The 57,671-nt window shown below is 41.0% G+C and carries 51 protein-coding genes, 1 tRNA gene and 2 pseudogenes (1 of these 54 running past the window's edge); 45 read left to right on the top strand and 9 right to left on the bottom strand.

Translation table 11 applies throughout. The annotated features are described in order from the left end of the window. From AC058W_RS12450 to AC058W_RS12435, 4 genes are all read left to right on the top strand, one after another. Nucleotides 1-630: the 3' portion of a PTS sucrose transporter subunit IIABC gene (locus tag AC058W_RS12450; RefSeq protein ID WP_119242177.1), read on the top strand. Its footprint begins 1,371 nt before the window's first position; 630 of the gene's 2,001 nt are visible here — the last part of the coding sequence; its start codon lies beyond the left edge, outside the window; it ends in the stop codon at nucleotides 628-630. Continuing rightward, nucleotides 627-2,066: a glycoside hydrolase family 32 protein gene (locus tag AC058W_RS12445; protein WP_118411026.1), complete on the top strand. Its 1,440-nt coding sequence runs from the start codon at nucleotides 627-629 to the stop codon at nucleotides 2,064-2,066. Before AC058W_RS12450 ends, AC058W_RS12445 begins: the two co-directional genes overlap by 4 nt. 357 nt (nucleotides 2,067-2,423) lie before the next feature. Next, the gene (locus AC058W_RS12440) at nucleotides 2,424-2,666 is read left to right on the top strand and encodes a GIY-YIG nuclease family protein (RefSeq protein ID WP_117676839.1); all 243 of its coding nucleotides are present in this window, start codon (nucleotides 2,424-2,426) and stop codon (nucleotides 2,664-2,666) included. Between the two features lie 27 nt (nucleotides 2,667-2,693). After that, nucleotides 2,694-3,659 carry an N-acetylmuramoyl-L-alanine amidase family protein gene (locus AC058W_RS12435; protein WP_243098577.1) on the top strand — a complete coding sequence of 322 codons (966 nt, stop codon included), beginning with the start codon at nucleotides 2,694-2,696 and terminating at the stop codon, nucleotides 3,657-3,659. Between the two features lie 226 nt (nucleotides 3,660-3,885). On the opposite strand, the gene trhA is transcribed toward AC058W_RS12435, so the two are convergent. Beyond that, nucleotides 3,886-4,548 carry a PAQR family membrane homeostasis protein TrhA gene (gene trhA / locus AC058W_RS12430; RefSeq protein ID WP_118419954.1) on the bottom strand — a complete coding sequence of 221 codons (663 nt, stop codon included), beginning with the start codon at nucleotides 4,546-4,548 and terminating at the stop codon, nucleotides 3,886-3,888. Between the two features lie 241 nt (nucleotides 4,549-4,789). On the opposite strand from trhA, the gene AC058W_RS12425 reads away from it, so the two are divergent. From AC058W_RS12425 to AC058W_RS12375, 11 genes and pseudogenes are all read left to right on the top strand, one after another. After that, nucleotides 4,790-5,578, top strand: a complete 789-nt coding sequence (locus AC058W_RS12425) for a ParA family protein (protein ID WP_117676841.1) — start codon at nucleotides 4,790-4,792, stop codon at nucleotides 5,576-5,578. Next, nucleotides 5,569-5,865 carry a hypothetical protein gene (locus AC058W_RS12420; protein ID WP_117676842.1) on the top strand — a complete coding sequence of 99 codons (297 nt, stop codon included), beginning with the start codon at nucleotides 5,569-5,571 and terminating at the stop codon, nucleotides 5,863-5,865. The genes AC058W_RS12425 and AC058W_RS12420 overlap by 10 nt, the downstream gene beginning before the upstream one ends. 79 nt (nucleotides 5,866-5,944) lie before the next feature. Continuing rightward, a complete protein-coding gene (locus tag AC058W_RS12415; RefSeq protein WP_242986846.1) occupies nucleotides 5,945-6,955 on the top strand; it encodes a LacI family DNA-binding transcriptional regulator in 1,011 nt (336 codons plus the stop codon). A 497-nt stretch (nucleotides 6,956-7,452) separates the two neighbouring features. Continuing rightward, entirely contained in the window at nucleotides 7,453-8,718 is a 1,266-nt protein-coding gene (locus AC058W_RS12410; protein ID WP_479390128.1) for an extracellular solute-binding protein, read from the top strand. A 107-nt stretch (nucleotides 8,719-8,825) separates the two neighbouring features. Then, nucleotides 8,826-10,286: a carbohydrate ABC transporter permease gene (locus tag AC058W_RS12405; RefSeq protein ID WP_117676845.1), complete on the top strand. Its 1,461-nt coding sequence runs from the start codon at nucleotides 8,826-8,828 to the stop codon at nucleotides 10,284-10,286. Then, nucleotides 10,286-11,140: a sugar ABC transporter permease gene (locus AC058W_RS12400; RefSeq protein ID WP_117676846.1), complete on the top strand. Its 855-nt coding sequence runs from the start codon at nucleotides 10,286-10,288 to the stop codon at nucleotides 11,138-11,140. The genes AC058W_RS12405 and AC058W_RS12400 overlap by 1 nt, the downstream gene beginning before the upstream one ends. Nucleotides 11,141-11,144: 4 nt before the next feature. Further along, nucleotides 11,145-11,921, top strand: coding sequence for a TraX family protein (locus AC058W_RS12395; protein ID WP_243104134.1), 777 nt, complete (start codon nucleotides 11,145-11,147; stop codon nucleotides 11,919-11,921). A 143-nt stretch (nucleotides 11,922-12,064) separates the two neighbouring features. Continuing rightward, nucleotides 12,065-14,089 (top strand): beta-galactosidase, encoded by a 2,025-nt coding sequence (locus AC058W_RS12390; RefSeq protein WP_119244068.1) that lies wholly within the window; start codon nucleotides 12,065-12,067, stop codon nucleotides 14,087-14,089. Between the two features lie 181 nt (nucleotides 14,090-14,270). Then, nucleotides 14,271-15,086 (top strand): annotated as a pseudogene (locus tag AC058W_RS12385) (DEAD/DEAH box helicase); the annotation flags it as partial. A 264-nt stretch (nucleotides 15,087-15,350) separates the two neighbouring features. Continuing rightward, nucleotides 15,351-15,899, top strand: a complete 549-nt coding sequence (gene spoVT, locus AC058W_RS12380; protein WP_118516658.1) for a stage V sporulation protein T — start codon at nucleotides 15,351-15,353, stop codon at nucleotides 15,897-15,899. Nucleotides 15,900-15,996: 97 nt separating this feature from the next. Further along, on the top strand, nucleotides 15,997-17,202 hold the full coding sequence (locus AC058W_RS12375) for a metallophosphoesterase (protein ID WP_118137743.1): 1,206 nt from the start codon (nucleotides 15,997-15,999) through the stop codon (nucleotides 17,200-17,202). Nucleotides 17,203-17,307: 105 nt separating this feature from the next. On the opposite strand, the gene AC058W_RS12370 is transcribed toward AC058W_RS12375, so the two are convergent. Together AC058W_RS12370 and AC058W_RS12365 are read right to left on the bottom strand one after the other, a co-directional pair. Next, nucleotides 17,308-17,934: a M15 family metallopeptidase gene (locus AC058W_RS12370; protein WP_117676850.1), complete on the bottom strand. Its 627-nt coding sequence runs from the start codon at nucleotides 17,932-17,934 to the stop codon at nucleotides 17,308-17,310. Between the two features lie 174 nt (nucleotides 17,935-18,108). Beyond that, nucleotides 18,109-19,572 carry a nicotinate phosphoribosyltransferase gene (locus AC058W_RS12365; RefSeq protein WP_118516657.1) on the bottom strand — a complete coding sequence of 488 codons (1,464 nt, stop codon included), beginning with the start codon at nucleotides 19,570-19,572 and terminating at the stop codon, nucleotides 18,109-18,111. Nucleotides 19,573-19,930: 358 nt separating this feature from the next. On the opposite strand from AC058W_RS12365, the gene AC058W_RS12360 reads away from it, so the two are divergent. The 3 genes from AC058W_RS12360 (at nucleotide 19,931) to AC058W_RS12350 (ending at nucleotide 21,969) form a co-directional block, all read left to right on the top strand. Continuing rightward, a tRNA-Gln gene (locus tag AC058W_RS12360) sits at nucleotides 19,931-20,002 on the top strand. Nucleotides 20,003-20,194: 192 nt separating this feature from the next. Beyond that, nucleotides 20,195-20,749 carry an RNA polymerase sigma factor gene (locus tag AC058W_RS12355; RefSeq protein ID WP_118516656.1) on the top strand — a complete coding sequence of 185 codons (555 nt, stop codon included), beginning with the start codon at nucleotides 20,195-20,197 and terminating at the stop codon, nucleotides 20,747-20,749. Further along, nucleotides 20,746-21,969, top strand: coding sequence for a DUF4179 domain-containing protein (locus AC058W_RS12350; RefSeq protein WP_118516655.1), 1,224 nt, complete (start codon nucleotides 20,746-20,748; stop codon nucleotides 21,967-21,969). The genes AC058W_RS12355 and AC058W_RS12350 overlap by 4 nt, the downstream gene beginning before the upstream one ends. A 207-nt stretch (nucleotides 21,970-22,176) precedes the next feature. On the opposite strand, the gene AC058W_RS12345 is transcribed toward AC058W_RS12350, so the two are convergent. The 3 genes from AC058W_RS12345 to AC058W_RS12335 form a co-directional block, all read right to left on the bottom strand. Continuing rightward, on the bottom strand, nucleotides 22,177-23,082 hold the full coding sequence (locus tag AC058W_RS12345) for a hypothetical protein (RefSeq protein WP_118516654.1): 906 nt from the start codon (nucleotides 23,080-23,082) through the stop codon (nucleotides 22,177-22,179). Nucleotides 23,083-23,306: 224 nt separating this feature from the next. After that, complete coding sequence (locus AC058W_RS12340; protein ID WP_479390127.1) at nucleotides 23,307-24,158, bottom strand: protein kinase domain-containing protein; 852 nt, start codon at nucleotides 24,156-24,158, stop codon at nucleotides 23,307-23,309. Nucleotides 24,159-24,295: 137 nt separating this feature from the next. Continuing rightward, nucleotides 24,296-24,730: a hypothetical protein gene (locus tag AC058W_RS12335; protein WP_117676855.1), complete on the bottom strand. Its 435-nt coding sequence runs from the start codon at nucleotides 24,728-24,730 to the stop codon at nucleotides 24,296-24,298. Nucleotides 24,731-24,975: 245 nt separating this feature from the next. On the opposite strand from AC058W_RS12335, the gene AC058W_RS12330 reads away from it, so the two are divergent. After that, nucleotides 24,976-25,155 carry a hypothetical protein gene (locus AC058W_RS12330; protein WP_117676856.1) on the top strand — a complete coding sequence of 60 codons (180 nt, stop codon included), beginning with the start codon at nucleotides 24,976-24,978 and terminating at the stop codon, nucleotides 25,153-25,155. A 91-nt stretch (nucleotides 25,156-25,246) separates the two neighbouring features. Beyond that, nucleotides 25,247-25,957: a zinc ribbon domain-containing protein gene (locus AC058W_RS12325; RefSeq protein ID WP_117676857.1), complete on the top strand. Its 711-nt coding sequence runs from the start codon at nucleotides 25,247-25,249 to the stop codon at nucleotides 25,955-25,957. A 196-nt stretch (nucleotides 25,958-26,153) separates the two neighbouring features. Here AC058W_RS12325 and AC058W_RS12320 read toward each other — a convergent pair whose 3' ends face one another. After that, nucleotides 26,154-26,798: a type I phosphoribosyltransferase gene (locus tag AC058W_RS12320; protein WP_117676858.1), complete on the bottom strand. Its 645-nt coding sequence runs from the start codon at nucleotides 26,796-26,798 to the stop codon at nucleotides 26,154-26,156. A gap of 220 nt (nucleotides 26,799-27,018) precedes the next feature. Here AC058W_RS12320 and AC058W_RS12315 point away from each other — a divergent pair, with 220 nt between their 5' ends. The 24 genes and pseudogenes from AC058W_RS12315 (at nucleotide 27,019) to AC058W_RS12200 (ending at nucleotide 53,588) form a co-directional block, all read left to right on the top strand. Further along, a complete protein-coding gene (locus tag AC058W_RS12315; RefSeq protein ID WP_118609968.1) occupies nucleotides 27,019-28,233 on the top strand; it encodes a MalY/PatB family protein in 1,215 nt (404 codons plus the stop codon). A gap of 165 nt (nucleotides 28,234-28,398) precedes the next feature. Beyond that, nucleotides 28,399-29,091 (top strand): HAD family hydrolase, encoded by a 693-nt coding sequence (locus AC058W_RS12310; protein WP_479390126.1) that lies wholly within the window; start codon nucleotides 28,399-28,401, stop codon nucleotides 29,089-29,091. Between the two features lie 163 nt (nucleotides 29,092-29,254). Beyond that, nucleotides 29,255-29,953 (top strand): response regulator transcription factor, encoded by a 699-nt coding sequence (locus AC058W_RS12305; RefSeq protein ID WP_479390125.1) that lies wholly within the window; start codon nucleotides 29,255-29,257, stop codon nucleotides 29,951-29,953. Between the two features lie 77 nt (nucleotides 29,954-30,030). Continuing rightward, complete coding sequence (locus tag AC058W_RS12300) at nucleotides 30,031-32,715, top strand: sensor histidine kinase (protein WP_479390124.1); 2,685 nt, start codon at nucleotides 30,031-30,033, stop codon at nucleotides 32,713-32,715. A 44-nt stretch (nucleotides 32,716-32,759) separates the two neighbouring features. After that, nucleotides 32,760-33,254 (top strand): PD-(D/E)XK nuclease domain-containing protein, encoded by a 495-nt coding sequence (locus tag AC058W_RS12295; protein ID WP_117676861.1) that lies wholly within the window; start codon nucleotides 32,760-32,762, stop codon nucleotides 33,252-33,254. Between the two features lie 337 nt (nucleotides 33,255-33,591). Beyond that, the gene (locus tag AC058W_RS12290) at nucleotides 33,592-34,314 is read left to right on the top strand and encodes an acyl-[acyl-carrier-protein] thioesterase (RefSeq protein WP_117676862.1); all 723 of its coding nucleotides are present in this window, start codon (nucleotides 33,592-33,594) and stop codon (nucleotides 34,312-34,314) included. A gap of 343 nt (nucleotides 34,315-34,657) precedes the next feature. Then, on the top strand, nucleotides 34,658-35,485 hold the full coding sequence (gene rhaD, locus AC058W_RS12285; protein WP_479390123.1) for a rhamnulose-1-phosphate aldolase: 828 nt from the start codon (nucleotides 34,658-34,660) through the stop codon (nucleotides 35,483-35,485). Between the two features lie 143 nt (nucleotides 35,486-35,628). Further along, nucleotides 35,629-36,321: an L-ribulose-5-phosphate 4-epimerase gene (locus AC058W_RS12280; RefSeq protein ID WP_117676864.1), complete on the top strand. Its 693-nt coding sequence runs from the start codon at nucleotides 35,629-35,631 to the stop codon at nucleotides 36,319-36,321. Between the two features lie 107 nt (nucleotides 36,322-36,428). Next, nucleotides 36,429-36,650, top strand: a complete 222-nt coding sequence (locus AC058W_RS12275) for a hypothetical protein (RefSeq protein ID WP_117676865.1) — start codon at nucleotides 36,429-36,431, stop codon at nucleotides 36,648-36,650. Continuing rightward, entirely contained in the window at nucleotides 36,647-37,486 is an 840-nt protein-coding gene (locus AC058W_RS12270; protein WP_117676866.1) for a CvfB family protein, read from the top strand. The genes AC058W_RS12275 and AC058W_RS12270 overlap by 4 nt, the downstream gene beginning before the upstream one ends. 236 nt (nucleotides 37,487-37,722) lie before the next feature. Then, nucleotides 37,723-41,190 carry a DNA polymerase III subunit alpha gene (locus AC058W_RS12265; RefSeq protein ID WP_117676867.1) on the top strand — a complete coding sequence of 1,156 codons (3,468 nt, stop codon included), beginning with the start codon at nucleotides 37,723-37,725 and terminating at the stop codon, nucleotides 41,188-41,190. A gap of 72 nt (nucleotides 41,191-41,262) precedes the next feature. Further along, the gene (gene pfkA / locus AC058W_RS12260) at nucleotides 41,263-42,261 is read left to right on the top strand and encodes a 6-phosphofructokinase (RefSeq protein ID WP_117676868.1); all 999 of its coding nucleotides are present in this window, start codon (nucleotides 41,263-41,265) and stop codon (nucleotides 42,259-42,261) included. 99 nt (nucleotides 42,262-42,360) lie between these two features. Next, complete coding sequence (locus AC058W_RS12255) at nucleotides 42,361-43,659, top strand: TrkH family potassium uptake protein (protein ID WP_243009532.1); 1,299 nt, start codon at nucleotides 42,361-42,363, stop codon at nucleotides 43,657-43,659. Between the two features lie 28 nt (nucleotides 43,660-43,687). After that, on the top strand, nucleotides 43,688-44,341 hold the full coding sequence (locus tag AC058W_RS12250; protein ID WP_117676870.1) for a potassium channel family protein: 654 nt from the start codon (nucleotides 43,688-43,690) through the stop codon (nucleotides 44,339-44,341). Between the two features lie 9 nt (nucleotides 44,342-44,350). Beyond that, a complete protein-coding gene (locus tag AC058W_RS12245; protein ID WP_117676871.1) occupies nucleotides 44,351-45,124 on the top strand; it encodes a TrmH family RNA methyltransferase in 774 nt (257 codons plus the stop codon). Nucleotides 45,125-45,222: 98 nt separating this feature from the next. Beyond that, complete coding sequence (locus AC058W_RS12240; RefSeq protein ID WP_117676872.1) at nucleotides 45,223-45,657, top strand: NfeD family protein; 435 nt, start codon at nucleotides 45,223-45,225, stop codon at nucleotides 45,655-45,657. A 2-nt stretch (nucleotides 45,658-45,659) separates the two neighbouring features. Then, nucleotides 45,660-46,601 (top strand): SPFH domain-containing protein, encoded by a 942-nt coding sequence (locus AC058W_RS12235; protein ID WP_117676873.1) that lies wholly within the window; start codon nucleotides 45,660-45,662, stop codon nucleotides 46,599-46,601. A gap of 167 nt (nucleotides 46,602-46,768) precedes the next feature. Next, complete coding sequence (argF, locus tag AC058W_RS12230; RefSeq protein WP_118629970.1) at nucleotides 46,769-47,770, top strand: ornithine carbamoyltransferase; 1,002 nt, start codon at nucleotides 46,769-46,771, stop codon at nucleotides 47,768-47,770. Next, the gene (locus AC058W_RS12225) at nucleotides 47,770-48,579 is read left to right on the top strand and encodes a biotin--[acetyl-CoA-carboxylase] ligase (RefSeq protein WP_479390122.1); all 810 of its coding nucleotides are present in this window, start codon (nucleotides 47,770-47,772) and stop codon (nucleotides 48,577-48,579) included. Before argF ends, AC058W_RS12225 begins: the two co-directional genes overlap by 1 nt. A gap of 38 nt (nucleotides 48,580-48,617) precedes the next feature. Next, nucleotides 48,618-48,983 (top strand): DUF6145 family protein, encoded by a 366-nt coding sequence (locus tag AC058W_RS12220; protein ID WP_117846165.1) that lies wholly within the window; start codon nucleotides 48,618-48,620, stop codon nucleotides 48,981-48,983. Nucleotides 48,984-49,077: 94 nt separating this feature from the next. Continuing rightward, nucleotides 49,078-50,037 (top strand): tRNA dihydrouridine synthase DusB, encoded by a 960-nt coding sequence (dusB, locus tag AC058W_RS12215; protein WP_117676899.1) that lies wholly within the window; start codon nucleotides 49,078-49,080, stop codon nucleotides 50,035-50,037. A gap of 269 nt (nucleotides 50,038-50,306) precedes the next feature. Beyond that, nucleotides 50,307-50,789, top strand: coding sequence for a transcription elongation factor GreA (greA, locus tag AC058W_RS12210; RefSeq protein ID WP_117676877.1), 483 nt, complete (start codon nucleotides 50,307-50,309; stop codon nucleotides 50,787-50,789). Nucleotides 50,790-51,053: 264 nt separating this feature from the next. Beyond that, a pseudogene (gene lysS / locus AC058W_RS12205) lies at nucleotides 51,054-53,094 on the top strand (lysine--tRNA ligase). Between the two features lie 254 nt (nucleotides 53,095-53,348). After that, nucleotides 53,349-53,588: a hypothetical protein gene (locus AC058W_RS12200; RefSeq protein ID WP_117676879.1), complete on the top strand. Its 240-nt coding sequence runs from the start codon at nucleotides 53,349-53,351 to the stop codon at nucleotides 53,586-53,588. Between the two features lie 130 nt (nucleotides 53,589-53,718). On the opposite strand, the gene AC058W_RS12195 is transcribed toward AC058W_RS12200, so the two are convergent. Then, a complete protein-coding gene (locus tag AC058W_RS12195) occupies nucleotides 53,719-53,898 on the bottom strand; it encodes a hypothetical protein (protein ID WP_117676880.1) in 180 nt (59 codons plus the stop codon). Nucleotides 53,899-54,592: 694 nt separating this feature from the next. Continuing rightward, complete coding sequence (locus tag AC058W_RS12190; RefSeq protein WP_119243877.1) at nucleotides 54,593-55,933, bottom strand: IS30 family transposase; 1,341 nt, start codon at nucleotides 55,931-55,933, stop codon at nucleotides 54,593-54,595. Between the two features lie 257 nt (nucleotides 55,934-56,190). Between AC058W_RS12190 and AC058W_RS12185 the strand changes: the two genes are divergently transcribed. Beyond that, complete coding sequence (locus AC058W_RS12185) at nucleotides 56,191-57,519, top strand: nuclease/transposase family protein (protein WP_479390121.1); 1,329 nt, start codon at nucleotides 56,191-56,193, stop codon at nucleotides 57,517-57,519. Nucleotides 57,520-57,671 lie beyond the last annotated feature (152 nt).

Below are 57,671 nucleotides of genomic sequence, written 5' to 3'. Positions count from 1 at the left end.
AAGGATATGGCAGCCGGAGAAAATAAAACTGTCGAGAAGAATGTGGAAAATATTTCTGCTAAAGGTACAGAAAACATTGAAAGAACAAAAGATATAGAAAGTGTAAAAACCGAGACTGGTGTAACTGAGAATAAAGAGATTTCTAAGATGGAAGAAACAGCTGACAATGTAGAAGATTTTTCACTTTATAGTGCATTAGAAGGAACAGCAATTCCAATGTCCATGGTGAATGACGCTACATTTGCTTCTGAGGTTCTTGGAAAAGGAGTTGCCGTAATTCCTGCTATGGGAAAGGTAGTTGCACCATGTGATGCGACCGTTGAGACTGTTTTTGATACAAAACATGCAGTTGGTTTAAGCACTGAAAGTGGTATGGAACTGCTGATCCATATCGGAATTAATACGGTAGAACTTGGTGGAAAATATTATACAACTCACGTAAAAGATGGTGATCAGGTAAAGAAAGGACAACTTCTTGTGTCCTTTGACATGGATAAAATCAAAGAAGCTGGATATGATGTGACTACTCCACTTATTGTAACCAATTCAGATGATTATAAAGATGTGAAGGTTTTACGTGAAGGCGCAGTAACATCTGCTGATAAAGTATTGGAGATTGTGAAAGCATGAGCACATTAACGAAAGTTCTTGAGAAAAACGTAGCAGAGATTGAAAAGAACGCAGATATGAAAGAAGGCAGATTCCGATTGGGGCATCATCTGATGCCGCCAGTCGGATGGCTGAATGATCCAAATGGGTTATGCTGGTATAAAGGTAAATATCATGTGTTCTTTCAGTATGCGCCATTTGATGTTGAAGGTGGATTAAAATTCTGGGGACATTATACAAGTGTAGATCTGGTAGATTGGAAATATGAAGGAACAGCTCTTTACCCAGATTCTCCGTATGATTGTCATGGAGTTTATTCTGGATCTGCGCTGGTTGAAGATGAAAAGATGCATCTGTTTTTTACAGGGAATGTAAAGATTGATGGTGATTATGATTACATTAATGAAGGAAGGGAAACCAGCACACTTCATGTGGAAAGTGAAGATGGAATCCATTTCGGAGATAAGGAAGAAATCATTTCTTTTGAAAAATATCCGGAAGATTTTACATGTCATATCCGGGATCCTAAAGTCTGGAAAAAAAATAACAGATACTATATGATTCTTGGAGGACGCCTGAAAGAGGATAAAGGTGCTATTTTAGTTTACGGATCAGAAGACATGAAAGACTGGAAGCTTGATCGTGTGATCACCACACCGGAAGCTTTTGGATATATGTGGGAATGCCCGGATTATTTCGAATTGGACGGACAGAAATTTTTATCTGTATCACCTCAGGGACTTAAACGGGAAGAATATCGTTTCCAGAATATTTATCAGTCCGGATATTTCCCGGTAAAAGAAGATGAATCTGTAGATACTGAAGATTTCCGTGAATGGGATATGGGATTTGACTTCTATGCTCCGCAGACCTTTGTGGACGATAAGGGAAGAAGGATTCTGATCGGATGGATGGGAATGCCGGACGCAGAAGAAGAGTATATAAATAAGACTATCGATGAAGGCTGGCAGCACTGCCTTACAGTACCGAGAGAACTGAAAGTACAGGATGGAAAAATTCTTCAGTATCCTGTTAAAGAACTTGAGCGGCTTCGAAAAGAGAAAACGATACTTCATGATGAAAAATCAATCGCGGAGATTCGCGTTGAAGTGAATGAAGGGTTTGACCTGGTACTTGAAGAGATTGCAATAACAGACAGCAGTTTTCAGATCAGCATGGGTGGTCAGATGATATTTAAATATGAAGAGGGAATCGCTGAAATTGGCTTTTCCGGAATTGCAGGTGCGGGAAGAGACAGGCGAAAAGCTAAAATCAGTGAACTCAGGAATATCCGTATTCTCGCGGACACTTCGGCAGCAGAGATTTATCTGAATGATGGAGAGACTGTATTTTCAACCAGATATTATCCTGACCGTGAGGATCTTCAGCTAAAGATCCTTGGTGGTAAATTCAGGGGGAATCTCTGGAATCTTCGGAAAATGATATTCACAAAATAAGAAAATAAACGTATAATAAAGCAGGTGGGAAAGAAAATCCTCAGTCGGTTTCCCTACCTGCTTTTTTGACATATAAATAGTTCTGATATTGTAAATGCAAGTCAGAAAAGGATATGTCCGGATGAGATACGTGCTTTATACCGGCTGTTTATTATAGAAATAAGGATGATTGCAGAGATGCTAATGCAATTGTCCTTTACATAAATTGTAACTGACCAGTCTCCTCACAGGAGATTGCTGAATAGTTACTATAAATCAATAATAAATAAGCAGATGCTAATAACAAGTCTGTGGGAACAAAAGAAATCGAATGTATGGCAATATAGCCGGAGATTTGTAATTTAGATGGAGAGTTCGATGAATTATACTTACATTGTCAAATGTGCAGACGAAACTTTTTATACGGGGTGGACAAACTGTTTGCAGAAACGGCTGAAAGCACATAATGAGGGAAAAAACGGAGCGAAATATACAAAGGCCAAAAGACCGGTGACGCTGGTATATTATGAAGGTTTTTCCACGAAGGAAGAGGCAATGAGACGGGAGTATCAGATTAAGCAGCTTACCAGAAATAAAAAACTGGAATTGATGGATTTCTGACCAGATTGTACAAGGAGGACAAAAAAGATGAAAAGGATGACGAAATGGCTTGCAGTGTGTGTTGCATGTATGGCGTTCAGCGTTCCGGCCATGGCAGCAGAGATGCCTGGAGTTACAGTGACACCGACTCCGGTTGAGACACCGGATATTACACCAATCGAAACACCGACACCAACACAGAAACCACAGGTAAAGAATGGCTGGTATACTTACGCGTCAAAGAACAAAAGATATTATAAAGATGGACAGTATCTGACCGGAATGCGTAAAGTTCAGGGAAAAATCTATTACTTTAGTCCTAAAGGTTTCATGAAAACAGGATGGATAAAGTATAACAATAAGAAATATTATTTCGGCTCAAATGGAGTAAGATACAGTGGTGTCAAAAAAATTGATGGAAAATATTATTATTTCAGTGATAAGGGTGTTCTGAGAACAAAGACTGTCAAAGTTGGAAATACGACATATTACTGTACAGAAAAAGGAATTCTGGAAGCCTGGAAGAAGGGAAGTACTTTTTATTATCCAAGTGGAAAGAAAATGAATTCCACAAGAGCATATGAATATGAAACTTTACAGAGAGCAAAACAGGTTGTCAATGCGATCACAAAACCAAGTATGTCAAAAAGTGAGAAGTTTGAGACTTGCTTTAGATGGGTAATGTATCAGCATTATTATGATACCAGAAGAATTTTCTACAACCAGACTGCATGGCCGGCATTATATGCCAATGACTATCTTATCCTGAGTGGAAAAGGCGGAGACTGCTTCTCTGATGCATGTTCTTTTGCATACCTTGCAAAGGCGCTGGGATATACAAATATTTATGTTTGTGTAGATACAACGGCAACTGATGGAAGCGGACATTGCTGGGCTGAAATCGGCGGCAGAGTATATGATCCATTATTTGCAGAAGCTAAGAGCTACTATGGATACTTTGGTGTAGGATATGGTTCTTATGGATTATATCCGGAGAGACGAGTGGCTGTTTAACCGAATCAAGTAAGTCCCCTGCGGAGGTTGCGAGGAGCAATAAGCAGTGGGTGGGACTATATAAATTTTGAAGAGTTTTAAAATTGAACATATAAAAAGATGCTCTGGCAGATTACATTGTGACTGTTCAGAGCATCTTTTTGAGTTATTCGGTGTAGAGCTACGTAGCGGAAGCGGATTGCGAATATCCGATTTTATGGCAATTCCAGAAAATAAGATACATTGCTTATACTGGTAATGGTGCTACAAAGAAATACATTACAACAAAGTGGCAGGCACTTCCAAGCATAACAAAAATGTGGAAGATTTCGTGAGAACCGAAGTTCTTATGTCTGGAATCAAAGAGTGGAACTTTTAATGCGTAGATCACACCGCCAATAGTATAAATGATTCCGCCAGCCAGAAGCCAGCCAAATCCTGCGCGTGGGAGTGCATGGAAAATAGGAACAAATGCCAGTACACACAGCCATCCCATACCAATATAGAGTACAGAGGATAACCATTTAGGACAAGTGATCCAACAGCCCTTTAAGATGATGCCAAGAATCGCAACGCTCCATACCAGTGCACATAAAATATAGCCAATGTGGTTATGAAGAACAATCAGGCAGACCGGAGTGTAACTTCCTGCAATCATAACGAAAATCATCATGTGATCCATTTTCCGAAGTCGTCTGTTGACTTTTTCCGTAGAGTCTACGGAATGGTAGATAGTACTGGCTGCATAAAGCAGAATCATAGACAGGATAAAAATACTCAGAGCTACGATGTGGATTACGTCATAGGAACGTGCAGCCTTTACGATAAGGGGAATTGCCCCGGCAACAGCGAGAAGCAGAGCGATTCCATGTGTAATAGCACTTCCGGGATCTTTTAATTTGAATTTCATAAAAATCGCCTCCATTTATGTGAGTAAATAAAAACAATAACATGTAGTTTTAAAAACTATATAATAAGTATACGATTACTATAACACAAATATTCAAAAAATCAAGTATATATTTTGGGAATCAAATAAAAAGATTTTGGAGCATGGAAAATAGTTGAAAATGCGTGATAAAGCTCATATAATGAGATTAATTGAAAAAACAATTATTGTGGGATAAGTAAGTGACAAGGGAGGCAGTTCCATGGGGAAAACTATAACGATATGTTTTACAAATAATAAAGGCGGAAGTGGAAAATCTACCACTTGTTCTAATCTTGGAGCAGCAATGGCTCAGGCTGGAAAGAAGGTTCTTCTGATTGATGGAGATATGCAGCTGAATTTGTCACTTGCGTTTTTTTCAGAGGACTGGGTGCTGGAGCATGCAACAGGGGAGAAGAACTTGTATTATGCGATTAAAAAGCAGGAAGACCTAAGTTGTTATGTGGTACATACTCCATATGAGAATCTGGATCTGATTCCGTCTTCTACATTAATGAGTTCTATAGAATATGAACTTTTTACAAAATGGCAGAGAGAATTTATTCTTCGGAAATGTATTCAGAAGATTAAAGAGACAGGAGCTTATGATTACATTTTGATTGATGCACCGCCTACACTTGGAGGCTGGGTTATGAACATTCTATGTGCTTCAGATAAAGTGATTATTCCGGTTGAGGCAAGCCCGTGGGGAATGTTTGGACTTGCAAATATGTTTGAATTCTTAAATGAAGTAAAACAGATATCACCAGAGCTTGAAGTCGCCGGGATAGCGGTGACAAAGGTGGATACGAGAAAGAATTACTATAAGCAGACGATGGAAACATTACATGAATTGGAAGATATCCACGTGTTTGAACAGATAATCAGGGTGGATAGTTCCATAGAGTGGTCCCAGGACAATAGTATTCCTGTTGTAGAGTATAAAAAATCAAGCAGAAGTGCAAAAGAATATACGAAATTAGCGGAGGAGGTAATGAAATTATGTCAGTAGGCAAAGAGAGTATCAGACGTGCAGCAAGTGCAGGTGCAAAAAGGACTACAAAAACGACAGCAAAAACAGCAGATACGGCAGCAGTTAAAACAACTGCCAGGACAACAACCAAAACAGCAGCTAAAACAGCAGCTAAAGCAACTTTTGAGAAGAAAACGGTGAAGAAATCAGTTGTTTCCACACAGGATACCAAAAAGCTGGAAGCAGTATTTGTTACAGAAAATAAAAATGAGACAGTAGAAGGGCCAGTTCGTATTAAAGAGGAACTTCCGGTATATCTTCTCTGAATTAACTTGCCAGAAGAGAGTTAATTTGTTATGCTATACGAAAAACGCAATCGGTTGCGCATATCGACAGGATGTTATTATGATGACAGAAGAAGAGAAGAGAATATATACAATTGATGATATTGCAAGAGAGCTTGGAGTTAGTAAAACAACGGTATCCAGAGCTATTTCGGGAAAGGGACGGATCGGACAGGCAACCAGAGAAAGAGTATTGGCATTTATCAAGGAGCATGACTATCGTCCAAACGTTGTTGCGAGAGGCCTTGCACAGCGAAAAACTTATAATATTGCACTGTTAATGCCGAAAGATTATGTTGCGACAGAGTTCCTGTTTTTTAAAGATTGTATGAATGGAATCTGTGAAGTAGCCTCGGAATATAATTATGATATCATTATTTCTATGATTGACGGAGAAGATATATCGCAGATACAGCGTCTGGAAGCAAATCGCAAGGTGGATGGGATTATAGTGAGCAGGGCGGTGGTAAGCTCTAAGGTACAGAAATATCTGAAAGAGTGCAGAGAACCATTTGTGCTGATCGGTCCGTCAGATGATCCGAATATTCCATTTATAGATAATAAGAATCAGGAGGCAGGAAAAGAACTGACAAGTATTATGCTGATGAAGGGAATGCGTCACCTTGCGCTCCTTGGGGGAAATCAGTCTTACAATGTTACGGTAAGCAGATATCAGGGATTTCTGGATGCACATCATGAATTAGGGATTCCTGTTGATGAGAATCTTATTTTCATGAATGTAGATAATCAGCTGGTTGTATCAGAGGCAGTAAGTAAGTTGTATGCAGCAGGAGCAGACGGTATTGTATGCATGGATGACGTGATCTGCAGTATGTGTATGAGCAGCCTGAGGGAAAAGAAAATACAGGTACCGGCACAAATAAAAGCAGCGAGTATGTATGACAGTAAAAATCTGGAATATCATAATCCACCGGTTACGAGTATTAAGTTTGATGCGGTACGGCTTGGAAAAATGGCTTGTACTAAGCTATTGAAGATTCTTGGAGAGAATCCACAGGAAGAAATAACACCGCTTAATTATCAGGTAGTGCTGAGAGAATCAACACAATAAATAAAGTATATGAGAAATGTAGGGAATCCTTGGAATAAGGGTTCCCTTTTTATATCAATCATAAGAAATTACTCCGTAATATTCCTATGGTATGGCAGGACCGCACTACAGCGGAAAGAAATTATGTCACAGAATCAATTCGTTGCAGGCGGAGAGTCCTGATTGTAGGATTCACGGGCAGTTATTCGATGTAGAGCCACGTAGCGGAAGCGGATGATTTTATCCGATTGACATTATATTGAGGCAGGGGTTGAAAAAACGATTGCGCAGAAAAACGGAAAACGAACAAGATTATTGTGCAATATAGCAAAATATCAGCTGAAAATTAGATAATAATGGCTAATTGACTTTAATAAAATTATGTAATATACTAAAAACATGAACAATCGGTTGCGCAACAAAAAAACAGAGCGTTATGGTTACTGTGCACGCAGTGAATAGTAATATGTTTAAGAAATGATTGCGTACAACCACCAAAAAATCAGGAGGAAGAGAAAATGAGAAAAAATGTAAAAAAGGTAATCGCACCGTTACTGGCAGCAGCTATGGCACTTTCCTGCACAGTATGTGTAAGCGCAGCAGAGGACGAGACAATTAAACTGACTGTATGGGGCGCTGAGGAAGATCAGAATTTATTAAAAGAACTGACAGATAAATTTCAGGAGAAGTATGCAGATCAGAAATTTGATATTCAGATTGGAGTAGAATCTGAGTCTACTGCAAAAGATACAATTCTGACAGACGTAGAGGCAGGTGCAGATGTATATGCATTCGCAGATGATCAGCTTCCGGATCTTGTAAAAGCCGGAGCACTTCTGAAACTTGATGATTATGCAGAGGCGCTGCAGCTTGCAGATACAACACTTGATGATGTAAAAGCTGCAAACGTTGAAGGCTCTATTGATGCAGCAACAATTGATGGCAGCCTGTATGCATTTCCAAGAGCTGCTGACAACGGATATTTTCTTTACTATGATTCATCTGTAATTTCAGAAGAAGCTGCAGCAAGCTGGGACAGCCTTCTTGAAGCAGCTGATAAGGCTGGAAAGAAAGTTGGTATGACACTTGCTTCCGGATGGTACAATGCTTCTTTCTTCTATGGAGCAGGATTTACAACAGGGCTTAACGATGACGGAACAACAACTATGGACTGGAACGGAACAAGTGCTGACGGATATACGGGTGTTGATGTAGTAAAAGGAATGCTTGATATTGCATCCAATCCGGCATTTATGGCGGTTGCTGATGGTGACATTTCCAATCAGCTTGCATCAGGAAATCTTGCAGCATGTGTTTCCGGTACATGGGATGCTATGACAGCACAGGAAGCATTTGGTGATGGATATGCAGCAACAAAACTTCCTACATTTACAGTAGGTGATGCACAGGTTCAGCAGGGATCAGTTGCCGGTTACAAATATGTTGGTGTAAACGGTTATTCTGAGAATTCCGGATGGGCAGTTCTTCTTGCAGAGTACCTTACAAACGAAGAGTCCCAGCAGATGTTTTTTGATCAGAGAGAAAGTGGTCCTTCAAACAAGAATGTGGCAGCATCTGATGCTGTTCAGGAAAATGTAGCTCTTGCAGCACTTGCAGCTCAGTCTGAATATGCACAGGCTCAGAAGGTTGGCGGAAAATACTGGGATCCTGCAAAGACATTCGGAGAACTGATTGCACAGGGAACATTAGCAGCAGATGACGACAATGCAATCCAGGAAGCACTTGATAATCTGGTAGAGGGTGCTACTGCTTCTGTAGAATAATATTACTATCTGACAGCAAATACTAAAAAGATAGCCCATATGCATAATGGCATGTGGGCTGTTTTAAAGATAGACAGTAACCATATGAAATTATGAGGAGGAAAGATATGGCAGCACAGGAAAATAATTCTGCTGTAGCGGCAGTGAGTGGATTCTTTAAAGCTATCGGTGGATTTTTCGCTGACTTTGGTACTGCTGTAGTGAAAGGTGATGCGTTTGTAAAGCTGTCCCTGATCTGGATGGGTGCAGGTTATGCAAAGCGTAAACAGTATGTGAAAGCAGCACTGATGACATTGCTGGAGATTGCAGTGATTGTTTTTTCAGTGAAATTTGCAATGCAGTATGTACCAAAATTCAGTACCCTTGGTACTGTAAAGATGGAAAAAGTCTTTAACATGAAAACAATGAAAAGTGAATTTAATGATTATGATAATTCCTTTACAATCCTGTTGTTTTCATTGTTCAGTTTTGTTGTGTGGTTTGCGGCGGCTGTTGTGTGGTTTAAGAACGTGATCAATGCTTACGCACTTCAGAAAATGGAAGAAGCCGGAAAGCATATCAATACTTTTAAAGAAGATCTCAGATCACTGACAGAAGAGAAGTTTCACATTACGTTACTTACACTTCCGGTGCTCGGAGTTCTTATCTTTACTTTTATTCCAATCCTGCTTTTGATCTTTGTAGCATTTACAAATTATGATCAGCAGCATATGCCGCCTACTGAGTTGTTCTCATGGGTTGGTCTCAGTAACTTTATCAATCTGTTTGGCGGCGGTGGTCTTACATCCACATTCGGATATGCATTTGTGCGGGTTCTGGGATGGACGCTTGTATGGGCTTTCTTTGCAACATTCACAACTTATATCGGCGGTATCCTGCTTTCACTGCTTCTCAACAGCAAAAAAACAAGACTGCCGAAAATGTGGCGTACTTTATTTATTGTAACTATTGCAGTTCCACAGTTTGTGTCACTTCTGCTGGTGCGTAACTTCTTTTCAAATGGCGGTATTGTCAATACAATCTGTCACAGCATTGGATTGACAGGATTCTTAAGAAGCATAGGACTTGTGTCCACAAGCTATATTCCGTTTCTTTCTGCTCCGGGATGGGCACATGTAATGATTATCCTTATTAATATCTGGATCGGTGTTCCGTATCAGATGCTGATCGCAACAGGTGTTCTGATGAACCTTCCTTCTGACCAGCTTGAGAGCGCAAGAGTAGACGGTGCAACAAACTTCCAGATATTCAGAAAGATCACAATGCCATATCTGCTCTTTGTAACAGGACCTGCTCTGATCACAGACTTTGTAAAAAATATTAATAACTTTAATGTTATTTATCTGCTTACACAGGATGTTTATACAACAACGAACCAGGCGATGGCAAGCTCACAGGCAAAAGAGGTTGACCTTCTGGTTACCTGGCTGTTCCGTCTGACTCAGGATTACTACAACTATAAGATGGCATCAGCAATCGGTATTATCGTGTTTATTATCTGTGCAGTATTCACCCTGGTTGCATTTAACAGGATGATCAAGGGAGATAAGGAGGGAACATATCAATAATGAAAAAGATGAAAGATAGTCGTACTTCTTCTATAGTATTACATAATTTATTGATCGCAGTGCTGGCATTTATCTGGCTGGTTCCGATCATCTGGCTGGTATGTACTTCCTTCAGCGCATACTCAGGAATGAATACCAGTACATTTTTTCCGAAGGAATGGAGCATCACTAATTACCTGAAGCTGTTTCATCCGGATTCCGTATCTCAGTTCCCACAGTGGTTTCTGAATACATTTATCATTGCATGCTTTACCTGTGTGATTTCCACCATGTTTGTACTGATGGTTGCTTATGCAACATCTGTTATGAGATTTAAGATGAGAAAACCGCTGATGAATATGGCGGTTATCCTGAATCTGTTTCCTGGTATGCTGGCGATGATCGCGGTATATTTCACACTGAAATCCTTTAACCTGACAAACAGCTATGCTGGTCTGATCATGGTTTACTCTGCATCATCAGGTCTTGGCTATCTGATTGCGAAGGGATTCTTTGATACCGTTCCGAGAGCGCTCTGCGAGGCTGCACGAATTGACGGATGCAGCGAGGCAAGAATTTTCTTCCAGATGGTTCTGCCGATGAGTCGCCCGATCGTTGTTTATACAGTTATCAGCAGTTTCCTGGTACCATGGATGGATTTCGTGTATGCAAAGATGATTCTGAATGCCGGAATTTCTTCCAAATATACAGTTGCCATTGGTCTGTATAAGATGCTGGATAAGAGTCTTATCAACTCTTACTTCACTCAGTTCTGTGCAGGTGGTGTACTGGTATCCGTACCGATTTCTATTCTGTTTATGATCATGCAGAAATTCTATGTGGAAGGAATTACAGGCGGTGCTGTAAAAGGTTGATATTATGAATATGACAACGGGAAGAAGAGGAATCGTCTGGAAAACTCCGGACATTACAGCTGATGAGCTGAAGATGTTTGCATGTATTGTCATGCTGATCCAGACTGTTGGAATTGCTGTTATTGAGAAAGGCCTGATCCATTTAGACCAGTACACGCAGGAAAGTCTGAACCAGGCGATGTCCCAGGATTCCCGTTTAATGACACTTGCGGGAATCGGGTCCATCATGCAGCTTATTGGCGGGATGGCGATTCCCGTATTTGCGTTTTTGCTGGTAGAGGGATTTCGAAATACATCAGATTATAAGAAATATCTGATCACGATGGTAATTACTGCTCTGGTCAGTGAGATTCCGTATGATCTGGCAATTCGTGGAAAAATATGGGATTTTTCCAGCCAGAATGCAATGATCACGATGTGTATCTGTCTGGTTATGCTGAAATGCTTAGATCTGTTTAAAGAAACTTCCGGATTTACAGGTGGTATGTTAAAGGTACTGATCCTGATCGCAGCTATTGTCTGGGTGAGCATTTTCCGGGCAGAGTATGGACTTTGTATGGTGCTGCTTGTGTTTGTGTTCTATGTGTTTGAGTCAAAAAATGTGCTGAAAACAGTGCTGGGCTGTATTATAAGTCTGATGTATGTGACCGGACCGATTGCATTCTATGGAATCTGGTGCTACACTGGAGAAAGAAAAGATCGTATCAATAAATATGTCTATTATGCTTTTTATCCTTTGCATTTGCTGGTGCTTGGAGTAATTGCAAACTATATCCTGTAAGAAGAATGAAATCAAATCCCGTCTGCTTTGACTGAGAAAAGTAATACGCAGCGAGAAGAGAGTGTTTTGAAATCGGATAGAGTATTAAATATGGTAATGAAAAAGAAAACAACTGAGAATAGAGAATTAAAAGGAGAACAGGTATGGATTTTAGAACCGACAAGCTGCTTCATGGTGGCGACTACAATCCTGAACAGTGGTTAAAAAGACCGGATATTCTGGCAAAGGATATTGATATGTTAGAGGAGTCCGGATGCAATGTGGTAAGCCTTGGAATTTTTTCCTGGTCCACACTGGAACCGGAAGAAGGCGTATTTAACTTCGGATGGCTGCAGGAAATTATTGATAAGCTTTACAAAAGAGGAATCTCAACAATTCTTGCAACACCTTCAGGTGCAAGACCGAAATGGATGGCTGATAAATATCCGGAAGTGCTTCGTGTAGATGAAACACGTCACAGAGCACTGTTTGGATTCAGACATAATCATTGCTATACTTCTCCTGTTTACAGAGAGAAGGTACATATCATCAATAAGAAGCTGGCGCAGGAAGTTGCCACACATCCGGGTGTTATCCTGTGGCATATTTCAAATGAGTATGGCGGAGAATGCCATTGTCCTCTTTGCCAGGAAGCATTTCGTAACTGGCTGAAAGAGAAATATCAGACGATTGAAAACCTGAATGATCAGTGGTGCACAACATTCTGGAGTCATACTTACAACAGTTTTGATCAGATTGAAAGTCCTTCTAAAATTGGTGAGACACAGCTTCATGCATTGAACCTGGACTGGAAACGTTTTGTTACTCATCAGACAGCAGACTTCATTCATCATGAGATTGCCGCGCTGAGAGAGGGTGGAAGCACACTTCCGACAACCGCAAATCTGATGCATTATTTCGGAGGTCTGGATTACTTTAAAATTGCAAAAGAAATTGATGTGATTTCCTGGGATACTTACCCGACATGGCATAAAGAAGCAGTGATCGATACGGCTTATGATAACGGAATGTGCCATGATCTGATGCGCTCTCTGAAAGGCAAACCATTCTTCCAGATGGAGTCCTGCCCGACTTCTACAAACTGGCAGAGCGTTAGCAAGTTAAAGAAACCTGGAATGCTTTTTGCACAGTCTATGCAGGCAATCGCACATGGTGGAGAGGGTGCTCTTTATTTCCAGATCCGTCAGAGCAGAGGCGCTTCTGAGAAGTTCCATGGCGCGGTGATCGATCATTACGGTGGAAATGATACGAGAGTATTTAAAGAGGTTTCCAGAGTCGGAGCAACTTTAAAAGAGTTAAAGGAACTGGCGGGAACGACAATGAGCAGTCCGGTGGCCATGATTTATGACTGGGACAGCCAGTGGGCAATGGAAGACAGCCAGGGCCCGAGAAATAAAGGTCTGCATTATCTGGAAGCAATGCTGAAATTCTACAGAGGTTTCCGTAAGCAGGGCGTGAATGTAGATGTGATCGATATGACTTGTAATCTGGACAATTATAAAGTGCTGGCGCTGCCAATGGTTTATATGTTCAAAGAAGGTTTCGCAGAAAAAGTTCGTGCATTTGTGGAGAACGGCGGTGTTCTGGTGACAAGTTACTGGTCAGGAATCGCAGATGATACTGACAGATGTTATCTGGAAGGAACTCCGCATGGACTGATGGATGTGCTGGGAATCAGAAGTACAGAGATTGATGGTCTTTATGACTGGGAAGAGAATTCTTTCGTTCCTGTACCGGGTAATGAACTTGGAATGGATAAGACTTATACTTGCAAGTATCTGTGTGACCTTGTAGAACTTCGCGGGGCACGCACTTTAATGACTTATGGAAGTGATTTCTATGAAGGATATTCCTGCCTGACTGTCAATGAATATGGCGAAGGCAAGGCATGGTATGTGGCAGCAGATGCAGATAAGGAATTCTATGGAGATTTCCTTGAGAAAGTATTAAAAGACAGTGGCGTTTCCTGTGGAATCAAAGAAGAGATTCCGGATGCACTGGAGATTACAGTGAGAGAGAATGGAAATGCGAAATATTATATTTACCAGAACTTCGGAACAGAGGCTGTCAGCATTCCTGCACCGGAAGGAGAGGTAAGCTGGATCTATGGCAACGGAAACGATAAACTTGAAGTTTATGGTCTTGCAGTTGCAAAGGTTATCGTGTAAAATAAATAGCGATGGATGAGGAAATCCCTTCACTTTGAGCAGAGATTGAGGCTGCCTGGTGGAGGGGTTCTTTTTATAGAGAGGTACATAAAATATGATTTCAAAGACGCTGATGAGAAATATGTCGGGAAACGCTTCTTAATTGAATTAAAGGTAAAAAAGTTTATCTGTGCTGCGCTTACAGAACAGTAATGAATATGAAAAATACAGTTTTCAGTGTGAGATTATTGATGAGGCACAGTTTATTAAGAATGCCAATACACAGGCTGCTAAAGCAGTAAAAGAGATTCAGACAGGATTCAGACTGGCGTTGACAGGAACACCGGTGGAAAATCGTCTCAGTGAATTATGGAGTATTTTTGATTATCTGATGCCAGGTTTTCTTTACAGCTATAAGAAATTCCGGGAAGAGGTTGAGATTCCGGTAGTTCAGAATTCTGATGAAGATGCGATGAAGCGTTTGCAGAAAATGATACGTCCATTTGTACTTCGAAGATTAAAGAAAGAGGTTCTGACCGACCTTCCGGACAAACTGGAAGAGAACATGTTTGCCCAGCTGACAGGAGAGCAGCAGAAACTTTATGATGCTCATGTAAAACGAATGATGCTGATGCTTGATAAACAGTCTGAAGAAGAGTTTAAATCATCTAAAATTACAATTCTGGCGGAACTTACCAGATTGAGACAGATTTGTTGTGATCCGTCATTAGTCTTTGAGGATTATAAAGGTGATTCTGCAAAAAAAGAGATGTGCCTGAATATGATTCGTAATGCGGTAGAAGGTGGCCACAAAATCCTGCTGTTTTCTCAGTTTACGACAATGATGGATCATCTTGCGAAACGACTTGAAGAGGAGAAAATCAGCTACTATATGCTGACCGGCTCTGTAAGTAAGGAAAAGCGCGCACAGATGGTGGAGAGTTTTAATAAGGATGATACGCAGGTGTTCTGCATTTCTCTGAAAGCCGGAGGAACGGGATTGAATCTGACGGCGGCAGCCTGACAAGAGAGGAATTAGTAGAACTGCTTACTGGAAAATAATAAAAGAAAAATAACGATTTTTGGTAAATATGGAAATGTATATTCTGCCTGTTTTTCCACATAATAACCATACAGCACATGATGTAAAAATTCTTGCAGACAGAATCGTAAAAATATAATGTTTAAGATATATTTAGACGAAGTGTTGCAGGGAGTGTAAAAAATCTGAAGACTAATATTATAGCCTTCAGAACAGGAAAAACAGGAGGAAGAAAAGTGCATGAAAGCTACAGGAATCGTTCGGCGTATTGATGACCTTGGCAGAGTTGTAATTCCTAAGGAAATCAGAAGAACTTTGCGGATAAAAGAAGGAACACCTTTGGAGATTTTTACGGATCGGGAGGGAGAAATTATTCTTAAAAAATATTCACCGATCGGAGAGTTAAATATTTTTGCAAAAGAATATGCAGAGGCCTTGGCTCAGTCCAGTGGGATGGTGGCGTGTATTACTGACCATGACCAGGTAGTTGCGGCAGCAGGACAGGGAAGTAGAGAATATGTGGGAAAGCCAATCAGTAAGGCTCTTGAGGAAACGATTTCTGAGAGAGGCTCGGTGTTTGCAAATGGGAATGACAGAAGCCGAATTCCGGTTACACAGGAACAGAGAGAACCATTATATTCACAGATTATGCAGCCAATTATCAGTGCAGGAGATGCAGTGGGTTCAGTGCTTCTGCTTGGAAAGAATGAGAGAGATGTGATGGGAGAGTCGGAGAAGATGCTGATAAAGACGGCAACCGGTTTTCTTGGAAGGCAGATGGAGCAATAATAATTTATAATAAATTAAGAGAATCTTCAGAAACCAGTAGTGGCAACTGAGGATTCTTTTTTGTATAATAAAAAACGATGAAAAGGAGGAGCTATACATGATAGCAATTTATTTAGCACCGCTGTATTTGTTGGTGTGTGCTTATATTCTGTTTAGAAGTATACATTGGATTCAGGTATTGCATGCTGTTTTTCAGAATGTGTGGGTGTGCAGAGGAATCGGTCTTGTTTATCTTTTTGTTGTGTTCAGCATTCTGATTGCATTTATGGCGCCGGATTCTGGTTTTCGGAGATTTATGAAACTTCTGAGTAATTATTGGCTTGGTGTTCTGGTGTATGCAATTATGACATTGGGAATCGCTGATGGCGTGAGATTGATCATTAAATATCCACTGAAGAATATCAATTTTCCGGGAAGAGAGATTCTTTTCAGCAATGTGGGAACTGCGGTCATTGGTACGGTATGTGCGGTGATTATTTCAGTAATAAGCATTTATGGAGTAATCAATGCCGGAAATATACAGACCACGAAGTACGAGATTTCCATTGACAAGAAAGCGGGGAAATTAAAGTCGCTAAATGTGGTACTGATTGCGGATCTTCATCTGGGATATAATATTGGATGTCGTCAGATGGAGCAGATGGCAGAGAAAATTAATGCTCAGAATCCAGATCTGGTTGTAGTTGCAGGAGATATTTTTGACAATGAATATGAGGCATTGGATAATCCGGACAGGCTGGCAGAAATTTTGAGGGGAATCCATTCAAAGTATGGTGTGTATGCCTGTTATGGAAATCATGACATTCAGGAAAAGATTCTTGCCGGATTTACTTTTGGTGGCAGGGCAAAGAAGCAGAGTAGTGTGGAGATGGATGAGTTTCTGGAGAAAGCCGGATTTACGTTGCTTAGAGATGAGTATGTATTAATTGATAATGCGTTTTATCTGTATGGACGACCGGATTATGAAAGACCAGGCCGGGGAATTGAGGAGCGAAAGACTGCGCAGGAAATTACTGATAATATGGATTTATCATTGCCAGTGCTGGTGATTGACCATGAGCCGAGAGAACTTCAGGAACTGGCTGATGCCGGTGTGGATGCGGATTTGTGTGGTCATACTCATGATGGACAGTTATTTCCGGGAAATATCACGATTAAATTCTTATGGGAGAATGCGTGCGGGTATCTGAAAAAGGATAACATGCACAATATTGTGACATCCGGTGTGGGGCTTTTCGGACCAAACATGCGTGTTGGTACGAAAAGCGAAATCTGTGATATTGTGATGCATTTTAATTCGTAATCTGTGAGAGTACGAAGCTGTTACAATCTTATTATAGAAATGTCTGATGAAGCTAAACAGATAAATATTATAGGTAGTAGCATTGAAAAAATAGAAAAGTACAAATTATGGGACTGTTGTTTCAGGATTTTGTAGAGGTGCCCCGAAGGTAGTGTAGTATTCTTCAAGAGTGAGTCCTGTCAGTGCAAGACAACTGGCAAGTGGACGGGTTACATATCGGATATGCCATGGCTCCCAGGGAATGCCGGTGACGGATTCTTTATTTGCAGGGTAGCGAATAATAAAACCGTATAGAGATGCATTTCTGACAAGCCATTTACCTTCAGGAGTTTCGGCAAATTCTGTAATTAATTCATGATTAACAGCAGGACAGGAAACATCCAGTGCAAGTCCGCTCTGATGCTCACTGGTGCCGGGTAATGCAACATAAGGATTAACAGGAGCAGGAGATATCTGTTGGTATGGAGTGGAGCTGGCAGGATTTGAGTGTCCGATACATAGCTGTTGCTGGCGCTTGTAGGAGCGATATCCGGAGATTCCGGTAAGAATCAGAGATTCTCTTTGTGCTGCCTGTATCAGCATAAGGGCTGCATGTGCGGTGCGGATTTCCAGCAGACGTTTCGGATCACCGCAGGGTGCGTCAAATGGAATTCCGATGTCGGTCAGATTTTCAGGAACATAGTCTGGTGGCAGAGGATGGTCTTTGTTGATCAGACGGGTATACAGATTCATAAGAAAAGCCCCCTTTCCCTTTTATGTTTATGAGGGAAGGGGGACTTTTATGTGGATTAAATTAAACGAATCAAGTAAGAATTCTGTTTTAATTAAAAATATCTACCTGACATGAAGCAGGGAAGTGCTATTATATTTTCAATTTCGATTATAAATAGCTAATAGTTATAGTGATCAGTCAAGAGACTTTTCACTCATTTCTTCAAGAAGATCTTTTTTCAGATCCCATAGTTTCTGGGAAAGGTCTACATAAACTTTCTGTGGATTTACGAAACGTCTGGATTCATCCCAGAGAGTGCCCTGCTCTTTCTGGCAGTAGTCACGAAGTTCCATAACGGATGGAGATTCGTAAACACGTTTTCCAGCTTTGATAACCGGAACGAGAAGCTCGCGGATTTCATATGTTCCACCGAGGACTTTGGTCTTTTTCCATGTGTCGATTGGATCAAAGAGAACCATGTTTTCTTCTTCATTTAATTTCTCATCAGCAAGGCAGATAAGGTCAGCTTTGATCTTGCCTGTTGTCTTGCTGTAGAGACGATATACAGTCTTATTTCCAGGATTGGTAACTTTCTCTGTATTCTCAGAAAGCTTGATCTTAGGCGTAAATTCTGTGCTGTCAGCATCTTTAACAGCAGCGAGTTTGTAGACACCGCCGAAAGCAGGATTATCGTTGGAGGTGATCAGTCTTGTACCAACACCCCAGGAATTAATTTTGGCATCCTGAGCTTTCAGGCTGTCGATGAGGTATTCGTCCAGGTCACTGGAAGCGGAAATGATCGCATCATCAAATCCGGCAGCAGCAAGCATCTTGTATGCTTCCTTGGAAAGATAAGCAAGGTCACCACTGTCGATACGGATGCCGTATTGTGTAAGCGGGATACCTTCTTCGCGCATTTCTTCGAATACGCGGATGGCATTCGGAACACCGGATTTCAGAACATCGTAGGTATCAACCAGTAAAGTGCAGGCATTCGGATAAAGTTTTGCATAGGTTTTGAATGCGGTATACTCATCCGGGAAGCTCATGATCCAGCTGTGTGCATGAGTTCCAAGTACCGGCACATCGAACATTTTACCGGTGAGTACACAGGAAGTACCGGCACATCCGCCAATCACTGCAGCGCGGGCACCGAAAATACCGGCATCAGGTCCCTGGGCGCGGCGAAGACCGAATTCCATGATCGCGTCACCTTTTGCTGCGTAGCATACACGAGCTGCTTTGGTAGCGATAAGGCTCTGGTGGTTAATGATGTTGAGGATTGCTGTTTCTACAAGCTGGGCTTCCATGATAGGTGCAACAACTTTTACAAGCGGCTCTCTTGGGAATACAACAGTTCCTTCCGGGATTGCATAGATATCACCGGTGAACTGGAAGTTGCTTAAGTATTCAAGGAAGTCCTCTTCAAAAATATCCAGACCTCTCAGATATTCAATATCTTCGGTTGTGAAGTGAAGATTCTCAATATATTCAATCATCTGTTCCAGACCTGCTGTGATCGCAAAGGCACCGCCGCACGGATTGGTACGGTAGAACATATCAAAAATAACAGTCTGGTTCGTCGGGTTCTTAAAATAGCCCTGCATCATAGTTAACTCATAGAGGTCTGTGAGCAGAGTAAGATTATTAGCTCTCATGATAAATCTCCTTTTTGGTTAATAATATCTCATTATCTGGAGAAAATTATTATTAAAATTTCCTGTTAAAAGTATTTCCTGCTGTTTCTTTTGACAGCGGAAAAAATGAATTACTGTTTATAAGCTGCTATTTTATCAGTTAAATGTGAAAGAAATGGATATAAACAGTAATGAGTTGTTATTGATTATATCATAATTTCACGCTGAGTACATAAAAAAGTCCCTGAAAAAGGCGCTATTTTCACGTTTTTGAAGAAAAATAAAAAAAATTAAAAAAAATTCAAAAAAGGGGTTGCATTTTCTGGAAGACTATTATATAATACCAATTGTCGCGAACGAAGTAGCGAAAACAAAATAAAGGGCTATCGCCAAACGGTAAGGCAACGGACTCTGACTCCGTCAGTTCAAGGTTCGAATCCTTGTAGCCCTGCTAAATGAGACATCTCGGTATGAGGTGTCTTTTTTTTATGGCTTGAAGTATATGAGTGTTTTGTGTGGGCCTTTTTCCTTTTTTATTGAAAAATTTTGTAACCTATGTATAATTTTTTCGACTTATATGATAAGAAGATGATATCCTGCAGGAATAATCATATCTTATTGAAACAATAAAAGGAGAAATGCGGTGGAGGATATAAAAATTATCGAGTTGTTTTTTAACAGAGATGAAACGGCAATTCAGGAGTTAAGCAATAAGTATTCGGGTTATTGTTATAAAATTGTATGGAATCTTTTGAATAATCATGAGGATGTGGAAGAATGTTTAAATGATACATGGCTTGCTGCATGGGAATATATACCACCCAGGAGGCCATCTGTATTATCTGCATATGTTGGAAAAATTGCACGAGGATTTGCAATTGATTGTTTTCGTAAAAAGCAGGCTGCGAAGCGCATGGATGGGCATGTTGTTGATGTTTGTGGTGAAATGGATGAATTAAGCTTTTCTTATGTAGTGGATGAAAAAATCGCGGAAAAAGAACTGATAAAAATCATAGAAAATTTTCTGAGAAAACTGTCAGATTCAGACAGGGATATTTTTATCAGGCGTTATTGGTATCTGGATTCCATAAAGGATATTGCGAAAAGACATGGCGTATCCCAAGGGTGTATCAAAACAAATTTATGCCGTAATCGAAAAAAACTATATCGTATTTTGAAACGTGAGGTGTTGATATGAAAAAATACTTAGACTTTTCACAAGAGTTTGGAAAGATTGACGAAGAACTGATAGCAGAAGCAGGAAAACCATGGACAATAAAGAGAGGCGATGTTTTCAGGCTGTACAGGCGAAAAATTGGTCAGGCAGCGGCAATCCTTTTGGCTTTTATCACAGTGGCTGGTAATTCGCATGTTCAGGCGGCAGTTAAAGAATTTACTACAAAAATAGGAGAGCTGATGGGATTTTCCAAAGATTTGTCTGCCTATACAGAAGTGATAAATCAGGTACAGACAAAGAATGGGATATCATTAACAATCAACGAGGTAATTTTGGATAATTATAGTTTGATCGTATCAGTAAAACCGGACTATGAAGAAAAAAAGGAAGACTCTCTATATTTATGGATTGATGATGAAAAAACATTGATTAATGGTAAGCGATATCAGAGTTTTAGCAGCACGACAGGGCTAATGGATTTGGACTCTTATACAAAATATGAGATGGATACAGAAATGGTTCTGATGCAGGAGTATGATGGTGTGGAACTGCCAGCTGGAGAAACAGAGATACATCTTGTTTTGGATGTGGGAAGTAGCGCGCCAATTTCTGAGAAAAATCGTTCTGAGAATATTACGGAGTTTGTTTATGACTTTACTATTACAGCAGAGCAATTAAAAGAGCAGACGATACGAAAGAAAATGAATATGGAAATTTCAGGTGGAGACGGATGTAATCTGATTTTAAAGGAACTTGCGATGAACGATTTACATTCCAGGATTACGGCACTTGGGGTGACTCCGGATGATAAATGGCTTAATGAATATGAATTGAAACTGAAAGGCACAGACAGTTTTGGCAATCCAGTGAGTTTTGAAGGTGCAGGATTTGGACCGGAAAATGAATTGAGGTTCGAAACCAGTGTTTTTGGTGATTATGAAGAAGGCGATGTAGTTGATGCGGATAACTTCCAGATGTCGCTGCCAGACAAAAACTGTCAATATCTCGATTTACAATTGTATCAGAGAAAAATCCGGTGGGATTTACAATCAGCAGAACAATTGGATGATGAATATTATGTACAGGAAAAAACTGATTCTGACGAGATATATTCAAAAGAAAATAATTATGGATGGGAACCAGTTGGGGAGAAGTTTCGAATCCAAATAGATGAAGATTTGGATATTGCTGATAAAATTATTGGTGGTGCTGATGAACCAACATATATAGATCTTAAATAAATATCAGAAGATAATTAGTTGAATCCTTTTTTAAGAGTAAATCATCCTAATAGTAAGTATTAAAAAATTATAGAAAACAGGAGGGGGACAAGCCCCTCCTGATAAACTGCGGAGCAGTTATTCGGTGTAGAGCCACGTAGCGAAAGCGGATTGCGAATATCCGATTGAATCTTAAATATGTTGTACCGGAGGAATCTATCAAGTGTGCTATAATTCAAGGCTATCTATTTTTTTCTGTGTTTCAGAAGAGACATGAGGATATACCTCTTTTAGATAATATTGGATATCGTAGTGATCCGGATACTGATAGGTAAAGTCTCCCACTTCTTTTATTTTTTCTGCAAGGTCTATTAGCTTAAGTGCGAAAGTTTCATAGTCTTCCAGACGGGTATAACAGAGGCAGTAAAACTGGAAGAGTACGTACTCGGAACTTCCGTTAGCCTTCTGTTCATCGCATAGTTTCAGAGCGTCTTCGTAATTCTCTTCTTTTATTAAAGCAGAAATAGAAGAAAACTTTGCAGCAGATTGCTGGCAGGCATTCATGCAGGTTTCGTATTTATCCTTTTCAGCAGAAGAAAGCTCCATATTTCCTATTTCAACCATACGTGTATAAAGAGGAGAAGCGTCCAGAATACTTTGCGTTCCCATGACATCAGTAATAAATGTGATTATCACATCGGCGGCCTCATCGTAATTTCCCTCCGCCTCATAAAGGGAAGAATAGGTCAGAGCACCTGCAAAAGTATCCGATGGTGTATTGGTGCTTTCCAGGATGTCTCGTGCTTTTTGCAAATCTCCGTTGTCAATAGCTTCCTGAGCCTGAGTGCAAGGTGTTTCAAAGTTAGGCTCGGGTGTGGAATGCAATGAGCTAAGCAGAAGAACTACGGTGATCAAAAGTATGATACAGGCAAGTATATTGGACAATATAAATGAAAACCTGTATGTGTAGGTATGGTGATTCATGCGACTGCACTGTTCCAGAATCTGCGAGGTATATTCACCGGGAATCTGGTTTCGTAATTCCTGAAGTTGATGCGGCGAGGTAATATTTTGTTTTTTCAGATATTCGAGATTCTGCTGCTTATGCGCGATTTTCAGTAGTTTTTCGTTCATATGATTTCCTCATTGTCAGGATAATAATTAAAGGTAATATAATTGTTCAGTGTTAAAGATAATACTGGAAAAATTAATGGAATAATGAAGCAAGAAGTAATATTAAAAACCCGCAAAGAGCCGAAATAATTGTAGCCTTCAGTGGCGTTGCAGTACGAAGTCCCGGGATATGGCTGAGGGGTAAATTCTTCGGTGGTGCGGTTGATGCAAGTAGTTTTTCCAGATCACGCCTCAAGGCAGAGAGTTTTTTGTATCTCTTTAGAGTAATCGGCAGTACATTTAAAAATAATCCTGCGGATTTTTTTGCTGCATTTTCTGCGGAGAGCTTCGGGAGAAATCTGTTTTGGGGATTTTCCCGCGATCATAAATGCGAGGACACATCCAAGGGAATAAATGTCTACTCTGTCGGTTGGATTTTTGAAATCCAGGATCTCCGGTGCTGCGTAAGGGTTGGTTCCGGCAATTACTGTGACCATATGATTTTCATTTTTAAAACGGCTTGTGATGTCGAAATCTATCATCTTGCAGCAGATTTTCTGATGAAGTCCGCAGATATGTCTGTATGGATCGGTAAGCATAGAGAGGCGGTCGGTGAGCAGAATATTCTGAGGTGCAACATCGCCATGCACAAAAGAAAGAGAAGCAATACTTTCCAGTCCAATGCAGAGCTGAATAAGGAAAATAAGAGCTTCTGTTTCAGATAAACAGCCATATTCATTTATGTAATCTTCCAGGGACAGACTTCTCTTTTCGGCAAGCCTCCTTGAGGAATATTTTAGGCATACAGGTTTGCGGATAAATTCATTAATGGAGATAAATTGATTGTCGGCGGATACGACTCCGAAAACTGCTTCTGTATATGGATTCCATACGGTACTTAATTTTTCATATATTGCTGCCTGCTCCGGAGAAATTTCCTTAAGGATTATGGATGTTCTGTCGGCTGCAAGTGACGCGTATTCAGGTTGAAGTTCGGCAGTGTAGATGCTGTAAAAATTTCCATCTTTCTTCTGCTTTGGTGCAGAAAGTTCATCCAGAAAATCAAGATCAATATATTCCTGCAATGTTTTTTGCATAGTTTGTGAGAGTGCCATGATAAGAAAAGTTATCCTCCAAAGTGTTTGATCAAATCGCCAGGCAGATGTTTTTCGTCCGTCTGACTTTTAAGTATAGTATATGGCATGCTCTGGAATTTTGCAAAGAAAATGGCATGTTAATTAAGGGGAGTTAAGTCTTTGGCGAGTAGAATCTCATTGATGTCGTAAAGACTTTTTCTCTGGCGTATTCCACACATGATTTCGAAGTCCCGCTCGTTTTTCGGATAAAAATCTGCCTGGATCAGGCGTTTAAGAATATTTCTGGATTCCTGAAGGCTTAATTTCAGCATAATACAGACAATGATAAGTTTGTCGCGGCTGAGATTCTTATTTCCCTTTAAGAAATCATGAAGATGGGAAGGGTAGATGTTGCACATGCCTGCAAATTTATTGATGCTGGCAGGAATCGCAGCAATACGGTTGTAGAGTTCCAACAGGATTTCCTCCTGTTCAACAAAATGAATGTTTTCCCGGTTTACAGTTCCTCTTTTTTCTATTTCCTGAAAAAGGATGTCAGTGCTTAATTTTTCATTTCCTGATTTTTCTGTCATGATTGTTATTCACCTCGGATTTATAGTGTAAAAACGGGATAAGTTCCCCGTTTAGTTGTGATATTAGTGTGTTTCGCAAAGTGCTTCGTAAAAATATCGTCTGCGAATAATAATCAGTATAGTACCAAGTTGGCAGGAGCGCAAAGTAAATGTAGAAATATGGGGAAAACATACACTGGCAGTGAATAAAACATAGAACAGGCAGGGGTATAATTATATGAAAAAGAAACGTTGGGAGGAAAAAAATGTCGATAGTTTTATGTATTTTGATATTGGTAATGGGCGTGATCGTTCATAAGATTTATGCCAGCTGTGTTACTGTGATTCATTTTGGTTTTCAGAGTGTTTTTACGGAGTGGTTCTGGTGTATTATGGCGGGAGCTATTATTGTAGCACTCGCTGGAAAAGCATTGGGCTTGCTGTAAATACAAAAGAGCTGAAAGAACGATTCAGAAAGTCTGTTGACAGTAAGAATAGAACTGTTATGAGAGACGTAAGGGAAGGCAGGAAAAAGCTATGAAATGTAAAAAGTGCGGAACCGAATTTGACGGAAAGTTTTGTCCGAATTGCGGAGAACCATTAGAGAAGCCGAAGAAGAAAAAGAAGAAAGTCTTATCGAAAGTTATTATTGCGTTGGTAATTATGGCAGCAATTGGAATTGTTGCAGGAGAGAGTGATGACAGTGGCTCCGGAAGTGTAACGAGTACGAATGTGACACAGAATACCTCAGATGCAGCGAGTGTGGAAAGTGATACGGAATCATCAAAGGTGAGATTGTATCAGCTGCTTGGACAGGAATCTGAAGGTGACAGGGGTTACAATATGAGTCAGAAATCAATTGATTTTATCAATGAGCATGAAGATTTGTTCCCTGCTTCAGGAGTAGATACATTGACTCCGTATATAAACAGTGAGATCGGTTACAAAAACATTTCAAAAAGCCCGGATAAGTATGGAGATCAGGTTATGGTAATTGATTATGCCGGAGTATTGCAGATAAGTGAACAAGATGCAGGAGATGAGACACTTACAATATTACAGGCATATGATGATGAGGGCGAGAATTATATGGTATATTATTTTGGAGAATTACCGAATGTGCTGGATGATGATACTGTAAAGATTTACGGAATACCTCTGGGAACTACAAGTTTTGATAACATCAGTGGTGGAACTACACTTGCTGTTGTACTTGGCGGATGTTATGTAGAAAAAATACAGGAATAAGAAGACGTTGGTCAGGAATAGGAATATTTCTTAAAACGATAAGTTGATTAAATATAGTAATATATGATATTGAAAAAAGGCTGCAGATTTACGAAGTTATATTCGTTAAAACTGTAGCCTTTTTGATAAGTGTATAGCCTCTTTAGCTTGTGTGTCTGTCTAAATCCTAAAGTACTTAGAATATTGTAAGAAAACCTTACAATGCAGAATATCCGTAACTGCTGACAATAGCGTCAATTTTTTGCTTCTTCTGGCACATTGGGCAGTTGTTGGAAGGATAGGAATGATAATCTGGTACATCCTTGGCATTGAAAATGGAGTGTACAGGGAGAGAAGCGACACTGTCAACTCTGCTGAAAATGGCAGCAACGCCTCTTATGATACCGCCATAATACAGGATGCTTTCAATTGATTTTGATAAAGTGGAACCGGTAGTAATAGAACCATTCAGAATCAGGATATTTTTACCTTTGATCATTGGCTGATAATTATCGCGGAAAATAACCTGTCCGGAATTTCCTAATTCAGGTGTGATTACATAAATTGTCTGGTGAGCATTCAGAGAGAAGATGCCGGCTTTCGTCAGTTCTTCTGAAAGATACGCGCCAATTACTTCCAATCCATCCATACAGATGATGGTGTCAATCGGGGTAGAAACTTCATAATTGGAAGCCAGTTCATGTGCGATATTTTGTGCTTCTGCAGTTCTTGACTTCATGGTTGTAAGGTCAAGATAGTGCGTGATATGGGACTGGGATGTTACAAAATGTCCTGGAATTACTTTGAGCTGAATACGACTGTCACTGCGGGCATAAATTTTTGTCATGTTTTCCTGATTCATAAAAATACCTCCCATTCATTTTTAATCTTTTCATATTGTACCATTGTACAGCGAAAAAATAAATAAAATTGTGCAAAATTAATAAAAAACAAGTAGCTGTTACAATGGTTTTGTGGAATTGAGATGAAGGGAATGGTATAATAAAATTCTCCGGGCAGAATTGCCCTGCGGTGGAGGGAAAATTATCCAGAGTAAATACGAAGTGGAGGAAAATGTTAATATGAAATACGATTTTACATCAATCATAGACAGACACAATATGGATGCGATTGCAGTAGATGGATTAGGAACAAGCGCAATGAGTCCCGCGAAGCCAAAAGAGGGATTTGACATCATTCCAATGTGGGTGGCGGATATGAATTTTCCAACGGTACCGACAATTCCGGAGGCAATCATTGAGCGTGCAAAACATCCGGCATATGGATATTTTTCACCGAGAGAGGAATATTTCCAGTCTATTATTGACTGGCAGACGAAGCGAAATGGTGTGACAGGACTGGAGAAAGACCATATTGGTTATGAAAATGGTGTGCTCGGATGTGTGGTTTCCGCACTGACTGCTTTTGCAGCGCCGGGAGATGCGGTATTGCTTCACAGTCCGACATATATAGGCTTTACCGGAAGTATTGGAAATAATGGATTTAAAATGGTTCACAGTCCGTTAAAGAAAGATGAGAACGGAATCTGGCGTATGGATTTTGAGGATATGGATGCGAAAATTAAAGCAAATAACATTCATGTGGCAGTTTTTTGTAGCCCTCATAATCCATGTGGACGAGTATGGGAGAAGTGTGAAATTGAGAAAGCAATGGAGGTTTATAAAGCAAATGACTGCGTTGTAATTTCTGATGAAATCTGGTCTGACTTGATTCTGGAGGGCTATAAACATGTTCCGACTCAGTCTGTAAGTGAGGATGCACGAAACAGAACAATTGCGGTGTATGCGCCAAGTAAGACTTTTAATCTGGCAGGACTGGTAGGAAGCTATCATATTATTTATAATAAATATCTGCGAGACAGAGTTGTGGCAAAGAGCAGTAAACCACATTATAATGAGATGAATGTTCTGTCTATGCACGCGCTGATCGGAGCATATAAGCCGGAAGGATATGAGTGGGTAGATGAACTGCGTCAGGTGCTGACCGGAAACGTAGACTTTGCCTGCAATTATATTAAGGAACACTTTGAGGGAGTGGAGGTCAGCCGCCCACAGGGAACTTACATGCTGTTTCTGGATTGTACGAAATGGTGCGAAGAACATGGAAAGAGTATTGATGAAGTGCAGAAAGCAGGATGGGATGTCGGTGTTGCATGGCAGGATGGAAGAATGTTTTTGCACCCATGCTCAATCAGAATGAATCTGGCACTGCCGCTTAGCAGAGTAAAAGAGGCGTTTGAGAGACTGGATAAATATGTGTTTAACAGAATCAAGTAAGTCCCCTGCGGAGGTTGCGAAGAGCAATAAGCAGAGTGTATCCGGATGAAGACAGGAAGCTGATAAAATCAGAGGAGTAAATCAAATCATAAAGCTAAATTACAAAGCCATGTTCATAAGCAGAAAAACTGTCAGAACATAGCTTTACAGAAAGAGGAATACAAAATGATAAAAGCAGTAATCTTTGACATTGATAATACATTGTATGATTATGATAAAAACCATATTTACGGTATGAAAGCGTTGGCGGATTATTGTGAGAGTGCGTTTGGGGTATCTGGGGAAGAGATGAAACGATGCTATAAGGAAGCGCAGAGAATTATGCTGGACAGAATCCGGACGGATACGGCGGCTATTCACAGTCGTCTGCTTCGAATGCAGATTATGTTGGAATTATGGGAAAAGCCGTTGTTTCCACATGCTTTAAATATGTACCATGCATACTGGGATACACTGATCCGACAGGCACAGCCATCACCAGGGGTTCAGAAATTTATGCAGGAACTGAAAAAGCGGGGAATACGTATTGGAATTGGTACGGATATGACTGCTTATGTTCAGTATAAAAAATTAAGTGCTTTGGGGTTGTATTCTTATATTGACTTTATTGTAACCAGTGAGGAAGCCGGTGCTGAGAAACCGGATCCACATTTATTTGATATCTGTGTGGAAAAAACCGGATTTTCTGCGAATGAATGTGCATTTATCGGTGACAGTCTGAAAAAAGATGTGGAAGGTTCCACAAAATGTGGACTGAGAGGAATCTGGTATACACAGGGAAAAGAGCCGGAAATCGAAGCAAAATTCCCGGTGATAAAATCATTTGAAAATGTGAATATTGAGGAACTTCTGAAATAATCATAAGAAAATCTTAAGAATTTGTCCCTTTCATATTAAGATACTTTGATTATTCTAATAACAGAAAAACATAAAAGATGTTTAAAAACCGGAAATTTAATTGCAGGACTTTTAAAAGTTATGGAAATTGAGACGGGGATTTGAAAAGAGGGAGGTGTATGAAGTGGCGAATATTCTGGTCTGCGATGACGATAAGGACATCGTGGAGGCAATCAGCATTTACCTGGAACAGGAAGGATATACGATTTTCAAGGCGTATGATGGTCTGGAGGCAATTAATATGTTGCGAAGTCAGAAAGTAGATCTGCTGATTATAGATATCATGATGCCGAAACTTGATGGAATCAGGGCTACTTTGAAGATAAGAGAGGAGAATCCGCTTCCGATCATTATTCTTTCTGCTAAGTCAGAAGATGCGGATAAGATTCTGGGATTAAATGTAGGTGCTGATGATTATGTGACCAAGCCGTTTAATCCACTGGAACTGGTGGCACGAGTGAAATCACAGCTTCGAAGATATACAAGACTGGGAGCGGCAGTGCCGCAGGAGAGCGCTCATGTTTATGAAACCGGAGGGTTAAGTGTCAATGATGATCTGAAAGAGGTCCGGGTAGATGGAGAATTGGTAAAACTGACGCCGATTGAGTACAACATTTTGCTTTTACTGATGAAGAATCAGGGCAGAGTTTTCTCTATTAACCAGATTTATGAAAATATCTGGAACGAGGAAGCCGTGGCGGCAGATAATACGGTAGCGGTGCATATCCGGCATATCAGAGAGAAGATTGAAATCAATCCGAGAGAGCCAAGATACCTGAAAGTTGTGTGGGGACTTGGATATAAAGTAGAGAAGATATCGTAAAAAATGACATTAGTCAGTTAACAGTTATTTTGGGCGAATAAATTATCATTATCGTTGCATGACAGCAAGATAAATGAGTGGATAAGAATAAAAAGGAAAGGGACAAAACAATGAAAGGAAAGAGATATAGAAGTAATTTTGCCAAGACAGTCTGGATCGTGATTGCACATCTGGCTGCGGTTGCAGCAGCAGTCTGCATGGTAGCTTTTGTCGCACTCTATGAGAAAGGAATCCGTCTGGATGACAGAAATAAAAATTATATTGAATCAGAGGAATTTAACAATGAACTGCGTCAAAAAGGAACGGATATTATCGGTGGTTTATCTACACAGGAGGATATAAATTATCTGAAAAATGCAGGTTCATCAGCAGTGATTGATCTTTTTGAATTTAAGGAGAAAGGAAACTCACGGGATGCCATTAAAGAGCTCTCAATGAAGGATGTTTCTGGACTTGCATATTCTGTAAATGATATTTTGGAATGGGCGAAGGACTGGGATGGAAGCGAGGCATATTATGATAATGGAAATATCATTCAGTGCCGGACAACTGATGGAACCAGTCATTGCTTTTATCTTGATGATTTCAAAAAGAGGATAGCAGAGGGAACCCTGAAAATTGATTATAATAAAGATTACTTTGATTTAGATGCAGATGAATTCTGGGACAAAACAGATGCTCAGAAAGTGGATGTGGCATATGATCTGGTTTATTGGAATTCAGATGAGAGCCAGAATATTGGAAGTGTCACGGATGTTACGACCGGGGTGGAATACTCAGAGACTTATTTCCTTTCAGTGAATGGACTTGCAGAGAAATTTGCACCGCAGGGAGCGGATAATCTTCTGGATGCAGTAAATTCCAGTGAGGAATGGAGTGGAAGTCCTCGGGGAGCTTACGATGAACTGGCTAATCTTCTGGATTGTATCAGTTCCGTACAAAATGATGCCAAAACTTATGAATATACAGTTGCACAGGACAATTCTTTTCAGCCCACAGGGGAATGTGAAGAAGGGAGTAGTAACCTCACATATCTTTTCGCGGATAAAAAAGCAAAGACAGTCTATACAAATAAAGAGGCATACGGTAATTACACACAGCTGGAGCAGAACCTTGAGAAGATACTTAAGGAGCATACATTTGCGGTTGTTTACCCGGATTTAAGTGAATGTGTTACAGATATTCCAAATATCAGCCTGCAGGTATGGAATCATACGATTAAACAGAGCCTTGATACAGAAGATTTTGTTTTTGCAGTCAATGTAGACACTGAATTTCCGATAGCAGATTCTATTGCGTCTGATGCAGAGACTTTTGAAAAATATGCAAATTTGATGCTGCCGGTATTGCTTGGAACTATTCTTAGTTGTATGATCTGGCTGATCAGTATGATCTGGCTGACAGTGGCAGCAGGAAGAAAACCGGAAGATGAAGAAATCCATCTGAACAGTTTTGACAGATGGTATACAGAAATCGCGGCGGGAGTTGTGACAGGGGTATGGCTTGTTGGTTTTATGGGAATGGTAACAGTGATTGCAAACTCACTGATCGGGACTTTCAACAATATGCAGATTCTGATAATTTTTCTGGTAATATGCGGAATTTATACAATGGCATGGTTCCTGACAGGATATCTCAGCCTGGTAAGAAGAATCAAGGCAGGTACGTTCTGGAAAAACAGTTTGCTTAGAAGAATTTTGAAATGGATTGGAAAATGCAATAGAAAGATCGTAGATTTTATTGGCAGCTTTTCTCGAAATACATCAGAAAAAATAAAAGTTCTGTTTGGTATTGGCGGATTTGTATTTTTACAGTTTTTGCTTATGCTTTTTATGATAAATGCGTCAGGAGTATTTGCGTTGGTGCTGATCGTGGCAGATGTAGCGGCAATCGTTTATGCAGTTCGTAAAGTGGATGGTCTGGATCTTATTATGGACGGACTGAAGAAAATCAGTGACGGAGAATTGCAGTATAAGATTAAAACAGAACAGCTTACCGGAAAATACAAAGCAATGGCTGAATATATCAATAATATCGGTGACGGTCTGGATGCTGCGGTGGAGAACAGCCTGAAGAAAGAACGAATGCAGACAGAACTGATCACAAATGTTTCCCATGATCTGAAAACGCCGTTGACATCTATTATTAATTATGTAGATTTACTGAAGCGTGAGAATCTGACAGACCCGCAAGTACAGGAATATTTGCGTATTCTGGATGAGAAATCCCAGAGACTGAAGGTGTTAACTGAGGATGTGGTGGAAGCGTCCAAGGCAAGTACCGGAAATATTAAATTTGAGATGAATGACATTGATTTTGTGGAAATGGTGCAGCAGGTTATCGGAGAATTCGAAGAAAAGTTTCAGGAAAAGAATCTTACCATGATGGTGCATTTTACAGATGAGCCGTCCATGATCTACGCAGACGGACAGAAAATGTGGAGGGTCCTGGAGAATGTATTTGGCAACGTTGTGAAGTATGCAATGGAAGGAACCAGAGTATATGCAGAAATCAGTAACAGCAATAAGAAGGTGGTCTTTTCCTTGAAAAATATTTCTGCACAGCCACTGAACTTCTCAGCAGATGAACTGACGGAGAGATTTATCCGTGGAGATGTTGCCAGAAATACAGAAGGAAGCGGACTCGGTCTTTCCATCGCCAAGAGCCTGACGGAATTGCAGGGTGGAGAATTTAAGTTGTATCTGGATGGAGATCTGTTTAAGGTAATGATTACGTTTGCTGCGAATATGTCGAAAAAATAGTATGGTAAGTATGGAAATGGTCTGATAAAATAGAGATATAGTTTTTGTGTAAGGCCATAAGTATCTTTACGGGAACAAACAATTTTGTTTCCGATACAATTACCGCCGCAAGGTTTAATGAATACTTTGGCTTTACGCAGAAGGATGTTGACCAGCTTTTAATAGATGCGGATGTTTCGGAAAAAACGGAGCAGGTCAAAGTATGGTATGATGGATATCATTTTGGAAAAACGGATGTATATTGTCCCTGGGATGTGATGAACTATTTGCGGGATCTTCAGGAGAATCCAGATGCAAAGCCGACAGGATACTGGAAAAATACCAGTGATGTTGTGGTATTGGACTCAAGAAATGGCAGGGTAGCTGTTTTTGAGGCGAAATACTCTAAGACTTTGGAACATATGGAATCAGATTGCGAGAAAGCTGTCCGACAGATAAATGATAGAATGTATGCAGAAGAGTTTGCGGATAATTATGATGAAGTGTTCTGCTACGGAATTTCCTTCTATAAAAAAAGATGTATTGTGTTAAGAAAGTAATAGAAAGCAGGAAGTTGTTGAGGTGTGTTATACCCAAAAGCTTCCTGCTTGTTTTTTTTTGATGTTGTAATATTTTAATTAGTATTAAAATTCTGGTAAGAAAAATGCTCAGTCTTGCGAAATATGGTGATACATAGCATAATAAGTAATGATAAAAATATAGTAACTGTTCAGTACCTTCACAGTTACGAGTCAAAATCCATTAAAAATCGCCTTCGGCGATGGGATTTTGACTTGTATGTCTCAGGATTTTGGCATGTTCATGCCAAAACACCTCGCGGGATAGTAGACTGCTGAATAGTTACAAAATATATTCATATACAGAGAGGAAAAGCGGATGAACTACAGTTTTAACAGCAGAGTCAGATACAGTGAGACAGGTGAAGATGGCAGACTGACATTGCCGGGAGTTTTGAATTATTTTCAGGATTGTTGTACGTTCCATGCGGAGTCGATTGGGCTGGGAGGAGATGTGCTGAAGGCGAGAAACAGAGCGTGGGTGCTTTCTTCCTGGCAGGTAGTAGTAGGTGAGTATGCCAAAATGGGAAAGGAAATCAAGATCACGACGATACCATATGAATTTAAAGGATTTATGGGTATGCGTAATTTTATTATACAGGATTCTGAGGGAAGAAAACTTGCGTGGGCAAATTCCAACTGGACACATCTTGATATCAGCACGGGACTTCCTGCCAGACTGACTCCGGCAGATACAGATAATTATGTACTTGGTGAAAAGATGGAAATGGATTATGCACCAAGAAAAATCAAACTTCCGGAGGATATGATTGCGCAGGAAGCTTTCACGGTACAAAAACATCATCTGGACACAAACCATCATGTAAACAATTGCCAGTATGTATGCATGGCAGAAGATTTCCTTCCGGAAAGTTTCAAAATATACCAGATGCGCGCAGAATATAAAATGCAGGCAAAGCTTGGAGATGTAATTTGCCCGAAGGTAAAAACGGAAACAGATAAAGTGGTTGTATCTCTGGATAATATAGAAGGAAAAGCTTATGCGATAGTAGAATTCCTGAAAAAAGAGGGAGATATTTAAGCGAAAAATGTCTGTAATTATTCACTGATTTATTGATGATGACAGATCTGAGAAGTTACTGTTATCTGTAAAAGTCCTTATAGGGATAGGGATATAGATGATAGATATACAGAAATGTAAAAAAATTGTGAGACATTACAACACATAACTAAAAATAAGGAAAAAAGTTTCATACACAACTGACAAATATATTCCAGAATCCACATGTGGTTTCGTGAGAGTTTTTTTGAATAAATTGTTTACAAACCACACAAAACAATATATACTAAAGCGGTAAACAACAAGAAACAACGAATTGTTAAAAATAAACAACATAAAACCACAAAAATGGAGGATCTATATTATGAAAATTCTGGAATCTAAATTTGTACAGGGCTTTATTAAAATGGCCAATGACGGTTATCAGCAGGGCTGGCATGAGAGAAATGGTGGAAACTTAAGCTATCGTCTGAAACCGGAAGAAGTTGAGATGATCAAACCTCGTCTGAATGTACCTGGAGAATGGACACCGATCGGAGTAGAGGTTCCGGGACTGGCCGAAGAGTTTTTCCTTGTGACAGGAAGCGGTAAATATTTCAGAAACATTATCGTGGATCCTGAGGTATGTCTGGCAATCATTGAACTGGATGAGACAGGAACGAACTACAGAATCCGCTGGGGACTCGTCGAAGGTGGCAGACCTACCAGCGAACTTCCGACTCATTTGATGAACCATGAAGTAAAGAAGAAACTGACAAATGGAAAACATCGTGTTATTTATCATGCACACACAACAAATACGATTGCACTGACATTTGTTCTTCCGCTGGATGACAAGATCTTTACCAGAGAATTATGGGAATCTGCTACAGAATGCCCGGTTGTTTTCCCGGATGGAGTTGGAGTTGTCGGCTGGATGGTACCAGGCGGAAGAGAAATCGCTGTAAAGACAGCAGAACTGATGAAGAAATATGATGTTGTCATCTGGGCACATCATGGTATGTTCTGCTCCGGTGAAGACTTTGACCTTACATTTGGTCTGCTTCACACAGTAGAGAAATCCGCAGAGATTCTTGTAAAGATCCTGTCTATGACACCAAACAAACTTCAGACAATCACACCGGATAACTTCCGTGCACTTGCAAAAGACTTCAAAGTAAGCCTGCCGGAAGAATTCCTGTATGAAAAATAATCAACATACAAGTTGGTACATGTACCGTACAAGTGTTATAATACAGATATTAATAAGGGATTTTCCGGATGGGATATGCAAAACCGGAATATCTGAAAGATACTGCAATTAATATCTGAAAAGCAAAAGGAGAGGTACGAATTATGCTGGAAAAATTAAAAGAGGAAGTTTACAAAGCAAACATGGATCTTCCGAAATACGGACTTGTTACATTTACATGGGGTAATGTCAGCGGAATTGACAGAGAATCAGGACTTTTTGTTATCAAACCAAGTGGAGTAGATTATGATTTACTGACGCCGGACGATATGGTTGTTGTTGACCTGAACGGAAATAAAGTTGAGGGAAAATATAATCCATCTTCTGATACAGCAACTCATGTAGAACTGTACAAAGCATTCCCGAATATCGGAGGCGTTGTTCATACACATTCTTCATGGGCAACAAGCTGGGCACAGGCAGGAAGAGGAATTCCTTGCTATGGAACAACTCATGCAGATTATATGTACGGAGAAATCCCATGTGCACGTTGTTTGGAAGGCAAAGAATTTGATGAATACGAGAAGAACACAGGACTTCTGATCGTTGATATGTTCAAAGACAAAGATTACGAAGCAGTACCAGCTGTACTTTGCAAAAACCATGGACCATTTGCATGGGGCAAAGATGCTCACGAAGCAGTACATAACGCAGTTGTTCTTGAAGAAGTTGCCAAGATGGCGGCACGCTGCGAGATGATCAACCCACAGGTAAAACCTGCTCCACAGGATCTGCAGGATAAACATTACTTCAGAAAACATGGTGCAAATGCGTACTATGGACAGGGTAACAAATAAGAAAATATTTATATAAGATAAACTATCATAAAAACTTCTGAAAAGAGTATAAAAGTTACTGTTCACTCCGTGCACGGTAACATACAATTCTTTTCAGAAGTTTTTTTGTGACAGCGCATTGTGCCGCCTTTATTATTTGTGTTATACTGAAATGCAAAGCTATAGCAATTCCAGTATTTTATGGAACTGCTATAATGTCAGAGGATATAATTATAGCAGGTCAGGAAATAATTGACCTGCTTCTAAAGCATGATAGAAGGACAAAAAATACTGGCATGAGATATCAGAAAAACAAAAAAGCAAGCAAAAACGAAATGGAGATTATATGATAGAGTTAGGAAAAAAACAGAAATTAACAGTAGTGAAATCCGTAGATTTTGGTGTGTATCTGGCGGAAGATATGCACGCAGATGCAAAGAACAGAGTACTTCTTCCATCTAAACAGGTTCCGGAGGGAACAAAAGAGGGAGATAGTATTGAAGTGTTTATCTATAAGGATTCTCAGGACCGTCTGATTGCAACAACCAAAGAACCGAAACTTCAGGTAGGACAGACCGCAGTTCTAAAGGTATCTCAGGTAACGAGAATCGGCGCATTTCTTGACTGGGGGCTGGAGAAAGACCTTCTGCTTCCATATCATGAGCAGACTTTGAAGGTAAGAGAAGGCGAAGATGTACTGGTAGCTCTCTATATTGATAAGAGCAGCCGTCTCTGTGCAACGATGAAAGTGTATCATTATCTTTCTACCAGAACTCCTTACGTAGTCGGAGATATGGTTAAAGGCCGTGTGTATGAGATCAGCGACAGATTCGGTGTGTTTGTAGCAGTCGATGATAAATATTCCGCGCTGATCCCGGCAAGAGAGGCGAAAGGAAAATACCGTCCGGGTAAGATTCTTGAACTGCGTGTCAGCGAAGTAAAAGAAGATGGGAAAATGAACGTCACAGACCGTCAGAAAGCATATCTGCAGATCAATGAAGATGCAGAAAATGTACTTGAAGTAATCAATGAATTTGCGGGAGTTCTTCCTTTTGATGACAAGGCATCACCGGAGGTCATTCAGAGGGAATTTGGACTGAGCAAAGGTGCGTTCAAACGTGCAATCGGTCATCTGATGAAAGAAGGCAAAGTAGAAATCAAAGATAAGAGAATCTATGCGAAATAAGATTTTAGCAGTTGTTTAGTTAACCGTGAGAATGCTGAACAGATGCAATTATTTATAAGGATAGAATACGTAAACTGTATAGTCTGGCAGAGATAGTTCTGCCGGACAAATTTCTTTATAGAAATATTATTTTAACCGGATAAACTGTAAAACAGCTATTCGGTGTAGAGCTATGTAGCGAAAGCAGATGAGTCTATCTGCTTGGTTTGGTAAAACAGAACAGGAGAGAACAAAAATTGGAGTTTACACATCTTCACGTCCATACAGAGTACAGTCTGCTGGATGGTTCTAATAAAATAAAAGAATATGTAGCCCGTATCAAAGAACTTGGGATGGACAGTGCGGCGATCACAGATCATGGAGTTATGTATGGTGTGATTGATTTTTATCGTGCAGCGAGGGCCGAGGGAATCAATCCGATCTTAGGGTGTGAGGTATATGTGGCCCCGGGTTCCAGATTTGATCGTGAAGCGGGAAGCGGCGAGGACAGATATTACCATCTGGTTCTTCTTGCTGAGAATAATCAGGGTTATGCAAATCTGATGAAGATTGTTTCTAAAGGATTTACAGAGGGCTTTTATTATAAGCCGCGAGTAGATTTGGCTGTATTAAAAGAATATCATGAGGGAATTATTGCACTAAGTGCCTGCCTTGCCGGTGAGGTTGCCAGATATCTCCAGAGAGGAATGTATGAGGATGCAAAGGCAGCAGCCCTGCGTTATCAGGACATTTTCGGAAAAGGAAATTTCTTTCTGGAATTACAGGATCATGGAATTCCGGCGCAGCAGGTAGTGAATCAGGAACTGCTTCGCATGCACGAAGAGACAGGTATCGATCTTGTTGCAACAAACGATGTGCATTATACAAAAGCAGAGGATGCAGCACCACATGATATTTTGCTTTGTCTGCAGACAAACAAGAAGCTGGCAGATGAGGACAGAATGCGTTATGAGGGTGGACAGTATTACGTAAAATCTCCTGAGGAAATGGCGCAGCTTTTTCCATATGCATTAGAGGCACTGGAGAATACACATAAGATCGCGCAGAGATGTCATGTAGAAATTGAGTTTGGTGTGACCAAGCTGCCGCGTTTCGATGTTCCGGATGGTTTTACCTCATGGGAATATCTGAATAAGTTATGTTTTGAAGGACTGGAGGAACGTTATCATCCGGTCACAGAAGAATTAAAATCTCGACTGAACTATGAGCTATCTACTATCAAAAATATGGGCTACGTAGATTACTTCCTTATAGTATGGGATTTCATCAAATATGCACGCGACCATGACATCATGGTAGGACCGGGACGAGGTTCTGCGGCGGGAAGTCTCGTAGCTTATACGTTAGGTATCACACAGCTTGATCCGATCCGATATGATCTGCTCTTTGAGCGGTTCCTGAATCCGGAACGAGTATCCATGCCTGATATTGACGTTGATTTCTGCTTCGAAAGAAGACAGGAGGTTATTGAATATGTACGTCGCAAATATGGCGATGACTGCGTGGTTCAGATCGTTACCTTTGGTACTTTGGCGGCCCGCGGTGTTATCCGCGATGTCGGACGTGTGCTGGATATGCCTTATGCACAGGTAGATTCCATTGCAAAAATGATTCCTCAGGAATTAAACATTACCATTGATAAAGCCCTGACCATGAATCCTGAACTGAAGAAAGCGTATACAGAACAGGATGATGTTCATTATCTGATTGATATGGCAAGACGTCTGGAAGGTCTTCCGAGACATACTTCCATGCATGCGGCGGGTGTCGTAATCAGCCAGAAAGATGTATCCGAATATGTACCTCTTTCCAGGGCACAGGATGGTTCGATTGTTACCCAGTTTACCATGACGACACTGGAAGAACTGGGACTTCTGAAAATGGACTTCCTGGGACTGCGTACACTGACAGTTATCCAGAATGCAGCGAAATTAATCCAGAAGGATACGGGCGTTACACTGGATATGCAGAAAATTGACTATGATGATAAGAAAGTTCTTGATTCTCTTGGCACTGGCCGTTCAGATGGTGTGTTCCAGCTTGAAAGTGCGGGAATGAAGAACTTCATGAAAGAATTGAAACCGCAGAGCCTTGAAGATGTAATCGCGGGAATTTCCCTGTACCGTCCGGGCCCGATGGATTTCATTCCTCAGTATATCCGGGGCAAAAACCGTCCGGACACGATTCGTTATGACTGCCCGCAGCTGGAGCCGATTTTGCAGCCTACTTATGGATGTATCGTATATCAGGAGCAGGTTATGCAGATCGTGCGTAACCTGGCCGGTTATACTTTGGGCCGAAGCGACCTGGTACGTCGAGCAATGTCCAAAAAGAAGGCCTCTGTCATGGAAAAAGAGCGCCAGAACTTCGTTTATGGAAATGAAGCAGAGGGAGTTCCGGGATGTATTGCAAATGGAATCGACGAGGCGACAGCGAATAAAATTTATGATGAAATGATAGATTTTGCAAAGTATGCATTTAATAAATCTCATGCGGCGGCTTATGCAGTTGTTTCCTATCAGACAGCGTATCTGAAATACTATTATCCGGTAGAATTTATGGCGGCGCTTATGACATCAGTCATTGATTTTCCAAATAAGGTTGCAGAATATATTCTGGTGTGCAGACAGATGGGAATTAAGATCCTGCCGCCGGATGTCAACTGCGGAATGTATGGATTCTCAGTAGATAACGGAGCTATCAGATATGGACTGTCTGCAATCAAGAGCGTCGGCCGTCCTGTTATTGAGAGCCTGGTAAGTGAGCGTGAGCAGAACGGGGAGTATCGTTCCCTGAAAGATTTCATGGAGCGAAATACGCAGCAGATGAATAAACGTGCCGTAGAGAACTTTATAAAAGCAGGAGCGTTGGACTGTCTGGAGGGTAACCGCCGTCAGAAGATGATGGTTTACCAGCAGATTTCAGATAGTATCAGCCAGGACAGAAAGAATTCTCTGGTCGGACAGATGAGTCTTTTTGATCTGGTCAGTGAAGAGGATAAAAAAGAATTCGAGATCCGCATGCCGAATGTGGAGGAATTCGGAAAAGAAGAACTTCTTGGATATGAGAAAGAAGTTCTGGGAATTTATCTGAGCGGTCATCCGCTGGAGAATTACCGGGCAATGATGGAGAAAACGATCTCCGCAAAAACTTCTGATTTCCAGCAGGATGAGGAGACGAATCTTCCAAAAGTCATGGACGGTCAGAAAGTGATCATCGGTGGAATGATTACGGATAAAACAATCAAATATACAAAGAATAACAAGGTCATGGCATTTCTTACAGTGGAAGATCTTGTCGGAACGGTAGAAGTAGTTGTTTTTCCACGTGATTATGAGAAAAGCCAGCAGTTTCTGAATGAAGATGCGAGGGTATTTATCCAGGGAAGAGTATCCGCGGAGGACGATCGAGCCAGTAAACTGATCCTTGAAAAGATCCGTCCGTTTGACAATATGCCAAGAGAGATCTGGATCCAGTTTGATAATAAAGAAGTGTATGCACAGCGTTCACAGGAACTGCTTGAAGACCTCAGACGCTCCCCTGGTGACAGTGCCGTTGTAATCTATCTGAAAGATGTAAAGGCCATAAAAAAGCTTCCGGTTGGTTATCATGCACAAATACAGGATTCATGGATGAATTACATGTACGAAAAATATGGTCAAACCAATGTTAAAGTTGTAGAAAGAGGATTGAAAAACTTATAAAAATGCGCTAAACTATACCCGAATATGTGTATAGTAAAAATGAGATAGATTCATAAGATGGAGGAAGAAAAAATGGCAGAAAAGAAGATAAAAACCATTGGTGTCCTCACCAGTGGTGGTGACGCACCTGGAATGAACGCTGCAATCCGTGCGGTAGTCAGAAGAGGCTTAAGCCAGGGACTGAGTGTAAAAGGTATTTTGAAAGGATATGATGGACTGTTAAATGAAGAGATCATTGACATGAGTGCCAAAGACGTTTCTGATACAATTGAGCGTGGCGGTACAATCCTTTACACAGCACGTTGCGCAGAGTTCCGTACAGAAGAAGGACAGAAGCGTGGTGCAGAGATCTGTAAGAAACATGGTATCGACGGACTTGTTGTTATCGGTGGTGACGGATCTTTCGCAGGTGCTCAGAAGCTTGCAAATCTTGGTATCAACACAATTGGTCTTCCTGGAACAATTGACCTTGATATCGCATGTACAGAATACACGATCGGGTTTGATACAGCTGTAAATACGGCAATGGAAGCAATCGATAAAGTACGTGATACTTCTACTTCTCATGAGAGATGCAGTATCATCGAGGTTATGGGACGTGGTGCCGGATACCTTGCTCTGTGGTGTGGTATTGCCAATGGTGCAGAGGATGTTCTGATTCCTGAGAAATATGATTATAATGAGCAGAAGCTGATCAACAACATCATCGAGAGCCGTAAGAAAGGCAAAAAACATCATATCATCATCAATGCAGAAGGTATCGGTCATTCAGAAGCAATGGCAAAACGTATCGAAGCTGCTACCGGTATTGAGACACGTGCTACAATCCTTGGACATATGCAGCGTGGTGGAAGCCCGACATGTAAGGACCGTGTATACGCATCTATGATGGGTGCTCTGGCTGTAGATCTTCTTGTTGCCGGTAAGAGCTGTCGTGTAGTTGGATATCGTCATGGCGAATTCGTAGACTTCGATATCAACGAAGCACTTGCTATGCAGAAAGGTATTTCCGATTATCAGTGGGAAGTATGCCAGTCACTTTCTCATAACTATGATAAAAACAACAAATAACAAATGAATAAAAGGATGCAGTTATATAACAGACTGCATAAATTAAATACTGCTCAGATAATTACCCTCGGTTTTGCGGGGGTGATTATCTTAGGGGGATTGCTTCTGTGGCTGCCGTTTTGTACGGCGCCCGGATACCATACTTCTTTTACAGATGCCATGTTTACGGCAACTACAAGTGTCTGCGTGACAGGACTTGTGACCGTTGTTACGGCAACGCAATGGACATTGATCGGCAAGATCATCATTCTTGTTCTGATCCAGATCGGAGGTGTGGGACTGATTTCTCTGGGCAGTATTATTTTTATAAGTCTGCGTAAAAAAATATCGCTGAGAAATCGCCGCATTATCCAGGAGTCCTATAACATGGATAGAATGAGCGGAATGGTGAATTTGGTAAGAAAAGTGTTACTTTGTGTACTGGGTGCCGAGGGAATCGGGGCTGTTTGTTATTCGTTCCGATTTATTCCTCAGTTCGGTCCGGTAAAGGGAATCGGCTATTCTGTTTTTACGGCAGTGTCAGCATTCTGTAATGCCGGAATTGATTTGATTGGTGAGGATAGTCTGGCACCGTATGTTGCGGATCCGGTGGTGAATTTTACAACGATCGGACTGGTTATCATGTCAGGACTTGGATTTGTCGTATGGTGGGATATCTGGGATAAGATCAAACAGGTTGTCAGGGGGAAACTTCCTCTGAACAGGGCATTTAAAACACTTCGCCTTCACAGCAAGATGGTATTGGTTATGACTGTTTCGCTGATTGTCGGAGGAACGGTGCTGATCTTTCTGTTTGAACATGGAAATATATATAGTATTGGAGCTTATTCCACCGGGACGAAATGGATGGCTTCTTTATTCCAGTCAGTAACGACAAGAACTGCAGGATTTTTTACGGTAGGGCAGGACAGATTTTCCAATGCAACGTATCTGTTATGTCTGGTATTGATGTTGATTGGCGGTTCACCGATGGGAACAGCCGGCGGAATTAAGACCACTACTGTAGCGGTTCTTCTTCTGGGTCTGAAATCAAATCTTCAGGGAAAGAAGGATGTAGAAGTACACCACAGAAGAATCAGAGACAGCTATATCCGTTCTGCTATTGTAGTAACGGGAATGGCATTTGGAGTACTGATTGTCATGAGTATTCTGCTATGTGCGGTTATGCCGAAAACAGCAGTGCAGGATGTTGTTTATGAGATCACTTCAGCAGTTGCGACGGTAGGCCTGACCAGAGGCCTGACACCACAGTTGAATGCAATTGGTAAATGGATTGTGATTCTGACCATGTATCTTGGAAGAATCGGTCCGCTGACTCTGGGAACAGCAGTGACGGTACGTGCGCAGAAGATGCCATCAGATTCTCATCTTGCGGCTGAGGATATTATGATTGGATAATTGGATTAGAAGGAGAAATTGGGAAGAAATGAAGAACAAATCTTATGCAGTGATCGGTCTTGGCCAGTTTGGAATGACCGTAGCGCTCACGCTGGCAGAGGCGAACTGTGATGTGCTTGCCATTGATGACAAAGATGACAATGTGCAGGATATTGCAGAGAAAGTTTCATATGCTGTCAAAGCAGATGTACGTGATCCGGGTGTTCTGGAGTCACTTGGCGTACAGAATGCAGATGTTGCAGTCATTGCGGTAGCTGAAAATATGGAAGCCAGTATCACTGCCACCATGCAGGTGAAAGAACTTGGCGTTCCTTTTGTAATGGCGAAAGCAATGAATTCTCTTCACGGAAGAATCCTTGAGAAGATCGGAGCGGATAAGGTCATCTATCCGGAACACTCTATGGGAGTCCGTGTGGCAAGAAATTTACTCTCCAGTGGCTTTATCGATATGTTCGAACTTTCTTCCGATTTCAGCATGGCGGAATTTAAGATTCCACAGGAATGGATAGGAAAAACACTCCGGGATCTGAAAATCAGGGAGAAATATCATATTAATCTGATCGGGCTGAAACAGGGTGAGCGGATTAATATGAATGTGCAGCCGGATAAAGTACTTCCGGCAGACTGTACGATAGTGGCTGCAGGAGCAAACAGTGACCTGAATAAGGTTTCGGGAAATTGAGGATAATATATGATCACCAGTGTAAATAATGGACAGGTAAAAAATATCATACAATTAAACCAGAAGACAAAAGCCCGCAGAGAACAAGGGCTTTTTGTTGCAGAAGGAAGAAAAATGTTTGGCGAGGCACCAAGGGAATGGGTTTCTAAAGTGTATGTGTCAGAGACACTTACCGGCGATACAGGACTGATGGCCCAGGTGGAGAAACTTCCATATGAAATAGTTGCAGATTCTGTTTTCCGTCAGATGAGCGATACACAGACTCCACAGGGAATCCTTACTGTGTTGAAAAAACCCTCCTATACAATAGAGGATATTCTTGGCGGAGAGAACCCGCTGGTCATGATCCTGGAGGATCTGCAGGATCCGGGAAATGCAGGAACGATTCTCCGTACAGGCGAGGGTGCCGGAGTAAGTGGAATCCTTCTGACAAAGACTTGCGTGGATATCACTAACCCGAAAGTTATACGATCTACGATGGGCTCTGTCTACAGAATGCCTTTTCTATATGTAGAAAGTGTGGTATCATTAACACAGGAACTGAAAGACAGAAATATCCGCACTTTTGCGGCACATCTGCATGGAAAGAACTCTTATGATCAGGAATCCTACACAGGAGGAACTGCGTTCCTGATCGGCAATGAGGGAAAAGGTCTGACAGATGAGGCTGCGGAGAGTGCAGATTGTCTGATCAGGATTCCAATGTGTGGAAAAGTAGAATCCCTGAATGCCGCCATGGCATCTGGAATTCTCATGTATGAGGCTGCACGTCAGAGAAGATGAAAGAATAGCTATTCTGGCAGCGATATTTGTCTGTTGAGATACTGTACCAGAATAGTTGCTTTGACTGATGTCAGCACATATCAGAAAGGGGGAGTTTCATGCAGCCTTTGATCTGGCTTGGATTTCTTGCATTATTGCTTGTGATAGAAGCAATCACAGCAGGCCTCACCACTATCTGGTTTGCCGGAGGCGCATTGGTCGCAGCTATTGCGTGTTATGCAGGGGCGAACCTGACTGTACAGATACTGTGTTTTTTGTGCGTTTCTCTGGTACTTTTGATTTTTACCAGACCTTTGGCCATGAAGTACTTCAACAAAGAAACCACACAGACCAATGTAAACAGTCTGATTGGAAAGAAAGCAGTTGTGATTCAGGACATTGACAATCTGGCACAGACAGGTCAGGTTCGTATCAATGACATTGAATGGACTGCACGTTCTGCCGATGACGAAAAAATCGGCAAAGACACCGTCGTGACGATTCAGGAGATCCGCGGTGTGAAACTCATTGTAAAACAAAATAAGGAGGATTAGTTATGGGCGTGGTTTTTCTGATAGTCATTATCATTATCGCAGTATGGGTACTTGCATCTTGCATCCGCATCGTGCCACAGGCATATGCAGTGATTCTGGAACGTCTTGGCGCTTATCAGGCAACCTGGAGCACCGGAATTCATTTCAAGATTCCGTTCATTGAACGAGTAGCAAGAAAGGTAAATCTGAAGGAACAGGTAGTGGATTTTCCACCGCAGCCGGTTATTACAAAGGATAACGTAACCATGCAGATCGATACAGTTGTATTTTTCCAGATCACAGATCCGAAGCTTTACACCTATGGAGTAGAGAATCCGATCATGGCCATCGAGAATCTGTCCGCAACAACCTTAAGAAATATTATCGGTGACATGGAACTGGATGAGACACTGACATCCCGTGAAACTATCAACACCAAGATGAGAGCTTCTCTTGATGAAGCAACTGATCCATGGGGAATTAAGGTTAACCGTGTGGAATTAAAGAATATCATTCCTCCGGCAGCCATCCAGGATGCGATGGAGAAACAGATGAAAGCCGAGCGTGAACGCCGTGAGGCAATCCTGATCGCAGAAGGTCAGAAGAAATCTACGATCCTTGTAGCAGAAGGTAAAAAACAGTCCGCAATTCTGGACGCAGAAGCTGAGAAACAGGCAGCGATCCTTCGTGCCGAAGCGCAGAAAGAGCGTATGATCAAGGAAGCGGAAGGTCAGGCTGAGGCAGTTCTGAAGGTACAGAATGCCAACGCAGAGGGTATCCGCATGATCAGAGAAGCGGGAGCAGATGAAGCAGTTCTGACATTGAAGAGTCTGGAAGCCTTTGCTAAAGCAGCAGATGGAAAAGCAACCAAGATCATTATTCCGTCAGATATTCAGGGAATCGCCGGTCTGGCAAGTTCTTTGAAAGAGATCGTAACTGATCCGAAGTCTGAGACTGATAAATAATAATTTATAAAGTGGATTATTAATGAAGCAGATAGAGATTTTTGTTATTGTTTACTCTGTTTTCAATAATGAGATATCTGCTTCATTACATAGGAATAAAAGAACATAAATGTTACTGTACACGAAGTGAACAGTAACAAATAAATGACATCGGGGAGAGAATTATCATGAATTTAAAAGGAAGAAATTTTCTGACACTGAAAGATTTTACACCAGAAGAGATCACATATCTCATTGATTTATCTGCAGAACTTAAAGCAAAGAAAAAAGCCGGAGAGCTTCATGAATATTACAAGGGCAAAAACATTGCGCTGATTTTTGAAAAAACAAGTACAAGAACCCGCTGCTCTTTCGAAGTAGCTGCTCATGACCTTGGAATGGGAAGTACATATCTGGATCCTACAGGTTCTCAGATCGGTAAGAAAGAAAGCATTGCAGATACAGCAAGAGTTCTGGGAAGAATGTATGATGGTATCGAATATCGTGGATTTGGTCAGGAAGTTGTAGAAGAACTTGCAAAACATGCAGGTGTTCCGGTATGGAACGGTCTGACAAACGAATACCATCCGACACAGATGATCGCAGATATGCTGACAATCCGTGAACATTTCGGTGATTTAAAAGGCCGCAAACTGGTATATATGGGCGATGCCCGTTACAACATGGGTAACTCTCTGATGATTGCCTGCACAAAACTTGGTATGCATTTCGTAGCCTGCACAACTAAGAAATATTTCCCGAATGCAGAGCTTGTTGCTCAGTGTGAGGAATATGCAAAAGCATCCGGCGGAAGCATCACTCTTACAGAAGATGTTCAGACAGGAACAAAAGACGCCGATGTTATCTATACAGATGTATGGGTATCCATGGGTGAGCCGGACGAAGTATGGACAGAGAGAATCCATGATCTGACACCTTATAAAGTAACAAAAGATGTTATGAAGAACGCAGGAGAGAAAGCAATCTTCCTTCACTGCCTGCCGGCATTCCATGATCTTAAGACAAAGATTGGCAAGGAAATGGGAGAGAGATTTAACCTGATGGATATGGAAGTAACAGACGAAGTATTTGAGTCTGAACAGTCCAAAGTATTTGACGAGGCAGAAAACCGTATGCATACCATCAAAGCAGTTATGGTAGCAACATTAGGAGAGCCGGAGAACAAATAATGGCACAGAATGATCTGTATAATGAAGAAACAATTTCAAAGGCAATAAATACAAAATGGGCGGGCAAAACCGTCCATTTTGCAAAAGAAACAGATTCTACGAATTCATGGATCAAGCGCCTTGCAAAAGAAGGTGCAGAGCATGGAACACTGGCAGTCGCAGAATTTCAGTCAGCAGGCAGAGGCCGTTTTGACAGAAAATGGGAAGCGCCGGAAGGAAGTTCTATTATGATGACTTTGCTTCTCAGACCGGAATTTTCTCCGCAGTATGCGTCTATGCTGACGCTGGTTATGGGACTTGCAGTGGCACAGGCGGTAGAAGAACTGGGCTTTGAGGTAAGTATCAAGTGGCCGAACGATGTGGTCATTTCCAGAAAAAAGATCTGCGGAATCCTGACGGAAATGGGAACAAATGGAGTGAAGATCAATTATGTTCTCATCGGAGTGGGAATCAATGTAAATCTTAAAGAATTTCCGGAAGAAATGCAGGATAAGGCGACATCATTGATCCTTGAAAGCGGTCAGGAGTACGACAGAAATCAGGTAATCTCGCTGGTGATGAAATACTTTGAGGTTAACTATGAGAAATTTGTGCAGACCTGTGATTTCACACATCTCCTGGAAGATTACCATAAGATTCTGGCAAACCTGAACCAGCCGGTAAGAGTGCTGGATGGAAGCAGGAGTTTTGAAGGAATCTGCAGAGGACTTGATGAAAAGGGTGAACTGCTTGTGGAGAAGCAGGATAAAGAAATCGCAAAAGTCAGCGCGGGAGAAGTTTCAGTGCGCGGGCTTTACAGTTATGTGTAACAAAGAAGTGATATAGCGAAAGAGGGAAATAGTAATATATGTATCAGAACAACATTACTCTCTGCGGCGCAAGCGCCTACGAGAAGAAATTTTATTTTAACCAGGACTTCAATGCACTTCCGGATCATGTAAAGAAAGAACTGCAGATCATGTGCGTTCTTTATACAGAAGATGTAGGCGGAATCCTGACATTGGAATTTGACGAAAATGGAAGACTCCAGTTCAAGACAGAGGCACTGGAGGCAGATGCCCGCTATGATGAAATCGGAAGCGGACTGAAAATCAAGCAGATTCAGCAGGAGAAGAAAGAACTTCTGGAATCCCTGGAAATGTATTACAAAGTATTCTTCCTGGGAGACATTCCTGAAGAAGAACTGAAGAAAACACCGGGCAGTGAGGAATAAATTCATGCAAGGGACAGATAGAATGGAAAGCATGAAAGAGAATCCTGCGCGGACAGGTAGCAGACTGGTGGGGGCAGATGAAAAACCAATCCAGATGCAATGGAAAATCGGTAACGTCCAGATTGACAATCCATTTGTGCTGGCACCGATGGCCGGAGTGACGGATCTGCCGTTTCGAACTCTGTGCAAGGAGCAGGGAGCGGGGCTGATCTGTATGGAAATGATCAGCGCCAAGGCAATTTCTTTCCATAATAAAAACACTTACGCATTGATGGAAATTGACCCTTGTGAGCACCCGGTTTCCATGCAGCTTTTTGGCAGTGAACCAGACCTCATGGCGGAGGTGGCGAAATCTATTGAGGACAGAGAGTTTGACATTCTGGATATCAATATGGGATGCCCGGTGCCAAAGGTTGTAAACAATGGCGAGGGTTCTGCATTGTTGAAAACCCCGGATTTGATTGAAGAGATTGTCCGAAAAGTGTCATCTGCTATTAAAAAGCCTGTAACTGTCAAAGTGCGTATTGGCTTTGAAAATGAACCGATAGATATCGTGGAAATCGCAAAACGTATTGAGGATGCGGGTGCGGCAGCACTTGCCGTACATGGCCGTACCAGACAGCAATATTATTCAGGTACCGCAGACTGGGATACCATCCGCAGAGTAAAAGAAGCAATCACGATTCCGGTGGTCGGAAATGGGGATGTAGATTCTCCGCTGAAGGCAGAAGCTTTGATAAAACAGACTGGCTGCGATGCGGTCATGATCGGACGTGCAGTGAGAGGAAATCCATGGCTGTTCAGGGAACTGAATCACTACTTCCAGACAGGAGAACTGCTGGGACGCCCGTCGGCAGAGGAAATCCGTGAGATGATCCTGCGACATGCGAGAAAGCAGATAGAGCTAAAAGGTGAGTTTGTAGGAATTCGTGAGATGCGCAAACATGTCGCCTGGTATACCGCAGGAATGCGTCACAGCGCCGGACTTCGAAGAGAGTCAAATACGATTGAGAGCTACGAAGCATTGGAACAGCTTTTGTCCAGATTGGGATAAAATGAAAGCCGTGCCAGCCGATGAAACGGTGTTTTTTTGATGATGGAAAATGATAGAAAATCAGGTATATGATTTAATCAAAAGGCGCCGGGAATGCTTGACAATCCGGGCGCTTTTTTGTATAATACAGAAATTGTGAATATCCTAGAATAAGTCTGCCCTTTTTCAGGTATGATGTATCAGGAAGCACATAAATCCATGTAGTGATCCGGGGTGTATATAAGACACCATAGACTATATACCGGATGTTGAAAGGGAGTAAGGTTATTATGGAAGAAAAGAAAAACTTACTAACTTATGCAGGACTTAAAAAATTAGAAGAAGAGCTGCATGATTTAAAGGTAGTAAAGAGAAAAGAAGTAGCAGAGAAAATTAAGGAAGCCAGAGAACAGGGCGACTTATCAGAGAATGCGGAATACGATGCAGCGAAAGACGAACAGAGAGACATTGAAGCACGTATCGAAGAAATCGAGAAGATCTTAAAGAATGCTGAAGTTGTAGTTGAGGACGAAGTAGATCTTGACAAGATCAGCGTTGGATGTAAAGTAAAAGTACACGATTTTGAATTCGAAGAAGATATCGAACTGAAAATCGTAGGTTCCACAGAGGCTAACAGCCTTGAAGGCAAGATTTCCAACGAATCTCCTGTTGGAAAAGCACTTATGGGTGCTCACACAGGCGATGTAGTAGAAGTTGAGATGCCAGCCGGAATCATGAAATACAAAGTTCTGGAAATCCAGAGAAACGTATAAGAAACGGATGACTGAGGTGCGCGTAAAGATTTTCCATGCAGAGCATGACGCGCACCTTTCTGTGACTATAAAAGATTAATTGTAACTGTTCAGTACCTCACAGTTACGAGTCAAAATCCATTAAAAATCGCCTTCGGCGATGGGGTATTGACTTGTATTCTTAAGGATTTTGGCATGTTCATGCCAAAACACCTCGCGGGATAGTAGACTGCTGAATAGTTACGATTAATCAAATGAAATACAAGAATATAAGGAGGAATCAAGGTGGCACAGCAGAAGCAGCAGGAACAGGATTTAAACCAGTTACTGAAGGTACGTCGTGAGAAACTTGCAGATCTTCAGGCTAACGGAAAAGATCCATTTCAGATCACAAAATTTAACCAGACTCATCACTCACTCGAAGTGAAGAACCTTTACGAAGCACATGAGGCAGAACTTCTCAAAGACCGTCAGGAAGTAGATGTAACCGGTCTTGATGAAGAACAGGCAAAGGAAGCTGTTAAGAAAGATTACGAAGAAAGAAGAAGCATCATGGATGCAAGCCCGATCCACGTATCAATCGCAGGCCGTATGATGTTCAAGAGAGTTATGGGTAAAGCTTCTTTCTGTAATATCCAGGATTTACAGGGAAATATCCAGGTATATGTAGCAAGAGATGCAATCGGAGCAGACTCTTATGCAGACTTCAAGAAATCTGATATCGGCGATATCTTTGGTCTGGAAGGTTTTGCATTCAGAACAAGAACAGGTGAGATCTCCATTCATGCAGAGAGCATGACTCTTCTTTCCAAGAGCTTACAGATCCTTCCTGAGAAATTCCATGGTCTGACAGATACAGATACACGTTACCGTCAGAGATATGTGGATCTTATTATGAATCAGGACAGCAAGAGTGTATTTATCAAGCGTTCTCAGATCCTTAAAGAAATCCGTAACTTCCTTGCAGACCGTGATTTCATGGAAGTTGAAACTCCAATGCTTGTTGCAAATGCAGGTGGAGCAGCAGCAAGACCATTCGAAACACATTACAATGCACTGAACGAAGATGTTAAGCTTCGTATTTCTCTGGAACTTTATCTGAAGAGACTGATTGTTGGTGGTCTTGAGAGAGTTTTCGAGATTGGCCGTGTATTCCGTAACGAAGGTGTTGACACTCGTCATAACCCGGAGTTCACCCTGATGGAACTTTATCAGGCATATACAGATTACGAAGGAATGATGGAACTGACAGAGTCCATGTTCCGTTATCTGGCAGAGAAGGTCTGCGGTTCTGCGAAGATTTCCTACAATGGTATCGAGATCGACCTCAGCAAACCGTTTGAGCGTCTGACCATGAATGATGCAATCAAGAAATATGCAGGAATTGATTTTGATGAAGTTGCAGATGATGAAGCAGCTAAGAAGCTTGCAGATGAGCATCATATTGAATATGAAGAACGTCATAAGAAGGGTGATATCATCAATCTGTTCTTCGAGGAATACTGTGAGAAAGAACTGATCCAGCCAACATTTATCATGGATCATCCGATCGAGATTTCTCCTCTGACAAAGAAGAAACCTTCTGACCCGAACAAGGTAGAGCGTTTCGAGCTTTTCATCAATACATGGGAAATGTGTAACGCATATTCCGAGCTTAATGACCCAATCGATCAGAGAGAGCGTTTCAAAGCACAGGATGCTCTTGCTGACGCAGGAGATGAGGAAGCGAACCACACAGATGAAGACTTCCTGAACGCACTGGAGATCGGTATGCCGCCTACAGGTGGTATCGGATACGGAATCGACCGTCTGGTTATGCTGCTTACAGACAGTGCAGCAATCCGTGACGTTCTTCTGTTCCCGACAATGAAGTCACAGGGCGCTGCTAAGAACGAAGCAAACAACGTTGCGCAGGCTAAAACGGTTTCAGAAAAGCCAGTTGAGAAGATTGATTTTTCAAAGGTAGAAATCGAACCATTGTTCAAAGATGAGGTAGATTTTGAGACTTTCAGCAAGTCCGATTTCCGTGCAGTAAAGGTAAAAGAGTGTGTCGCAGTGCCGAAGTCAAAGAAACTTTTACAGTTTACTCTGGATGATGGAACAGGCGTAGAACGTACCATTTTAAGCGGTATTCACGCATTCTACGAACCAGAAGAACTGGTAGGTAAGACACTGATAGCTATCACAAATCTGCCACCTAGAGCAATGATGGGAATTGAATCTTGTGGAATGTTACTTAGTGCAATCCATGAAGAAGAGGGCGAAGAAAAACTTCATCTTCTGATGGTAGTATGACCATATTCCGGCTGGTGCAAAATTATATTAATATCAGTCGTATAAAACGACAAAAATATACGACTTACGACAAACTTACGACAGAAGATTAGGAAGAGGATGTAAGGTTTAAATAAGGCGACTAAACATAAGATTTAGTCGTCTTATTATTTTGTATTAAATACAATATGCAATATAATTTTAATTGTAAATTATATTGCAAAATACAATCAAATATGATACATTGAAAATGTACTTAATAGTATGTATTGAATTATTTTAAATCATTTGAAGGGAATGTGATGGATGGAAGAAAAGGGAGAGTCTATTAGCTTTGTGAATAGTAAGAATGAAAAAATTTTTGAAATTCCAGATGGGGATGCAATAAAGCTGATTTCAGAAAATGGAGACAGATATTATGCTCTTTGTCGAAGAATTGATGAATGCCATGTAAAAATTGATGGGGTTAGGTGGCATTTACAGGCATATGCACAAGCTATGGAAAAAAGGGGAATTATTTTCATGCCAGCGAAAAATAATCTGTAAATATTATATAGTACAAAATTCAGTAAGCTTCTTTCTACTGAGACTATAAAACATTAACCAACAAAAAGGACTGCCAGTTGAATTAATTTTCAATAAGGGCAGTCCTTTTTGATATTTTTAATGGTTGTGATTATTCTTCACTGTCCATAGCTTTGACGGCGTATTCTAAGCACTGGATAACAGCCTGATTTAAAGATAATTCTTTTTCCTGAGCGCGTTGCTCCAGATCATTTAGCAGATCAGCAGGAAGTCGAAAAGTTTTAGACCGGTATTCTCGTGATTTAGTTGATTTTAATTCAAATTTGGACATGGTTTTTTCCTCCTATATATACATCATATAAGATAAGATTAAATAATTATAGAATTATTTTTGCGATAAAATTTAACTTGTATTTTAAAATATATTATATAATGCATTGAAAAAATGACAGAATATCCGTTGGGGGAGCGTAGCAACCGAAGGGTTATTTTTATGAGAAAAAGTGAAAAGTTATTTTGCCATTATCTGTTTAAAGAATATAATACTATTTTGCTTAGTTTTCCAAAAAAGAATGCAGAGGAAGATACGGACGGAAACGCAGGGGAAACTATGATAGAACCGCTTTTTATAATGCGATGGAACGTTGGAATACACGGGAACTAGAAAAAATAAAATTTGTTGGAAAGTATTGGATGATTCTAGCGGATTTTATATATTGTACTTTTGGGTTGTCATTGAATGACCGCGCGTCGCATTCTCGTTACTTCAGTGATGAGTTAGAGCTTGAATGAAAAAGTAAATTCTACATTCTAACATACCTTGATTTTATGCGGGATTAAATTCTATTTTCGGAGATACACAACTTAATTTTTTTAGTATATAATGCTTTTATACGGCATAAACAGCATAGTTTTTTGCATGATAAAAGGACATCTGGAAATAGTGTGCAGGACTAAATTCCACATGTCTGTTGGAAAGACTAAATTCTATGCAATGAAACTTGCCTGTGCCTGTATTGTTATTATTATTTTATTAATGCTGGTATCAATGTGACTTCATCGGCTGGTATCTCTGCCAATCCTAATGCTTTATGAAGTCTGTTATCCAGCAGGAGACGGGATACTTCATATGGACTGTGTCCATTGAGGCTGTCCCGTTTTTCGCTGTTGATATGATTTAATAACAGCAGCGTTGTCTTGTCTGTCATTTTTTCAAAGCTTGTTCCTTTTGGAAGGACATACCTTATATATTCATGATTCTTTTCAAGAGCACCTTTTTGATCAGAACGGTTGGGATCACAATAATAAATACGTGTGCGTACTTCCCCATTTTTGCTATATTCCAGACTTTGCCGGTCCTGAAATTCATGTCCGTTGTCCGTAAGTATCACTTCGAAAAGTTTCTGGAACAGTTCAATTCCAAGTAATTCTGTTAAATGATCAAAAATCCTGGTTACTTCTTTCTGGGTCTGTTCTTCTAAAAGAAACATAAGCATAAGGCTACAGTTTCGAAAGAACATAGTCAGAAAGCAGGGACTGGTACCTTTTGCTCCTTCAACGGTATCCATCTCGACTACATAAACAGATTTGCTCGCTGCGATATATTCCAGAAATTCTTTATAGCTCCTATCTTTTCGGAAACTTCTGTCTTTAAGGCTGGCAGTAGTTTTTCTTTTCCGCTGCTTGTATACCACTTTACGGCGCAGATCTATGTTTCTGGCTTGAAAAACGCCACGGTCTATGTAAGAATATATGGTTCTTCTGGAACAGGCGATCTCATCAGCATGAGATGCGTAGATGTGGGCAATAGATTGTCCTTTTTTGAGAAGCGGTGACAACAGGATGTCCAGTTTCTGTATACTTTCCGGTGTCTGGTTTATCCCTTCTCTGCTGGTAGTCCTAAGGGTTTCATAGGAGTCCTGGGCGTATTTTGAAGAATAGATCTTTTTGTCCATCATGCAATTCGTTCTCTTGCTGCATCCATTGCACACATAAGGAGGTTTATTTAATTTTTCACATTCTCTTGGTTTATAAAATTTACAGACATCGCTGCATCTGAATTTTCTGCAGAGGACACATTTGCGCCGGCATTCATTATCACCGCACATATGCATGACATTGCATATATTTGTCCGCGGCTTTGAACTATCATAATTGTTTGCACAGGGAATAGGGGCAAATGCATCTGCGCTTCTTTCCCTGATAATGGAATGACGTCTGATTTCTTTGGATATGGTACTTGGATCCTTGCTTAATTCTATTGCAATACTTCTAAATGAATCACCGTTATTTAAATGCTGTTCGATTATAATACGTGCAGATAAGTCAAGATGTTTTTGGTTGCCTTTTGGTCTTCCTGTATTCATTTTATCCTCCTTCTGCACAGGCAGGGGATCATCTGCAGTAGTATTTTATAAAAAGAAGAAGGAAAAATCCATGCAGAAGTAAATTCTACAGGTATAGAATTTACTCTTGCAAGGTAGAATTTAAAAATACATTTAACCGTGATGAGTTAGACGCGCAATTTTTTTGTTAAAAAAAGAACGTATGTTTATAGAATAAGATATCTATGGTACAATTTGTTCATAGCACAAAATAAAAAAACAGTTCAGAGGAGAAGAAAATGCAGACGGTATCCAGTTATGGTGTGGAAATACGAAAACAGAATATCCCAATCCGCCAGACACTGGAAATCTATCGTCAGGCGGTCAGCTATCTGACGGAAATCTATGAACAGGTGTGGGCAGAACTGAAAATGATCCCGGAAGCAAAAAAACGCTTTAATGCAGCAGAACATCTGATTCACACAACGAAAAAGAACCATGCCCGCTTTGATTTTGACATCCGTTTTCCGAAGATGCCTTCTTATCTCAGGAGAGCTGCCATCCAGCATGCACTGGGAAGTGTATCGTCCTATGAAAGCCGGATGGAACAGTGGGAGGCAGCGGGAGAACTCTCCGGGAAACCGAATTTTACCTGTGAAAACCATGCCATGCCGGTCTTTTACCGGGATGTGATGTACCGCGAAGGGACAGAGGGAAAAGATGAGGCATACCTGAAACTGTATGACGGGCATGACTGGAGATGGTTCCGTGTGTGTTTAAGCCATACGGATATGGAATACCTGCGCAGGAACTGGTATGGAAAAAAAGCATCAGCCCCGACACTGGAAAAAAGACACCATAAATATTTCCTGCGTTTTTCCTATACAGAAGAAGTGGCACTTACTCAGACACCTGTAAGGGAACAGATCATCTGCAGCGTGGATCTGGGAATCAATACGGATGCAGTCTGTACCATCATGCGGGCAGACGGAACTGTCCTGGGGAGAAAGTTTATTGACTTCCCCAGTGAAAAAGACCGTATGTACCGCACACTGGGACGAATCCGGAGATTCCAGAGGGAACATGGATCTGCGCAGGCAGGGGAAAGGTGGGCATACACCAGACGTCTGAATATAGAATTAAGCAGAAAGATCGCAGGGGCAGTTGCAGAATATGCATGGGAGAATCATGCAGATGTGATCGTATTTGAGTATCTGGAAATGAACGGAAAGATATCGGGAAGTAAGAGGCAGAAACTGCAGCTTTGGAGAAAACGGGATATCCAGAAACGGTGTGAACATCAGGCACACAGGAAAGGGATGCGCATATCCAGGATCTGTGCATGGAATACGAGCAGGCTTGCGTATGATGGATCAGGGATAGTCCTGCGTGACTGGAGAAATCACAGCCTCTGCGCATTTCAGACGGGAAAAAGATATAACTGTGACCTGTCAGCTTCTTATAATATCGGGGCCAGATATTTTATCCGTGAACTTTTAAAACCCCTTCCGGCAACGGAAAGGTCTTTGCTGGAGGCAAAAGTCCCTGCAGTAAAGCGTAGAACCTCATGTGTTTATGCAGATCTAAGGGAACTCAGTTCTGAGATGGGACTCTTAATGGCTGCATAGATGCAGGCAGATATACAGCGGACTACCTGTAATGTGGGGACCTGCCATATCTGGCATGGGAAAAAGCGCATATCTGCGCAAACCTAAGTTACAGGCGTATCCGCCGATATTTAGTCTGACGCCTAAAGCGTCTGGAAGCACGTGACTTCAGT

Source organism: Blautia sp. CGZ-1-C1 (assembly GCF_056504575.1).
The sequence above is the reverse complement of the archived record's forward strand: the minus strand, read 5'-3'. Positions and strand labels throughout refer to the sequence as shown.

Bases quoted from the DNA above. Each gene is read 5' to 3' on its own strand.
- AC058W_RS12405 (WP_117676845.1), top strand. From the start codon at position 8,826: ATGGCAGCACAGGAAAATAATTCTGCTGTAGCGGCAGTGAGTGGATTC.
- AC058W_RS12410 (WP_479390128.1), top strand. From the start codon at position 7,453: ATGAGAAAAAATGTAAAAAAGGTAATCGCACCGTTACTGGCAGCAGCT.
- AC058W_RS12445 (WP_118411026.1), top strand. From the start codon at position 627: ATGAGCACATTAACGAAAGTTCTTGAGAAAAACGTAGCAGAGATTGAA.
- argF (WP_118629970.1), top strand. From the start codon at position 46,769: ATGAATTTAAAAGGAAGAAATTTTCTGACACTGAAAGATTTTACACCA.
- AC058W_RS12270 (WP_117676866.1), top strand. From the start codon at position 36,647: ATGATAGAGTTAGGAAAAAAACAGAAATTAACAGTAGTGAAATCCGTA.
- spoVT (WP_118516658.1), top strand. From the start codon at position 15,351: ATGAAAGCTACAGGAATCGTTCGGCGTATTGATGACCTTGGCAGAGTT.
- AC058W_RS12340 (WP_479390127.1), bottom strand. From the start codon at position 24,158: ATGCAAAAAACATTGCAGGAATATATTGATCTTGATTTTCTGGATGAA.
- AC058W_RS12225 (WP_479390122.1), top strand. From the start codon at position 47,770: ATGGCACAGAATGATCTGTATAATGAAGAAACAATTTCAAAGGCAATA.
- AC058W_RS12235 (WP_117676873.1), top strand. From the start codon at position 45,660: ATGGGCGTGGTTTTTCTGATAGTCATTATCATTATCGCAGTATGGGTA.
- AC058W_RS12320 (WP_117676858.1), bottom strand. From the start codon at position 26,798: ATGAATCAGGAAAACATGACAAAAATTTATGCCCGCAGTGACAGTCGT.
- AC058W_RS12220 (WP_117846165.1), top strand. From the start codon at position 48,618: ATGTATCAGAACAACATTACTCTCTGCGGCGCAAGCGCCTACGAGAAG.
- AC058W_RS12190 (WP_119243877.1), bottom strand. From the start codon at position 55,933: ATGAATACAGGAAGACCAAAAGGCAACCAAAAACATCTTGACTTATCT.
- AC058W_RS12350 (WP_118516655.1), top strand. From the start codon at position 20,746: ATGAAAAAATACTTAGACTTTTCACAAGAGTTTGGAAAGATTGACGAA.
- greA (WP_117676877.1), top strand. From the start codon at position 50,307: ATGGAAGAAAAGAAAAACTTACTAACTTATGCAGGACTTAAAAAATTA.
- AC058W_RS12345 (WP_118516654.1), bottom strand. From the start codon at position 23,082: ATGAACGAAAAACTACTGAAAATCGCGCATAAGCAGCAGAATCTCGAA.
- AC058W_RS12185 (WP_479390121.1), top strand. From the start codon at position 56,191: ATGCAGACGGTATCCAGTTATGGTGTGGAAATACGAAAACAGAATATC.
- AC058W_RS12365 (WP_118516657.1), bottom strand. From the start codon at position 19,572: ATGAGAGCTAATAATCTTACTCTGCTCACAGACCTCTATGAGTTAACT.
- AC058W_RS12330 (WP_117676856.1), top strand. From the start codon at position 24,976: ATGTCGATAGTTTTATGTATTTTGATATTGGTAATGGGCGTGATCGTT.
- AC058W_RS12435 (WP_243098577.1), top strand. From the start codon at position 2,694: ATGAAAAGGATGACGAAATGGCTTGCAGTGTGTGTTGCATGTATGGCG.
- AC058W_RS12240 (WP_117676872.1), top strand. From the start codon at position 45,223: ATGCAGCCTTTGATCTGGCTTGGATTTCTTGCATTATTGCTTGTGATA.
- AC058W_RS12335 (WP_117676855.1), bottom strand. From the start codon at position 24,730: ATGACAGAAAAATCAGGAAATGAAAAATTAAGCACTGACATCCTTTTT.
- AC058W_RS12420 (WP_117676842.1), top strand. From the start codon at position 5,569: ATGTCAGTAGGCAAAGAGAGTATCAGACGTGCAGCAAGTGCAGGTGCA.
- AC058W_RS12440 (WP_117676839.1), top strand. From the start codon at position 2,424: ATGAATTATACTTACATTGTCAAATGTGCAGACGAAACTTTTTATACG.
- AC058W_RS12425 (WP_117676841.1), top strand. From the start codon at position 4,790: ATGGGGAAAACTATAACGATATGTTTTACAAATAATAAAGGCGGAAGT.
- AC058W_RS12325 (WP_117676857.1), top strand. From the start codon at position 25,247: ATGAAATGTAAAAAGTGCGGAACCGAATTTGACGGAAAGTTTTGTCCG.
- AC058W_RS12415 (WP_242986846.1), top strand. From the start codon at position 5,945: ATGATGACAGAAGAAGAGAAGAGAATATATACAATTGATGATATTGCA.
- AC058W_RS12390 (WP_119244068.1), top strand. From the start codon at position 12,065: ATGGATTTTAGAACCGACAAGCTGCTTCATGGTGGCGACTACAATCCT.
- AC058W_RS12315 (WP_118609968.1), top strand. From the start codon at position 27,019: ATGAAATACGATTTTACATCAATCATAGACAGACACAATATGGATGCG.
- rhaD (WP_479390123.1), top strand. From the start codon at position 34,658: ATGAAAATTCTGGAATCTAAATTTGTACAGGGCTTTATTAAAATGGCC.
- AC058W_RS12310 (WP_479390126.1), top strand. From the start codon at position 28,399: ATGATAAAAGCAGTAATCTTTGACATTGATAATACATTGTATGATTAT.
- AC058W_RS12200 (WP_117676879.1), top strand. From the start codon at position 53,349: ATGGAAGAAAAGGGAGAGTCTATTAGCTTTGTGAATAGTAAGAATGAA.
- dusB (WP_117676899.1), top strand. From the start codon at position 49,078: ATGCAATGGAAAATCGGTAACGTCCAGATTGACAATCCATTTGTGCTG.
- AC058W_RS12400 (WP_117676846.1), top strand. From the start codon at position 10,286: ATGAAAAAGATGAAAGATAGTCGTACTTCTTCTATAGTATTACATAAT.
- AC058W_RS12290 (WP_117676862.1), top strand. From the start codon at position 33,592: ATGAACTACAGTTTTAACAGCAGAGTCAGATACAGTGAGACAGGTGAA.
- AC058W_RS12245 (WP_117676871.1), top strand. From the start codon at position 44,351: ATGATCACCAGTGTAAATAATGGACAGGTAAAAAATATCATACAATTA.
- AC058W_RS12195 (WP_117676880.1), bottom strand. From the start codon at position 53,898: ATGTCCAAATTTGAATTAAAATCAACTAAATCACGAGAATACCGGTCT.
- pfkA (WP_117676868.1), top strand. From the start codon at position 41,263: ATGGCAGAAAAGAAGATAAAAACCATTGGTGTCCTCACCAGTGGTGGT.
- AC058W_RS12370 (WP_117676850.1), bottom strand. From the start codon at position 17,934: ATGAATCTGTATACCCGTCTGATCAACAAAGACCATCCTCTGCCACCA.
- AC058W_RS12280 (WP_117676864.1), top strand. From the start codon at position 35,629: ATGCTGGAAAAATTAAAAGAGGAAGTTTACAAAGCAAACATGGATCTT.
- trhA (WP_118419954.1), bottom strand. From the start codon at position 4,548: ATGAAATTCAAATTAAAAGATCCCGGAAGTGCTATTACACATGGAATC.
- AC058W_RS12250 (WP_117676870.1), top strand. From the start codon at position 43,688: ATGAAGAACAAATCTTATGCAGTGATCGGTCTTGGCCAGTTTGGAATG.
- AC058W_RS12375 (WP_118137743.1), top strand. From the start codon at position 15,997: ATGATAGCAATTTATTTAGCACCGCTGTATTTGTTGGTGTGTGCTTAT.
- AC058W_RS12395 (WP_243104134.1), top strand. From the start codon at position 11,145: ATGAATATGACAACGGGAAGAAGAGGAATCGTCTGGAAAACTCCGGAC.